Genomic DNA, 57671 nt, shown 5'->3' with positions numbered 1-57671 from the left:
GGTCATTGGCGTACTCGATTGGGAAATGGCGACTTTGGGCGATCCTTTGATGGATTTGGGTAGTGCATTGGCCTATTGGGTCGAAGAAGATGACAACATCATCATGCAGCAGTCACGCCGTCAGCCAACGCATTTAAAAGGTATGATGACCCGTGATGAAGTGGTTGACTACTACCTGAAGCAATCGGGTCTTAAGATAGACAATTGGACGTTTTATGAAGTGTTCGGTCTGTTCCGTTTAGCGGGTATCGTGCAGCAAATTTACTATCGTTATTATAATAAACAAACCACCAATCCAGCGTTTAAGAACTTTTGGCTCATCGTCCATGTACTACATGCCAAATGTCTCAAGCTGATTGCGCAGTACGAAGGTGAGGCGTTATTCAATACTTATGTACAGCCACAATTAAAAGAGATTGGTATCGACGCTGCTACGATTGAGCAATTACCAACTCCTGTACAAAAAGTGGTCAAAGGTATTTTGCCAAAAGGCTATTTTACTAAAGCGCCGCAATCATCAGATGAGTAACTGTTTATTCTTTATAAATAAACTGTAGAGAATCTGTAGAAAACGGCAGGTTAAAACGGCATGTAAAAATTATGATAAAAGGTAGCGTTTTATGACAACCATCCTTCTGGCCCGTCATGGTCAGGCGTCCTTTGGACAAGAAAATTACGATCAGCTCTCAAAGCTTGGCGGTATGCAAGCGCAAATGCTCGCTCAACACTATGCAAGCACGCAGCGTCGCATCGATGCGATTTTCACTGGTAGCTTGGTCAGGCAACAAGACTCTGCACGGCATTTTTGGGAGCGTTATCAGTCGTCTGTGGCTGATACTGAAAAGCCTTACACGCCTGCAATCGATATGAATCAGCCTGATAGCTATGTACTGCCACAATTTGATGAATTTAATCATAAAGATGTGTTAATAAAATCCAATCCGGCTTTTGGCAATCGCGCGGCAATCGCGGCTGAGATTGCGCAAGCAGAAGTGCCCTCTACGCGATTAGCTGAGCTGTTTGATGCGGCGATGCAGCGCTGGCATGCAGGTGATAACGATAGTGACTATATCGAGAGTTGGGTGCAGTTTAGTGAGCGGGCAAAGCAAGCGCTTGAGCAAGTGCGTCTGCAAGTTGCTAACTTACAGTTGGGTCGTGATGATACAGTGCTGGTCTTTACCTCGGGCGGTATCATTGCTGCTATCACCGCGCAGTTATTGCAACAAGGCAGTTCAACCGCTTATCAAATCAATAAGAGCTTGGTCAATACTGGCGTGACGTCTCTTACAATGAAAAATGAGCGTACGCGCTTATTGTCTGTCAATGAATACAGTCATCTGTTTTCTGAAGGCAAGCGCTTTGTGACGTGGCGATAAAAAAGAAATGAGTAAAATATTAAAGCTATCATTAAAAGCCAATTAAAAACATCATAAAGCGGTTACTTTAAATAGGTAGTCGCTTTTTATGGATTTAAAATCATTAAGTAGCATCGTTAAAATACTTTAGTTTTATGGCGCTGTAAATTGATTGCGTGTTTGGTTTACGGTATAAGTGCTAAACTTATTATATAAATTTACGCTATGATAGACAATTGACGTCATTTTGTATTGATACCAACAGGATAGGATAGTCCATGAAAAATACCTTGATAAATTTGGTCACCAACAGTGCCAAACAAAGTAAAAATCAGCTATTTAGTGCGATTCAACCAGCTCGTTACTTAAAAGGCTTAAATAAGCAGCAAGTTGGACGTGGTAAAACAATTTTAATCACCGGTGCCAGCTCAGGATTGGGCGAGGGCATGGCAAGATTGTTTGCTAAACTCGGTTATAACCTTGCGATTTGTGCCCGCCGTACCGAGCGTTTAGAAAATTTAAAAGCAGAATTATTGGCTCAATATCCTGATATTCGTGTCGAATATCGAATCTTAGATGTCAGCGATTACGATGCGATTTTTACAGTATTTGATGCCTTTGCAGCGGATTTTGGTCATATCGATCGTGTGGTGGTAAATGCCGGTATCGGCGACAGTCGCCGTATTGGTAAAGGGCGCTTTGATACCAACCGCCGTACCGTTGAGATTAACTTTGTCTCTGCGCTCGCGCAATGTGAAGCGGCGATGAATATCTTCCGTGCACAAAATAGCGGTCATTTAGTGGCGATATCAAGTATGTCAGCGATGCGCGGTTTGCCTAAGCATTTGACCGCTTATGGCGCAAGTAAGGCGGGCTTGGCGCATTTAGCAGAGGGTATCCGTGCTGATATGCTATTAACCAAACTGCCGATTCAAGTGTCCACCATTTATCCAGGCTATGTGCGCACCGAAATCAATGAAAATGCCAAACCTTTACCGTTTGAAGTCGATGCAGAGACAGGCACGACAGCAATCGTTGCCGCGATTGAGGCAAGAGTAAACGAAGCTTGTGTACCAAGTTTACCGTGGTCGATTGTCGGTCAAGCCATGAAGCATTTGCCGTTACAAGTGGTTAATAAGGTCAGCTAATATCAGTTATTTTGCTAGTTATGCTAGAAACAGTACAGACAAAATTAAAATAACAAAAAGCCCGCTATATAAAATGTAGCGGGCTTTTATTACTTTTGAAACTTTTAAGTCTTCAATGCTACAAGGTTTGTGGATTGTCTAGCATATGTTTTTCACGCAGTTTTTGGCGTAGTATTTTGCCAACATTGCTCTTTGGTAGCTCGCTGACAAATTCGATATGGCGTGGGCATTTGTAGCCCGTTAAATTGTCAATAGCGAACTCTTTGATGTCACTTTTGGTGACATTATTATCGGCAGGCACGATATAGATTTTAACCGCCTCACCTTGGTGGTCATCAGGAATGCCGATGACTGCACATTCAACAATCCCTTTACAATCAAGCATAACTGACTCGATTTCATTAGGGAAAACGTTAAAGCCTGAGACCAAAACCATGTCTTTTTTGCGATCAAGTAGGGTGATATAACCCTTTTCATCCATACTCACAATATCGCCCGTACGGAAGTAACCGTCTTTGGTAAAGTCATTGGTATTGTCTTTATTAAAATAGCCTGACATGACGTTCGGACCTTTGATACACATATCACCCGCCTGATTGTAGCCGACCGGTTCATCATTTTCATTGACCACGATAATGTCGACGCTAGGACCTGGGATACCAATAGTGCCATTAAACGTGCGGTCAGTAATAACGTTGTTGGTGCCAACTGCCACACACTCCGTCATACCCCAACCTTCAACCATTGGACAGCCAGTCACCTCTAACCAGCGCGCTGCTGTTTGTTCGGTCGCTGCCATACCGCCTGCCTGCGAGATACGTAGCGAGCTAAAATCTAAGTCTTTAAAGTTCGGCTGATCAAGCAACCCTTTAAACAAGGTATTAACCGCAGGGAAAATATGGAACGGTTGTTTTGATAAGGTTTTAATAAATCCAGGCATGTCACGTGGATTGGGTACCAATATAAAGGTATAACCTGAACGCATACCGAGTAGGCTCAGCATAAAGGCAAAAATATGATATAGCGGTAACGCCATCACCATATTGATATAAGCCTCGTTAATATCTGAGGTAATCGGGCGAAACCAAGCTTCCGACTGCATCGCAGCGGCAACGACGTTGCGCTGAGTGAGTACCGCACCTTTAGACAAGCCTGTCGTACCGCCGGTATATTGCAAAATAGCTTTGTGTTGCAAAGCCGTTTTTGGTGCTTGGAAAGGTAAGTTTTTGCCTTTTTTTAGCACATCAGGGAATTTGGTGACGTTGTATTTAGGATCGTTAAGATTGTACTTCGGCACCAAGCGTTTGACCTGACGGATAACGGTATTCACCAAAATACCTTTTAAACCCATCATATCGCCCATTTTTGATAGGACAATACGCTTGATATCTGTCTCTTCAATGACTTGCTCAAGCGCTTGCGCAAAGTTATCAACCACAAAGATAACCTGAGCGCCGGAATCATTTAATTGATGGCGCAGCTCGCGACCAGTATAGAGAGGGTTGATAGGCGTACAAACGTAGCCTGCACGCAAAATACCAATCATCGTCGGCAGATATTGCGGTACGTTTGGCATCATAAGTGCCACGACACTGCCTTTAGGAATACCTTGCCCTTGTAGCCATGCGGCAACGGCAAGCGAGGCTTGATCAACATCACCATACGTGTGGGTCACACCCATACAGATCGTCATAGGGTGCATACGAAAGCGATTAAAGCACTCTTCATAGAGCTCTATAAGACTTTCGTATTGATCAGGATTGATGGTATTTGGTACGTTTGCTGGATATTGAGCAAGCCAAGGCTTATCAGTGGTCATACTTAGCGTCCTTAAATGTGCGATAAGTTAAGGTTCTATAAAAAAGTAGTCACGTCCCTGTCAACAATACCATCATCGCCCTATCATCGATGGATTGCCGAGTGTTATCCTATTTATTCACAGACTGCTAAAATACGGTGGCCTTTATACAAATATCATTGATTACAAGATTATTTAATTAAAAAATATTTAACTACCAAGCCTTAGCTCCTAAGTAGATTAAATGGCTAGTGAGTGCTGTTGATGCTAAAGGTAGTACTGAAAAAATATCACATCCAGACAAGGTTGGTCGATTAACCTCAATTGAAGAGACTATCAATATCATTTAATAAATAATAGCGTAACATATTTTGGCAATACATTAACATAACTGCAATTGAGTCTGTTATTCCTATACAAGAACTTGTTAGTTTATAATTCAGTTTGATAAAATAAAAAAACTGTGTTGCAAGCTAAAATAGACAAGTGGTTGTTAATATAAGATGAAAGGGCAGCCAAATCATATAATATATAGTACTACAAATATAAGTCATTAATTTTACTAAAAACGTCCTAAAAACATTCTTAATGTCATCTTAGTTTAGTTAACTGAACAGTTACAAAGCGTAAGGTTTTAGTAGCAAAGAAGAATAATTAAAGCATAAAAAAAGCGCCCTATAGTGAAGATAGGGTGCTTTTTTATGAATTTTTTATGACTAAGATATTGAACTTTTACCGTAATTAGCGCTGTGGATTATCAGCGATATGTTTCTCACGCAGCTTTTGACGCAGTACTTTACCCACATTACTTTTTGGTAATTCAGTCACAAATTCGATATGACGCGGGCATTTATAACCGGTCAAATTATCTAAAGCAAACTCTTTAATCGAGTTTTTAGTGACATTGTTATCAGCAGGAATGACATAGATTTTGACGGCCTCGCCTTGACGCTCATCAGGAATGCCAATCACAGCGCAATCAATAATCCCTTCACAATCCAGCATGACGGATTCAATCTCGTTCGGGAAGACATTAAATCCTGAGACCAAAATCATATCTTTTTTACGGTCTAATAGTCTAAAGTAGCCTTTTTCATCCATGCTGACGATATCGCCGGTACGGAAATAGCCATCTTTCGTAAAGTCATCACTACTATCTCTATTCAGATAGCCTGAGGTGACATTAGGACCTTTAACGCACATCTCACCAGCTTGGTTGACGCCAACACGATTGCCTTCATCATCGATGATAATAACATCAACGCTCGGGACAGGAATGCCAATCGTGCCATTAAACTTACGGTCAGTAATGACGTTTGCAGTACCAACGGCCACGCCTTCAGTCATACCCCAACCTTCAATCATGGGGCAGCCGGTCGTTTCGAGCCAGCGTGATGCTGTTTGTTCGGTCGCCGCCATACCACCTGCTTGCGAGATACGCAGTGAGCTAAAATCAAGGTCTTTAAAATTTGGATGATCCAGTAACCCTTTAAACAAGGTATTAACCGCAGGGAAGATATGGAACGGCTGTTTTGATAAGGTTTTGATAAATCCGGGGATATCACGTGGATTGGGTACTAGGATAAAGGTATAGCCTGCACGCATACCAAGCGAGCTCAGCATAAAGGCAAAAATATGATACAGCGGTAGTGCCATCACCATATTAATATAAACCTCATTAATCTCTGAGGTAATAGGACGCGTCCAAGCTTCTGACTGCATGGCTCCTGCGACGATATTACGCTGAGATAAAATGGCACCCTTAGATAAGCCCGTCGTACCACCGGTATATTGCAAAAAGGCTTTTTGATCCAATGACATCTTTGGCTTTTGGAAGGGCAGGTTTCGGCCTTTCTTTAGCACATCAGGAAACTTGGTCACTGCATGCTTAGGGTCATTGAGCTTGTATTTGGGCACCAAGCGTTTGACCTGACGGATAATGGTATTTACTAAAATACCTTTTAGACCCATCATATCGCCCATTTTTGATAAGACAATATGTTTGATATTGGTCTCATCAATGACTTGCTCGAGTGCTTGCGCAAAATTATCGACGACAAAGATAGCCTTTGCACCGGAATCATTTAGCTGATGCCGCAGCTCGCGCCCAGTATAGAGAGGGTTGACTGGCGTACAGACATAACCTGCGCGCAAAATACCAATCATCGTTGGCAGATATTGCGGCACGTTTGGCATCATTAGTGCAACCACACTCCCTTGAGGAAGTCCTTGTGCCTGTAGCCAAGCGGCAACCGCAAGCGATGCTTTATCAATATCATCATAAGTATGGGTCACACCCATACAGATACTCATTGGATGCAGACGAAAGCGGTCAAAGCACTCTTCATAGAGCTCCATGATGCTGCCATATCTATCTGGATCGATAGTTTTAGGCACACTCTTAGGATATTGGGCAAGCCAAGGTTTATTCAACGTCATAGTCAGCGTCCTGGAAGTTCAATTAGGTTTCTATCGTTAAGCAGTCATATCCGTGTCAATAAAAAAATCAGCGCTGACTTAAAACAATTGCCGCTGAATTCGATAATATCCTTATCTATTGACGGACTACCAATTTCTGTTGTTCAGTTTTGATGAATGATAAAAGCATTAATCTTAAATAAATATGATCATCTTAAAAAGTGACACTCAATTTTAAAGCGTTCTTACCAATTATTCGCAACTAAAAAATAATGTATCGTCCATATAATGATACATTTAAGCAATACATTAGCATGAATCTAAGTAAAGGTAATATTAGCATGAGCGTACTGGCCAGTACATATAAAATGCGGATAAATAAATTTATTCATTATGCAATAAAAAGATGACCAACGGTCGTTATGGTAGGATGAACTGCTGTTTTTTATTAAAAAATCGCCGATAAATGAGTAAAGCGCTTATCGTACAGCCAAGGGTGCTACTGACGCAGATTAAAAACATAGTTACAATCTGATAACGCACAGCTTGGGTGGGGTCGGCACCGGCAAGTATTTGCCCAGTCATCATACCCGGTAAGCTGACAATACCGACAACCAGCATCGAGTTTAGGGTGGGCGTCATGCCATTGACGATAGCCGCTCGTATTTGTTCGTGTACCGCTTCAAATGGTTTGGCAGAAAGGCTTAGCATCATCTCGATACGCCCTTGTTGCCCATGGAGGTTTTCGATAAGCTGATTGCTGGTCAGGGAGATAGCGGTCAAAGAGTTGCCGAGTATTAAGCCCAGTATAGGAATGATAAATTGCGGTGTATACCAAGGCTGCACTTGCAAAATCAGACTAATAGCGATGACTGTAACCAATACTGCTGATGCACTGACAGCGATTAACGTATCAATTAACAGACCTTTATACGTGCGTTTGACTCGATTTTTGGCAGCGCTACCGGCAATCAAAGTCATGATGGTTAAAATAATAAGGACTTCGTACCATTGTTCCCGAGCGAAAATCCATGCCAATATCAGGCCGATAAAGCTAAGCTGTATCACCGTACGGACAGCAGCAATGACAAGTGTTTTGGTCAATCTTAGACGCAAAAACCATGACACGACCAGCACGATAATAATCAAGCTGCTGGCAAGCGCAATATCAGCATAAGTCAGTACGATTTGCATGTTATCTGTACTCATCACGGGAGCTCGTTATAAAGGCAAGGTTAATCTACTTTGGTTAAAACGCCGGCATCCATATGCCAATGTTTATCTGCTAATGGCATAATATCCTGCGTGTCATGAGTTACCCACAATAATGTGCGCGTCGGCTCACGACGTAACCAGTTGATAAGCAAATGCACGAGTTTCGCTGACGTATCGACGTCTAAGGCTGCAGTAGGTTCATCCAATAACAATACTTGCGGGTTTAATTGCAATAAACGCAGTGTATTGACCAGTTGCCGCTCGCCACCCGACAGAGTGTTGGCGTCTTGTTGTAAGAAGTCAGAGGTACGCTCTAAATACTCAAGCTGCTCGATGTGCCAGTCAATATTAAAATGCTTTTGTTGATGGCTCGCCAAGCGGTAGGGCAATTGCAAGTTATCAATAACGCTGCCTTCTAGCAATTGTGGCTGCTGCGCGAGAAGGGCGACCTGCGAGCGCCAATGCATGGGTGCTATTTCATGAATGCTATTACGAGTATCCCTATTTTGCGCATCGCTTTGTAGCCAAACGTCGCCGGTTGTCATAGGCAGCAGCCCTGCTAATACGCGCAATAAGACAGACTTGCCACTACCAGAAGCGCCAGTCAAAACCGTTACTTGCCCAGCCAGTAATGTACCACTGGCACCACTTATCAATGCACGGTTATTAATGGATAAAGCATCGTCGGAAGCTGAACTCTTCTGTCTTTTTGTGAACCATCGGCGGTAAGTAGGGAGCGGAGTCGCGCGCTTGCTATGGACCCATATATCTTCAAATGCTAGCATAAAAGCCTTATTATCCGTCTTATTGGCGCTCATAGCCTAGTCGTTCAATCGTTTTACTTGCCAGCGTGTTGTATGAGCGTTTGCTCAATGGTCTCGCGTAACTTTTGCGGTACGCGAATAGGACGCATAGGTGCACTATGGTTGGCAGTCGCATCAGCACCAGAATCAGATATAGAAGCTGGCGTGATTTGATTTTGTACGCAAGCGATAACGATTTTAGTGCTGCTTAACAAGGTATTGTTAGAATAATTGCTGTTTGAAACAGCAGTGTTTGCCTGAGTATCATCATTTGCATCTACAGTTGGCATTAGGCGATGAATGCTTTGATAAAATACAATACTGGCAGGTTTTAATTCGACCTTATCGATACGTACATTAATGACTTCATCTAATAGAATGGCTTTTTTGTATTGCAGGTCTGCTTGGCTGACGACAAAATGCTGAATCTCACCATCATCGGTCTGCAAAAAATAGCCATTTAAACCAAGCTTGGTAAACCAATCACGGCGACAGTTTTCAAAGAATACTAAATGATTGGCATGGTAAACTATGCCGCCTGCATCAGTATGGTTAATATATATATTATAATCAGTGGCAAATAACGGTGTGCTTGCGCTAATAGGTGGTGTATGGGTGTTTTTATTCATAATTGTCATAATGTTGCTCAGTAAATTTACTTAATAATTTATTTTTAGGGTTTAAACATTTATAGATATGGTTATAAAAATAAGAAAAAGTCGATAACGCATCTGTGGCTGCTTTTAACAGCTACTCTATCGTAAGAGATAAGGGCGCGCAACAGATAGCCTTGCCGATGTCTGTTATCATAAACCTTTATATATTGCCGCTCTGCTTTATTTTATAGCCGCACTATTTAATGGTCGCACTTTTAAAGTGTCGGTCGTTTAAATAGCAATACTCGTTTATAGCAGTATTTTGTTTTAATTCATTAGTATAGGACAGTTTATGACCCGTTTTGTCAGTTTTAATATCAATGGTATCCGCGCTCGTCAACATCAGTTAGAAGCGGTGCGAGAGGTAATCGACCCTGATGTGATGGGTCTACAAGAGACCAAGGTGCATGATGAGCAGTTTCCGCTCGAAAATGTCGAGAGCTTGGGTTATCACGTCGAGTACTTTGGTCAAAAAGCGCATTATGGCGTGGCGTTATTATCGAAAGTTGCGCCTATTTTTGTGCAAAAAGGCTTCCCTGGTGAAGATGAAGAGGCGCAAAAACGCTTTATCCATGCGCGCTATGTGTTCGATGGACGTGAAGTGGATGTGCTTAACGGTTATTTCCCACAAGGTGAGAGTCAAGACCATCCGACCAAATTCCCTATGAAGCGTGCCTATTATGCAGATTTGATGACCTATATCGATACGCTAAAAGCAGAAGGGCGCTCGCTAATTATCATGGGTGATATGAATATCGCCCCAGAAGATGTCGATATTGGTATCGGCGAGGTTAATGCAAAACGCTGGCTTAAAAATAGAAAAACCTCGTTTTTGCCTGAAGAGCGTGAATGGTATAGTGACTTGATGTCACGCGAGCTGACCGATACTTATCGTCTGCATTATCCAGAGAGTACCGAATTATATAGTTGGTTTGATTATCGCAGTCGCGGTTTTAATGATGAGCCGAAACGCGGTCTGCGTATCGACCACATTTTATGTACAGCGGATTTAATAGAGCACTGCGTTGATGCGGGTATTAGCTATGAGCTACGCGGCATGGAAAAACCCTCTGATCATGCGCCAATTTGGGCAGCGTTTGACTTAAATAAAGTATAATAGCTTGATTAAAAACAGCAGGTTTTAATCACCAAGTTTTATATCTAAGACTGTAAAACCAAGAGCGTATAACTAAGATTTTATAAAGATAACTTATAACCAATAAATAATGCATCAGCATTGATGAATAAGGATTGAATGATGGCTGTCGGCAACGTTGCAATACCGAATACGATTTATCCTATTGATGGGATTAAACTAAGCGCCACCGCTGCAGGCGTACGCTACAAAGACCGCGATGATTTGGTGGTGATAGAGATTGCTGATAGCGCCAACACTGCGGTTGTGACCACAAAAAATACCTTTTGTGCTGCACCGGTACGTGTTTTACGTGAACACTTTGCTAAAGCCAGCCCGCGTTATTTAATCACCAATACCGGCAACGCCAATGCTGGTACGGGCGCTGATGGTAAACGCCGCGCGCTTGATATCTGTAGCGCTCTAGCTGCTAAAGCTGGCGTGGATGTCAGTACTGTTTTGCCATTTTCGACAGGCGTGATAGGCGAGCCACTAAATAGTGATGCTGTCATCGCAGGCTTAGACAATGCCTTAGCCAATCTGGCCGCCGATAATTGGCTGGCCGCGGCCAATGGTATTCGTACGACGGATACGATTCCAAAGCTTGCCAGTGAAAAGGTTGATGTCGATGCTATCAGCTATCATATTACGGGTATGTCAAAAGGCTCGGGAATGATACGCCCCAATATGGCGACCATGCTTGGCTATGTGGCCACTGATGCCAATATCGCCGCTGACTTATTGCAAGAAATGCTGAGCAAAATTAATGAGAAATCTTTTAACCGCATTACTGTCGATGGCGATACCTCAACCAATGATTGCTGCGTCTTGATTGCAACCGGAACAGCGAGCTCGGAGATTATTGATAGCCCAGAGCATCCGCATTATCAGCCGATATTTGACGCCTTAACAGCAGTGTTTGTGCGCTTGGCACAATTGATTGTACGAGATGGGGAAGGCGCCACTAAGTTTATGACGGTAAAAGTCACGGGTGGCAATACCACGCAAGAATGCTGCGATGTGGCGTATGCGGTCGCCCATTCACCACTGGTCAAAACGGCATTTTTTGCCAGTGATGCCAACTGGGGTCGTATCTTAGCAGCGGTTGGTTATGCCGGTATCGACGACCTTGATACCGAGCAAGTCGATGTCTATCTAGATGAAGTGATGATTTGTCAAAATGGTGGTGTGGCTCCGAGTTATACGGAAGCGGCTGGCAAAGAGGTTATGAGTCGTCCTGAGATTACCATTCATATTGATTTGGCACGTGGTGATGCTCACGATACCGTTTATACCTGCGATTTATCTTACGATTACGTCAAAATAAACGCGGATTATCGTAGCTAAAAATCATTTATATTTTTATACAAACGCTCAAAGCTGAAATGGTTTTGAGCGTTTTTTTATGTCTAATACCAAATTATTCAATACTGCGATTTCTCTCATTAATAAATCACTGTTAATAAAAGATCGTTAATAAAAGACCGTTAATAAAAAACCATGAATAAAAACCGTTTATTCACATCAGTTGCAAAAGCTGACGTTACGTTACAAAGCAGTTATAGAGGCTAAGGGGTTCGACGACCTATACTAGCTGCAGTAAACAATAGACGGTACTGATGGAGGTTGGGTAATTTGACCTAAATCGAGTTTGTCTCGACTTTATAGCTTTGACTTTATAGTTATAGTAGATTCAAAACCGAACCTTTTATTCACAGTATCTTCATAAATGCCTACTACCTTTTGAATAATGACAATTGATTAAAATGAGTTCAAAAGGTAATGATTAATACTAATAAACTGAGGATTTAATAATGAAAAAATTAGCAATTGCTGCATTGATGACGACTTTTGTTTTATCAGGCTGTTCTACCATGGGTATGAACGATGAGCGTACTATGGTGGTTGAAGGCGAAGCGATGAATGTCAAAGTGGTTAACATTCCAAGCTTTAAAATAGAAATAGCACCACTAAAAGCAGTTTGTGAGCTGCCAGATGCTAATGGCAATAAAATTGAGTCAGAATGCCTACAATATCGTCAGACTTATCAGAAAAACTACACCCCTTTAAACGGTAATATTCAAGGCTTCACTTATGAGCCAAATTACCGCTATATCCTAGATGTGCGCCAAGAAGCGGTTATGAATGAAGCAACTCAGGTGGTTAAGCCAGTTTGGATTCTAAACGAAGTTGTTTCAAAAACAGCTGAATAATTTTAGTTGTAGATTCTTATAGAAAAAGCCTCTAATCATTAGAGGCTTTTTTTGGTTTTAATTTTAAATAATGACAGTCATTATTTGCATTAACATTGACTGTAATTAACACTAACGCCGCGGGTAGCCGTGGGGATGCGGTTGTCAGCATAAATGGCAAGACCGCCGCGAGCGGTTTCTTTATATTTATCAGACATATCCGCGCCTGTCTGCTTCATGGTTTCAATGGCTTTATCCAATGAGACAAAGTGCTGACCATTGCCGCGGCAGGCAAGACGAGCGGCATTAATGGCTTTTACCGCACCCATCGCATTACGCTCGATACAAGGGACTTGTACCAAGCCGCCAATCGGGTCACAAGTCAGCCCTAAGTTATGCTCGATACCAATCTCGGCGGCATTTAAGCATTTGGCTGGCGAGCCATCCATAATCTCAGCCAATGCCGAACCTGCCATGGCACAGGCTGAACCGACTTCGCCTTGGCAGCCCACTTCAGCACCAGAGATAGAAGCGTTTTGTTTAATTAAGCTGCCAATGGCGGTGGCATTTAATAAAAACTTACGGACGCCATCTTGGTTATAATTGGGTAAAAAATCACGATAATAGTGCAAGACCGCAGGAATAATACCCGCCGCACCATTGGTCGGTGCTGTGACAACTTTACCGCCATTGGCATTTTCTTCATTGACGGCAAGTGCATACAAATCAACCCAATCCATCGCCGCAAGCTTATCGGTTTTGGCGATAGGCAAGTCTTTTTCAGCGCATAGTTGATTATGTAAATCGTGAGCGCGGCGTTTAACATCAAGTCCGCCCGGTAAAATGCCACTGTTTTTACAACCTTGAGTCACACAGTCCTGCATCACCTCCCAAATCGTATCTAAATAGCTAAAGATATCTGCTTGATTGCGATAGTGACACTCGTTAGCGAGTACCAGCTCACTGATACTTAACCCATGCTCATGGCACTGTTCAAGCAACTCTGCGGCAGTATTAAACGGGTAGGGAACGATATCAATCGTTGGGCTGGCATGATCCTCATCGGGATTGTTTGCGTCATCTTCGTTGATAACGAAACCGCCACCAACCGAATAATAGGTTTGCTGATACTTGCTACCATCGGCCAATAACGCGCGGATGGTTAATGCATTAGGATGATAAGGCAATACCGTATCATCGTACCAATACATATCGCGCTCGCTATCGAAGTCGATAATGTGTTTACCCGACAAATTAAGCTGTTTATCAGCAAAAATAGGCGCTAGATATTCGCCAGTCAAGCGGGTATCAATGGTACTCGGCGTATGTCCAAGTAAACCCAAATATATCGCCGTATCGGTTGCATGTCCTTTACCGGTAGCGGCCAACGAGCCATAAAGCTCGATTTCAATATTTTTAATCGTCGTTAATGGGCTTTGCTTAAGCAATGACGTCAAAAATAAATTGGCCGCCACCATGGGCCCGACCGTATGAGAGCTCGACGGTCCAATACCAATTTTAAATAAGTCGAAAACACTAATCATATAAATACCAATAAATTGTCAGTGCATCAGCGTATGTGATAAATAGGCTTAAGTACTGGTGTGAAAAAAGATAATAGATAACGGCCCCCAAAGCCTTGATAAATACAGCACAATGACAAGGGCAGGCATTCATTTAAATGCACACTTTAATAAATGTGAGTATTTAAAAAACATGGGATATTATCTATAAATGTCTCTCAGTATAGGCGTACAGAGACCTGCTGAATAATAACTTTTATTTATCATAGAACTCCGTTATCATGCTCGCAGCCATTACCTGTGTAACATCCTGTAATCTTGCTAACACTATATAGTGAACAACGTCGCAGAAATCCTTAAACTACTTTTAATAGAACCTATTTGACGGTCTATATTTGGCCAAAGTAAATGACTTTCCTGCTGTTATCGTTTTTTAATTCCTCTATAGTTGTTGATGATTGGCATGACTTAGTTGTTATCGTTTTGACAGGATTCATATCTGTATTCTCATAGTTGTATTTCTCACAGTTTTTTAGCTGACTAATATCCTCTCAGCTCAAATAGGACAGCGCATGACAATTCCCGAACCTCATTCTCCAAACCCCGAAAATAGCACCCAAGAATCTGCTTCGCACAATGCATTAGAAGCGGCTGGTATTGATGCAGCTGCGATGAGTTATCCGCACAATCCAGACTTTGATAATGGTCGTTGGTTTCCAACGTGGCGTCCGTATGGCGGTGATTTGGATCGTGATCCGGTCGGTATCAATGAGTATTTGCCGCCCGCAAAGAGCGTTTTATTAGGTGTGCAGCATACTTTTGCGATGTTTGGGGCAACGGTGCTGGCGCCATTATTAATGGGCTTTGACCCCAATTTAGCCATTTTGATGTCCGGTATTTGTACGGTGATGTTTTTTATGATTACCGGTGGGCGTATGCCTAGTTATTTGGGCTCAAGCTTTGCCTTTATTGGGCCGGTTATTGCGGTGACGGCTTATGCAGGCGTGGGATTTAATGACAATTTGAATGTCGCCTTGGGCGGTATAATGGCATGTGGCATCATTTATGCGCTGATAGGTCTATTGGTCATGAAGACGGGTACAGGCTGGATTGAGCGTTTGATGCCGCCCATTGTTACCGGTGCAATTGTGATGATTATTGGTTTGAATTTAGCACCAGTGACCATTCAAGGGGTATCTGCCAACCAGTTTGATGCATGGATGGCCACGCTGACGGTATTGTTTATCAGTGGGGTGGCGGTATTTACCCGCGGTATGCTGCGCCGTCTATTACTGTTGGTTGGCTTGATATTGTCGTATATCGCTTATTTCTTTATGACCAATGTGCTCGGCTATGGCGTTCCGATTGACTTTACTAGTGTATCAGCAGCATCATGGTTTGGTCTGCCAAGTATTCATTCACCGCGTTTTGAGATGAGTGCGATTATATTAATTGCGCCTGTTGCCTTTATTTTAGTGGCCGAAAACTTAGGGCACTTTAAAGCAGTCGAAGGTATGACTAAAGCGCGAGTAACGCCTTATATGGGTCGGGCATTTTTTGCTGATGGCTTGGCGACAACGTTTTCGGCAGGTTTTGGTGGTACCGGTGTGACCACTTATGCAGAAAACATCGGTGTCATGGCTGTGACCAAAGTATATAGCACGACGATTTTTGTGGTAGCAGGTCTGGTGGCTATCTTGCTTGGATTATCACCAAAGTTTGGCGCAATTATTCAAACGATACCGGCGGCTTTATTGGGCGGCGCATCTATTGTGGTATTTGGTTTGATTGCGATTGCAGGGGCAAAAATTTGGATAGACAATCATATCGATTTTAGCAAAAACAGCAATTTAATCATTGCCGCGGTCACCGTTATCATGGGTACGGGTAATTTTAGCTTGCATCTAGGCGGCTTTGATTTGGGCGGTATCGGAACGGCTACTTTAACGGCTATTGTGCTAAATGCTTTATTTAATCTTCAAAAAAGTTAACTTATAACTTGGTTGTTAATAAAGCTATAATGTCGTTAACTAAGTTATAGGTTATTAATAAATTAGGGTAGGTGTTATATGAAAGAAAATATAAAGGTTGCTTTATTTACAGGTCTATTTGTAGTAATAGCAACCTTATTATCTGAGTTTGTAATACCTAAATCAAGCTCACTCACAACACCTATTATAGCTGCTCTATCAGTCTTAATTGTTTGGCCTTTAGCAAAGAAGCTGTTTTCAAATAAATAGTAAGTCTGGATTTACTATAGTCTCATTATTAGCTTTTATTTGTATTTACGCTTATAAAACCGTGCAAAGAATCGGTAGCGTCTTAATGCGCGTGGTTTGGGTTTCAGTGAGCCTAGATAAATGGCAAACATGGTCAGCAGTGCGCCGCTCCATTGTAAAGTATTAATCGGTTTATCGAGCCAGCTATAATCAATCACCAAAGCGGCAATGGGCTCGGTCAATAACAGCAGCCCTGTCAATGCCAAGGACAGCTTAGGTATAGAGTAGGCGATAAGCCCCCACGCTAAGCATTGCATTACGGTGCCATAAATCAACACCCAACCAATCTCAGACCACGTATTGGGTAGAATATTGCCCATATCGAACACAAACATCGGGACAATCATCGCCACTACGCCGCCGATGCTAATCAGTTGCATGAGCATAAATATCGGCGTTGGCTCAGTATCGTGGGTCTTACGGATAAAGGTCATCGACGCGGCAAGCATGGCGCCTGAGACGATGCCCGTGACGAAACCCCAAGTCGCGGCGGTATTTTGCGCAAACTCAGGACTGCCTATCATTGCCACGCCCAACATGGCTAAAAATAAACTGATAAGCTGCAAGATAGATTGGCGCTCATTAAAATATAAAAAACCAATGGCTGCTAAAAAGAAAATCTGTAAGCTATTAAGTAAGGTTGAGATACCAGGACCGACCGCATAAATACTCTCATGCCATAATGCCAAATCGAGTCCTAAAAATGCGCCCGATAATAAACCGTAAAAAATAGCACGCTTTGAGCGCGGTAATCGTTGCCCCGTTACTTTAGCCAATACAGCAAATACCACGCCTGAAATAGCCAGCCGCCAAAATGACATCGCCCAGCCACCGATATCGACATGAGCAACAATCAAGCTGCCCAAACCAAAAATAACACAACCAATGACTAAGCCAGTAGCGGCAGAGCGTGAAGAGGCAGTAGCCATGCAATATCCTTATCTCATTATTATGATGCTTTTTTTAAGATGCTTTTCAATTGTTGTTTGCTAAAGCGATGATTTATACAAGCTATATTGTCAGTGTTTTGCACTCGAAATGGAATGGTTTAGGGCGATTTATTTTATAATGACTTATCACACACTATAAATAAACCAGTCACCTTCTTACAGGAATAACATTGGCGCAAACGTCGCTATTTGTTACTCTACTGGCTATCTGCATTTTAAAACCCTGAATGTTTTAGAATAACGACACGCTTTAAATTTTCAAATAGCCTCTATTACTTTTAGCCTAGGTTTGCTTATGCTGCTACGTTCTATATCAAGACGACAAATACTCTCTTTATCTAGATTACCGCTACAATTGTCGCGCGGCAGTTTTGTTATGAGCCTGTTTGTGATGAGCCTGTTTGTGATGAGCATTATAACCGCTACGCCTTTTTTGATGTCAAATGCCCAAGCAGCCAGCTGTAAAATCCCCAAAAGTTATTATAAAAATGTCTCTTGTACAGCGAGTAGCGGCTATTTTTTAGCGATAAAAGATTTTGGCGCACCAGTTGCTTTGATTGATAAAAAAGGTAAAAGCGTGGTTGATTTATCCCGCTATCAAAAAGTAGATGCCGATAAAATATCGGGCGGACTGCTACCGGTACTGCGTAACGGGCGGGTAGGTTACGTCAATATGCAAGGTCGCGAGACTATCCCTGCGATGTACGATATGCTCAAGGAGAGCCAAGGTTGGGCGCGTCCCGTGTCTGAAGGTCGCATCGTGGTCAAACAAAACGGTCATTATGGGGTCATCGATACCGCTAATAAAACAATCGTGCCATTTTCTGCCGCGATTAGTGATATCGATGATTATCGTAGCGGCATGACGCGCGTGCGTAAAAACCAAGCCATCAGCTGGTTGGATAAAAATGGCAAACCCACGCGTGACCCGAATTCGAACAGTAAGGCTGATAGCCAAACATCGACAACTAACGAAAACGTCAAGGAGATACAGCAATCAGCGCCGTCTAGTCCTTTTACCACGCTACAGCCACGTCAACAAGATGGTAGGTGGGGCTTTGTTGATGACAATAATGTCACGATGATTACGTATTCGTTTGATGAGGTGCGTCCATTTTCTGAAGGACTGGCGGGCGTACGCATCGATAACGAATGGGGTTTTGTTAATTTAGGCGGCGAGTTGGTGATTCCTTTTCGTTTTGATAAGAGCGGTGTGAGCGTAGGCGATAGTTATAAAGACCAGCCAGCATTTGTATTCACAAATGGCAAAGCATGGATTGGTAATTTAAAAAATGGGGCTAAGATGTGTATTGATAAAGAGGGTGCTAGTGTTGGTTGTGATTGACAATTAGTACTTATCATTCAATATCGCGCTTAATTTTACAGGTAAAAAGAGAGTGTCAGAGCGATGGATAATCCATCGCTCTGACACTCTCTTTTATGGCTCATTAATCAAATTTGTAAGCTTAAAACATTACTTTTCTAACAGATGATTGCTAATCAAATCGACCATATAAGGCTGATAGTATTCTGGAATATCGTGCGCCATACCTTCGATTAAATGGAATTTTGCATTGGGAATGGTTTTTGCAACCACCCGTCCTTGCGAGGCGGGTAACAGCCCATCTGCGCTACCATGCAGCACAATCGTCGGTGCTTTAACTTGCTTACTGTATTTGCTAATCGAGCCTGAGGCTAAAATAGCATTGAGCTGTTGTACGGTACCGAGTGGATGAAAATTACGCTGATAACGTATCTTGGCGATGTCACGTACCATACGCACATTGACATGCCCTGGCGTACCGACAGTCTTCATAAACCAGACGCTATGACGCACAATATCACGCTCAGAATGGCTCTCAGGGCGATTGATGAGGGTATATAACTGCTTCGGCTTAGGCGGTTTTAAAAAGGCGCGGTTGGTGGTGGTAAACATCAAGGCCATGCGCTGTACTAGACTTGGATAACGCGCGGCGACGATTTGAGCAATCATACCGCCCATAGAAGCGCCAAGTAGGTGCGTTTTATTCAGGTGCAAGGCTTTGATTAAACGCGCCGTATCTTCCGCCATATCGGTTAAGTTATAAGCAACCTGCGCGCCTTTATTCGACAGACCTGTTTGCAGACGCATCATCATTTTTAACTGACTGATACGTGGCAAACCATCAATCTGTACTTTGGACGACAAGCCGATATCACGATTGTCAAAACGTATCACAAAAAAACCGGCATCGATAAGGCGCTTCATAAAGTTATTTGGCCAAAATATCATTTGGGAGCCAAGTCCCATAATCATGAGTAGTGGCGGATTGTTTGGATTACCACCCGCCTCAACGCACAGCTCGATACCGTCACCAATATCTATCATTGCTTGATGAAGATGCTCGCTTAAGTCGGATGCACGCCAATTATGGTTGCCAAATTGCTGCCATTCAGATTCAGGGGTTGGATAATTGCCATTTTCCTCTGAAATCTCAGGCGCTTCTAAAATCCTAGGCGCACTATTGATGGGGTTTGATTGTGTCATGAAGTATCCTATTTAAACGGTCATTGGCTTAAAGTTCGAGCATCTCAAAATCAAGCTTGCCAACGCCGCATTCTGGGCAAATCCAATCATCAGGGATATCTTCCCATTTAGTGCCAGGCGCGATGCCTTCTTCAGGACAGCCGAGCTCTTCGTCATATATCCAGCCGCAGACAATACATTCATAACGTTTCATAAATAGTCCTATCGATTATTGTCACTGTTATTACTACCAGTGCTACTAGGTGTTTTTTAAGGCTTATATTCACTACTATAGTCAATATTTAGACCGTAAAAACGCACGTAGTTTATCATATAACCGTAATTTTCATAGTTAAGTTTACACTTGTATATTGAGATTAACCAGCTTTTATCAAGTCGTAGAGTACCCACTTAATGGTTTTAGTAGTGCTAACTTCGCCAGTTTTATCTCCGCCATAAAGTCGATTATGCTATAATTCTTGCTACCAATTTTACCAATTGAGATATCGACCATCACTGTCATATCCTCTTCCAGTACTATACGCAAAGGGTTATCATGAGCGCTACTGCCGACGTTTCATCAGCTAATACCACAACCAAATCCTCGCCGATACTCAATACTGATCATCCATTTTGGCAAATCATTCGCACAGTACCAGACTTCCCAAAAGTTGGCATTGATTTTTATGATATTACCCCGTTACTGCGCAGTCATATTAATGCTGTGATTGATGAGATGCTAGCTGTACTGCCTGCGGGTCTGCTTGATGACGTCGATTGCTTGGGTGCAGTTGAGGCGCGCGGATTTGTATTTGCCAGTTTGCTAGCAGGTCGCTTGGGTAAGGGTATGATTTTGCTGCGTAAACCTGGCAAATTACCACCACCGGTTGCCAATAAAGCTTATGCTTTAGAATATGGTAAAGACACGCTTGAGATGCAAAATAATTTGCCACCTGAGCGCGTGTTATTGGTCGATGATATCTTGGCTACTGGCGGCACGCTGATGACTGCTTATGAGCTGTGCAAGTCTGCTAAGCACACTGTGGTCGGCGCATTGGTATTGTTAGACCTTGTTGATTTGCACGGCGAATTCCCTGTGCCGGTTTATACGGTTTTAAAAGCTTAGAGAAGAGTTTTTTAGCATAATAAAAAGCGCGCTGAATAGTTCAGCGCGCTTTTTATTTGCATGTATTTAGTTTGTCTTGACCTTCGTTACTTATCTTGCTGGTAACTTTTACAGGCCTGCTCTACTAGCATGCGACTAATTGTTTTTGGCTTGGTCACCTTAAAGTCTTTAGTCGTCAATATTGGCTTTTCTGATTGCCAAGACTTTAACACTTTATCGTCAGCAGCGTAGTTGACGTAAGCGCGCTGATAGTAGCTAGAGTCCTTACAAGAGATGAGTAATTGCTGGTCGCTATGATGGATGTCGGTTTCTTTAGTCTGTTTGTCCTTACCTTGCTTGCTGTCTTTTTCTTTACTATCCTTTATCACCACGGTTTTTGGTGCAGGATAGGTTCTACGAATCGAAACGGTAATATTTTCGACTGCTTTTTCGTCAATAATATGAATGTCTGAGCGTTCGATAGAATCCAAATCTAAGCTAAAAATAGAGCCAGTCTGACTTTTTGATACCTCTAACCAGTTTGCCGCATAGCCACTCATTGCAAGCGTACTACCTGCTAATATCACTGCTAGCCGTTTCATAATCGAGCCTTGCTTTTTGTTATATAAAGTCGCTCATCATAGCCAACTTAATAGGGGCAGGCAAATTTCTTTTATGACAAGCGGTTCACGCTGTGGCAATCTCAGCACTCGTGATTAGCAGGCAGAGGCCTCGGACATATAGTAAGTTTGGTTGTTAATCACGCATGTCTGCTAGCATTTTCGCAAGCTCATCACGCGCACCGATAAAGCCATCGATACCCTTAGGTAATAAGTCTTGTGTGACCGTATCTTGCTGATAGGCGGCACTGAATTCGTCGTGCGTTAAGCTGACTTTGGTCATGTCGGCCAAATCCATTGACATGCTTGGTGATAGCTGGCGCGTTACTTCAACATCCATCGCTGCCAGCTCATCGATAAGATTGGGCGCGATGGTTAACAGGTCACAACCTGCCAATGCCAATATTTGCTCAGTCGAGCGGAAACTGGCTCCCATCACTTGCGTTTTATAGCCATGCTGCTTGTAATATTGATAAATAAGCTTGACCGATTGCACGCCCATATCGTCTGAAGCGGGAACGTTTAGGCGGTTTTGCTGGCGTTTTTGCCAGTCTAAAATACGCCCAACAAAAGGGGAGATCAGCGTCACGCCAGCATCGGCACAGGCAATCGCTTGATGCTGGCCGAATAATAACGTCAGGTTACAGTGAATACCCTGAGTTTCAAGGTAACGAGCCGCTTCAATACCTTGCCACGTTGCTGCCATCTTAATCAAGACGCGCTCTGAGTCGATACCTGCTTTTTGATAGGCTTCCATAAAGCTTAAGGCTTTATCAATGGTCGCTTGGGTATCATAAGACAAGCGTGCATCGACTTCGGTTGAAACGCGACCTTCAATCAATGCCAGAATATTACAGCCAATTTGAATGGTCAGCTCATCAATCACCGCATCGATATCACCGCGATGGCGACTCATGGTTTCTGACAGCATGGCTTCATTATCCGGATGAATGAGCGCTTTGGTAATGAGGCTGGGATTGGTAGTGGCATCGATGGGTTTTAGGCGCGCAATGGCGGCAAGGTCGCCCGTATCAGCGACAATAGTGGTCATGGTGCGAAGCTGTTGTAATGCGCTCATCAGATATCCTTGGTATGGTCAATTAACGTTGTTATGTTCTTATTTAGCGGTGTTATTTAAATTTGTTGTCCATGATGTTTTTTTATTCATACAGCGGTTTATCATGGTGGTGTTGCTTGGGATTTTGCTTAGCAATAGCGTCTTAGCGGTTTTTTGAACTTAAACCTATTAAGCTTATACGCTGTTAAAACTATGCGCCTTTAATAAGAGCATTTAAACTGTATCATAGATTTAAGCGTCTGTAGCCTGATAGTTTCACAGAGCTTAGTCGTTATAGGGTATAACTGTGCTAAGATTTATAGCAAATTGACCGTTTACGCGCATTTACGAATGGGCACTGTCGATAGTTTTTGCTATAGTAGAGCCGATCCGCTGTTTGGCTCGCGCGAAACATCAAAAGTAAGTAAGCATTTATTATTAAAACAAGCATATTGCACAGACAGTCATCGCTAACAGATAACAGTTATAAACTTTAGTAACAACATTAGAAAAAGGATGGGCGGTAATGAGTGAGCAGTCACCAGAGCAAAATGTAGACAAGATAAACCAAACCCCTGCAAGCGTCAGCGAGGCTGCAACTGATAAAGCGTTTTTAAACACATTGCGCCAAAGTATTGATGCGGTAGACTGCGAAATTCAGACGCTGATTAACAATCGCGCCAAACTGGCTCAGCAGGTGGCGACCGTGAAGAAAAACCACGTTGCCAATAGTCCTGATGCTGAAAAGACCAATCCTATTTTTTATCGTCCTGAGCGTGAAGCGCAAGTCTTAAAAGCGGTAATGGAGCGTAATACTGGACCTATTGCCGATGAAAAAATGGCACGCTTATTCCGTGAAATCATGTCGGTCTGCCTCGACTTAGAAGCGCCGCAACGTATTGCTTTCTTAGGCCCTGTTGGTACTTTTACCCATGCTGCAGCATTAAAGCACTTTGGTAAAGCTGCTGATACTGTGCCACTAAATACCATTACTGACGTCTTTCGCGAAGTCGAAGCGGGCACGGCGATGTATGGTGTGGTACCAGTTGAAAACTCATCAGAGGGCGTGGTTAACCATACCTTAGATGGTTTCTTATCTTCTACGTTAAAGATAATCGGTGAAGTTGAGTTGCCTATTCACCAGAATTTCTTGGTTGCTGAACATACCAAGATAGATGGCTTAAGCCGTATCTACTCGCATCAGCAATCATTGGCGCAGTGCCGTCATTGGCTTGATGTTAATTATCCAAATGTCGAGCGCGTGGCAGTATCAAGTAATGGCGAAGCAGCCCGTCGCCTCAAAAACGAGTGGCATTCAGCGGCGATTGCCGGTGATGTGGCTGCTGCAGAGTACGATTTACATAAGCTTTACTCAAACATCGAAGACAATCCAAGCAATACCACGCGTTTCCTAATTATCGGTCACGAGGCGATAGCGCCATCAGGACACGATAAAACCTCAATTATGGTTTCAGCGCATGATAAAGCGGGCGCCCTGATCGAAATCTTAAAGCCTTTGTCTTATCATGGCGTGTCGATGACCAGTATCGAGACCCGCCCTGAACGTCCGAATAAATGGGCTTACGTGTTCTTTATCGATATGGATGGACACATTGAAGACGCAAATGTGAGTGCAGCGATTGCTGATATCCGACCATTGGTCAAAGATTTGCGTATTCTAGGTTCTTATCCAAAAGCCGTGCTATAAAGCTGGCTTAGTTAAAGTATTTATCAAACCGCTAGCAATGCTTAATAAGCAGATATTACTAAACAGGTATTAACCAGCAGCAAATGCGTTATCACCTTTAAGGATAAATCATGCAGTCATCTCATTCGACAGAGTCAAATTTATCACCGCTAATGCCTGCTTATGACAGTATTTTAGAGCTGGCGCCTTATCAAACGGGAAAGCCGGTTGAGGAGTTGACGCGTGAATATGGCGTCTCAGACGTGGTAAAGCTTGCCAGTAATGAGAATCCGCTGGGCTGCTCACCGCACGTTACGCTCGCGATTACCGAGCAATTGGGCGAATTGGCACGTTACCCTGATGGCAATGGTTATTATCTCAAGCAAGCGCTTGCTGATGTCAATGATGTCAGTGTCGAGCAAATTACCTTGGGTAATGGTTCTAGCGATTTACTATATATTCTAGCGAGTAGTTTTGCTGGTAGTGACGATGCCATCATTTATAGCCAATACGCTTTTATCATTTATCCGATGCTGGCCAAAATGCAAGGAGCGACAGGCATAGAAGTACCTGCTAGTCGCTTTGGTCATGATTTAAAGGCGATGAGTCAGGCGGTAGCGGACAATCCTAATACCAAGATGGTGTTTATCGCCAATCCTAATAACCCAACCGGCACCCAGCTTGCGCATGAAGAGCTAAGTGCGTTTGTCGCTAGTGTACCAAGCTCGGTATTGGTCGTGTTAGATGAAGCTTATATCGAATATAGCCCTGAGAGTAACAATAGGGCGCTGCTCGATGAATTTGATAACGTGATTATTGTACGTACTTTTTCCAAAGCTTATGGACTGGCGGGTTTACGTGTTGGTTATGCGCTTAGCTCAGTGCCGGTCGCAGATTTACTCAATCGCATTCGTCAGCCATTTAATGTCAGTAGGGTGGCACTCGCCGCTGCCGCCGCCGCGCTTGCTGACCAAGATTTTATTGAAAAATCGAGGCTCAATAACCAAGAGCAAATGCGCTGGTTAGAGAAGCAGTTTGACGCATTAGGGTTAGGGTTTATCAAGTCGCATGCCAACTTTATTATGGTTGAAATAGAAGTTGAGATGGAGGATATAACCGCTGCTTCTATTCATCAAGCATTGCTAGAGCAGGGCGTGATAGTCCGTCCACTAGAGAGTTATGGCTTGCCTAACTGGCTACGTATCACGGTAGGGGTTGCAGAAGATAATATGCGCCTGATTGATACCCTACGTTCAATCTTGACTGATGACTGATGACTGATGACTGATAAAAACTCAGCTATCTGTCGTTTAATAAGCAACTGATTCAATTAATTATTCAATTTTATGACGCTAATATCAGCTTGCTTTACGCTTACTGATGTTGGTTTGTTGAAAGAGAAACGCCGTGAGTCGCCAGAAAAATAATATTAGCAATATCCATAGTCAGCCGCCGTTATTTAAGCAAGTTTGTGTCATTGGTCTCGGGCTTATTGGTGCAAGTCTTGCCCAAGCCATCAAAGACAATGGTTTAAGTGAGCGCTTGGTGGCGGTTGATAGACATGCGCCAAGCATCGACGAAGCCATTCAGCAAGGTTTGCTAGATGCGGGTAGTGCCGTCTTAAGTGAAGTGGTATCAGGCAGTGACCTAATTGTCATCGCCGTGCCAGTGCAAGCGGTAGAGGCCGTATTTTTTGATATCAAAACCGCGATGGATAACGGACAGCTTGCTACTGATTGCATGATAACCGACGTCTGTAGTACCAAGGTTAATATCATTGAGGCGGCAAAAACGGTCTTTACCTCATTACCAACGGGCTTTGTACCCGCGCATCCGATTGCTGGTGCTGAAAATTCAGGGTATCATGCCAGGCGCGCCACTTTATTTGTCAATCATAGCGTCATTATCTGCGAGCTACCAACGACCAATGATAACGCCATTGCTAAGCTACGGCAGTTATGGGAAGCGGTAGGTGCGACTGTCATGCCGATGGCGGCTGATCATCATGATGCGATATTGGCGCATACCAGTCATTTACCGCATTTGCTCGCGTTTAATTTGGTTGAGCAGCTGGCAAGTCACGATGATAATTTAGATATGTTTCGTTATGCAGCAGGTGGTTTTCGAGATTTTAGCCGCATTGCTGCCAGCGACCCTAAAATGTGGCATGATATATTTTTTGCCAATCAAAGCGCCATTGTGAGCGCCCTTGATGAGTATGGCGTTTATCTACAGACCATGCGCCAGCTTATTATTGATAAAGATTCAACCGCCCTGATGGGACTTTTGGGCCGCGCGCAAGCCGCACGGCGACATTTTGGCCATATGTTAGCCAGCACCCCTTATACGGATACTTCTGCCATGTCAGCTTCTTATAATATTACTCCTAGCAACACCGTTTCTGGCACCATTACCATTCCTGGTGATAAGTCGATCTCGCATCGCAGTATTATGCTTGGTAGCCTTGCGACAGGTGTCACCAACGTTACTGGATTTTTGGAAGGTGAAGATGCGCTTGCCACCTTACAGGCGTTTCGTGATATGGGTGTGAGCATTGAAGGCCCTGATAATGGAAAGTTAACCATCCATGGCGTTGGTATGAATGGTTTAAAGCCAAGCAAGACACCTCTGTATATGGGTAACTCAGGCACCAGTATGCGTCTGCTAGCGGGTATCTTAGCTGCACAGTCATTTGATAGTGTATTGACCGGTGATACTAGTTTAAACAAGCGCCCGATGGAACGTGTGGCCGCGCCGTTACGTGAGATGGGTGCGGTCATTCAAAGTACCGGTCATAATGGTACTGCGCCACTGAGTATCACTGGTCGATCGACTGTCGGTAAGCCTCTCCAAGGTATGGAATATGATATGCCAGTCGCGTCTGCACAGGTCAAGTCTTGCTTATTGCTGGCTGGACTTTGGGCAAAAGGTACTACGACCGTTATTCAACCGGAAGTCAGCCGTGACCATACCGAGCGTATGCTATCAGCCTTTGGTTATCCTGTGACGGTTGATGGCAATCGTGTTAGTGTCGAAGGTGGCGGCACGCTCACAGGTGGTGATATTGCTGTGCCTGCTGATATCTCATCGGCGGCATTCTTTATGGTCGCTGCGGCTATCAGTCAGGGTAGCGAGTTGACGCTAACGCAAGTCGGTATCAATCCGACGCGTACCGGTATCATCGATATCTTAAAACTGATGCAAGCTGATATTAGCTTAAGTAATGAGACCCATGTCGGCGGCGAACCAGTCGCTGATATCACTATTCGTAGCTCAAGATTGGTCGGTATCGAAATTCCAGAATATTTAGTACCTTTAGCAATTGATGAATTCCCAGTATTGTTCATTGCTGCTAGCTGCGCCCAAGGTCGCACGGTGTTGACCGGTGCAAAAGAATTGCGCGTGAAAGAGTCGGATCGTATTGCTGTCATGGCAGATGGTCTACAAACGCTAGGCATTGATTGTACGGTGACTGAAGACGGGCTGATTATTGAAGGCAAGGGCAGTAATGCTGATGTTAATGAAGTGAATAACAGCCAGCCAGTCTTTGGCGGCGGACATATCATCTCGCATCATGATCATCGTATTGCCATGAGCTTTGCGGTTGCAAGCTTACGTGCTTCTAAGCAAATTACCATTGAAGGTGTTGAAACCGTCAATACCAGTTTCCCAGGATTTGCTGAGCTTGCCAATCAAATTGGTATGTCTATCAAGGTCGATAATGGGGCGGCTTAATGCCATGTTAATATAATAAGCCTTATTATTTGCTTTTAAAGTATAGGTTTTTGAATTTTGGTTTTTAAAGTACTGGTCTTTAAATTATAGAATCTTAAAGTGCTGTCTTTCGGGATTCAATAAAATCTAAAAGGTTACTTATAAACCTTAATGTAAAAGTCGTTTTAAAGTTATTTTTTAACGTTGTTGTCGTGAGCAATGTGTTGATACTTAAATAGTATTAACGCATTGCTTTTTACTTTCTACCCTATATGTAGTAACCCTGCGCTCTTACCGCTAAGTTTTCATCATTGATAAACATTAGGTGAGGTCGCGCTTTGCTCTAATTTAAGTTGTCTTGCCTTATGACTACTCAAAATGTTGTCAAAAAACCAGTCGTTCCCATTAAAACCACACGAAGTGGTATCGTCACTGCGCTGATTGCTTTTTGTATATGGGGCGCATTTCCGTTATATTTTAAACAATTAGCCGCTTATAACGCGACAGAAATCATCGGTCATCGTATTGTTTGGACGTTTGCCTGTTTGCTCATCGTCGTGGTCGTGACCAAGCGCTGGCAGTGGATAGATACTTTAAAGCAAAATCCAAAGTGGATAGGATTGACTTTTTTGTCAGGTATTATTATCGCCACCAACTGGCTCACTTACGTATGGGCGGTCAACCACGATCAAATCCTTGAGGCGAGCTTAGGATATTTTATCGGGCCATTAGTTGGGGTGGCGCTATCGATGATTTTATTCAAAGAGCGTCTGCGTACCCTGCAATGGGTCGCGATTGGGTTTGCGCTATTGTCTGTCGTTATTCAAGTGGTGATGCTCGGTAGCTTGCCATGGTTATCACTTATTCTTGCTTTTAGCTTTAGTACTTATGGCACGATTCAGCGCCAAACGCCATTGACCGCGGTCGATGCGATGTTTGTTGAAACTACGATGCTGGTACCTATCTTTATTTGGTGGTTTTGGCAAGCGGATGTGGTCAGTAGCCAGCTGAGCTTTTGGTTTACGCCAAACATCTGGTTATTGATGCTGGCAGGTCCGATTACGCTGATACCCTTATTACTATTTAATAGATCGACTAAACTGGTTGCTTATAGTATTTTAAGCTTTATGAATTATCTGACGCCGACCTTTATTTTCTTCTTGGCGGTGTTTTATTATAAAGAGCCTTTTGATCTAAACCGTTTAGCCGTCTTTGGTTTGATTTGGCTCGGGCTGTTATTATTCAGCATTGACTTGTGGCGTCATCGTCCTAGTAAAGCGTTAAAAGCCGAGCGCTTGCGCGAAGAAGCGTTGCAGCAAAGTAAGTAAAAAAACAAAGTAAATAAAATTTTGGGCTAAAGACTTAAATTAAAAAGCTCAGTTGAAAATTAATAAATAAGGATGAGTGCATGTTTCATACCGAATCTGATGTGGTATTTGTCAAAGGCTTAACAGTAGAAGCAGTCATCGGTGTTTATGCATGGGAGCGCGCTATTACGCAGCCGCTCCTAATTGATATAGCGCTTGAAACAGATATCAGTAAAGCTGCTGTTTCAGACGATGTCCATGATGCGCTCAATTACAAAGCAGTCTGTGATGATGTCAGCGAATGGTGCCAAGCAATTAAAGCACAGTTACTTGAGCATTTGGCTGGGCAAATTGCTGATAAGCTGCTCGAAAAATACACCTGCCATAAAATAACGTTAAGCGTTGCCAAGCCGACCGCTATTCAGCAGGCTGATGCGGTTGGGGTGCAAATCACCCGTTATGCCAAAGCCGGTGCTGACAAGCCAACTGCAAGCAAAGGCGATGATGCGTAAGATGCATAAAAATCTGGCTAATTTGAATCTTGATGACTTAAAAAAGTGTGTGCCTGAACAGCTGCAAACGCATTCTGTGACGGCGGTGCTATTGGCTTTGGGTAGTAACTATCAAGCAGAAAAATACTTATCGCTCATTCGAGAGAAATTAGCCGTTTTAGGCGAGATACAGCTATCAACGGCGTTTCAAAACCCTGATTTTACGGCGACACCTGAGCTACCAAAACCTGATTATACCAATCAGTGTGTTTATCTAACCCTTACATCTGCCATGACCTTGCAACAGTTGCAGCAGACCTTTAAAAAATTTGAAAGTGATTGCGGTAGACAGCGTTCCTCTGAGTCAATAAAAAATCCTATGAAAATAGTCACCATGGATATCGATATTTTACTAATAAAATTAGATGATAAACAAAATAGCCTAAGCAAAGAATGGATAATAATGGCGGATAGATATCCATTTAAGGCCCATGAAAGAGCAGGGATTGAAGAGTTAGTTTTAAATGGTTATTCAAAAGGTTAAGAAGGGTTTATTAAAGGATAATGTTTTTCTTCAAGTGCCTCAAAATAAAAGCTGGGCAAAATGCCCAGCTTTTATCAAATTTACATGGTTCAGCGCAAAAATTATTATTGCGCCGTCAAACCACCATCAATGATAAATTCTGAACCTGTTGAGTAGCTTGAATCATCTGACGCTAAGAATAGCACCATACCGCTGACTTCTTCGGGCTGCGCCACACGTCTCATTGGAATGGTTTTGGCAAAAGCTTCAACTGCATCTTTGGTATCGCCTTGCATAATCATTGGTGTGGCAATGACGCCTGGGTGAATGGAGTTCACGCGAATGCCGTGAGGGGCGCACTCTAATGCTGCCGCTTTGGTCATACCGCGTACCGCAAATTTAGAATCGGTATAACCGATAGCGCCGCCAACTAAGCCATTAATCGATGAGATATTGATGATAGAGCCTTGTTTGGCTGCTTTCATCGTTGGAATAACCGCTTTCATGCCTAAAAAGACCGACACTTGGTTAATCTCTAGAATCTTGCGGTAGTCTTCTACCGAGGTATCTAAGATAGATTTGTGCGTCGTGATACCTGCATTATTGACTAAGACATCGATTTGACCAAATTTTTCTTGGGTTGCTTTAACGACTTGTGCCCAATCATCTTCATTGGTGACATCATGTTTGATAAAGAGGGTGTTATCACCAAGCTCTTTTGCCAAGGCTTCGCCTTTATCAGAATTAATATCGGTCAGTACCACTTTAGCACCTTCTTCCATACATAAACGCGCATGAGTTTCGCCCATCCCTTGAGCCGCGCCTGTGATAATGATAACTTTGTCTTGTAAACGAGCCATGAGATTTCCTATTTTTATTTATGGATAATGAAAAGTATAAGTCATGATGGCTTAATATTCATTAGTGGATATGAAACCATAAGCGAATATGCGATATTTTTAGACAATAATTTTGAATTTAGCCTGTAAATCATACCTTTAAATAGTGAGTTTGAGAAAACGATGTATAAAGTGATATTGGATTTTTGTTTTAAAGAGGTCGGTAGCCAACAGTTTTTTGAGAAAGACGTAGATTTTGATAAGTTATTAATCGAGCGATACAGTGAATTGCTCGAGCAAGCAGCGGCGTCAGAGTTATATGAATGGCGATGTAGTATTGAGGGTAGGTTGGCTGAAATTATTGTATTAGACCAGTTTTCGCGAAATATTTACCGCGATACGCCAGCGGCCTTTGCTCAAGATAGTATGGCATTGGCGCTCGCTCAAGAAGCGGTTACTGCTGGCGCATTAGAAATACTTGAAACTGTAGAGGCGCGTAAGTTTGTACTTATGCCGTATATGCACAGTGAGTCAAAACTGATTCATCAACGAGCAGTCACTCTGTTTGAGCAATATACCAATGCGCAAACCATAGAGGCTGAGATGAAACATAAAGTCATTATCGATCGATTTGGTCGTTATCCGCATCGTAATGACATTTTAGGACGGGTTTCAAGTGGCGAAGAAATAGAGTTTTTGACGCAGCCTGACTCGTCATTCTTATAAATATTATCTGTTTAATAGCTAATAGATAAAACGCTATTTATCAATTGGTTAACATAAAAAAAGAGGCTGTTTGGCCTCTTTTTATTTAGTATCTAATTATTTAGTATCTAAGATAGCTAGCAGCTTACTTCTGCTCAGTGCCGGCTGCATCTATATCAGACCGGCCAATCACATCTAAATCCTCTAAGCACAGCTTGTCGTATTCCTTTTTGCAAAAATTAGGATCGATTTTGCACATCGCGCTTTGCAATTGATCTAGGCGGTTTTCTGATTGCTGGATATGTTCAAGCATTTTTGCAAAGGCTTCTGCGACAGGGTCTTGAGAGAAAGGGTCAATACCGTAGGCTTGAAAGGTCGTGGTTCGTTTGGTATTCGATACTGTGTTTTTTACTTTGTCTTTGTCAGTACTGCCAGCTTGCGCGACTTTTTCTTGCTGTTTGGCATCTTGGACTTTGGTCGCAATGGGGTTGCCTTTTTCATCGTGATTGTCTGAGATCATACGTGCCGCGCTACCGACCATCGTCGCACCTGCTGGCACAGGTTTGACCACCACCGCATTTGAGCCGATTTTAGCGTTTTTACCGACGGTAAATGGCCCTAATACTTTGGCACCCGCACCGACTGTCACGCCATCTTCTAGCGTTGGATGGCGTTTGCCATTATTCCACGAAACGCCGCCAAGGGTAACGCCATGATAAAGAGTGACATCATTACCAATCTCTGCCGTTTCGCCAATCACAACCCCGACGCCGTGGTCAATAAAAAAGCGCCTACCGATTTTGGCAGCAGGATGAATCTCGATACCCGTGACAATGCGTGAGCCATAAGAAATAACGCGCGCCGCCAGTTTTTGTTCATGATTCCAAAGATAATGGGCGCCACGATGTAAGACAAGCGCATGGATGCCAGGATAGGTCAGGATGACTTCCAGACTATTCCGTGCCGCTGGGTCACGGTTGAATACCGCATCGATGTCTTCTTTTAGGTCTTTTTTGATGCTGGCAAGCGATTTGAACAATTTGGCTGGCAATGACATAAGGCGTCCTATCGTATTTTTGATAACAATCTTTTTAGTTATAGCAGTTTAACAGTACAAAATATAGGGATGAGTGATAAATTAAAACAGAGTATGCATAGATAAAACGCCAAGCTGTGGCGATTTGTCTACAAACAATCCTATGTGACTATATATGCTAATTAATTATCACTCGTCACATATTTTAGTAGCTCGACAACCTGTTCAGGCGTTTGCGCCCATGCCATGGCTGCCGCATCAACTTCTTTTAGCGGATGAATAATATCTTCAGCATGTAAGGTGATATAAGGCTTGCCCAAAGCGGCGCAGTAGCCGGCGTCAAATGCGGCGTTCCATTGTTTGTATTTATTGCCAAAGCGAATAATAGCAATGTCACATTTTTGTATCATATTTTTAGTACGAATCGCATTAACCTTTGATGACTGATGGTCACGCCAGAATCCATTGTCATTTTCACCCAACACATCACCAGCCGCGTCGCTGGCTTCATGGTCAGTCACGGCTGAGGTAAAGGTAATAGCAAGGCCATGCTCTTTCGCGCCTTGCATGATTTTTTGCCGCCAGTCGCTGTGTATTTCTCCAGATAAATAAACCGTCCAATTCATTGTTCACTCCTTTTTATTATTAAATTCACTATTAAATCATAGCACTTACAAAACAGTAGAACTTACAAAATAGCAGTACTTACAAAACAGTAGAACTTGCAGAACAGTAAATCTACTGTTGGCAACGCCAAAAGATCAACGCCCTAAACATTGCGCATTAGACGCTTTAATCTTTTGCAAGCTTAGCAATTAAAGCGCTTAATAGCTGATATTCTTTTTGATCAAGCTGTAAGCGTGAGCCCAGTCGTGATAGGCGCGACGGTAAAGACTTTAGGTTTTCACTATCGGCCAGTCCACGCTGAACCATCAATTCAGTCGTGCGCTGAGTCAGCTGCTGTAATTGCTGTTGGCTAATGGCGGGTTCATCCCATTGTTGCCGTAGATGAACGTCTAATGTTGGCTGAACCGCTGCATTTTTATCATTATCTAGGCTGTTATTAGTCATTTGAGCATGGGTCTGCGTATAAGCAAAGATAAAGCTGGCAATGACTTGGACGGCTGAAGCAACATTAAGTACGGGGTACGCTGGATTGGCATCAATTTGAATATGATAATCAGCGTAAGCCAATTCTTCATTGGTCAATCCGCGGTCTTCACGCCCAAATAAGACAGCAATATTTGGCTTATTTGTAGATTGAGTATTTTCACTCAATTTAATGCTTTCATTATTATCAGCTACATCGAGAGCAGTTTGCTTATCGATAAAATCAAACATGATTTTGGCAGCTTGCGTTGGCGTCACCACAGGGCGCGGTAAATGACGGCTACGACTGCTGGCTGCAAATACGAGCTGGCAATCCGCTATCGCCGATTCTAACGTCGGCGCTATAGTCGCTGATGATAACAACTCGCTACCACCGGCGGCATGAGAAACACTGGTTTCATCAATGGGCAGCTTAGGGTCAATGACAGTCAAACGCGATAAACCCATGGTATGCATAGCACGAGCTGCTGAGCCTATATTGGCAGGCAACGTGGTATTGACCATGACGATTTGCACACAAGATAAATAGTCGCTTACCGTATGATTGACGGTTGCGGCTGCTAAGATTGAGGAAGAATCGTGATTCATTACAACCCCAGTCTTTGGTTTATTTCTTGCTCAACACGTTGCAACGCTACTGCAACCGCTTCAATAAGTTCCGCTTTGTCGCTGATAAGGCGCTCGCGGCAAGCCTCTTGCAACTGCCCACTAAGATGCATCAATTGGGTTGCGCCCAAATTGGCACTAGCGCCTTTTAGCGCATGAGCAATTTCATAGCCATTGGCGTTGTCATCTTTTTGCTGCGCGCTTCTTAAGTCAGCGATGCGCTGCTGACTGTCGGTAAAATACACTTGTATCAAGTCAACAAAGTCTTCTTCCAACAAGTCACGCATGTCATCAAACTGCTCGTCATTGATAATTTCATTAAGTTGAGCATTCATATTATTATTTGGGTTTTCAGTCATGATCATGTGTCCAATAAAGTAAAAGTTACAGCAATTAAGTTAACTAACAATCAGGTTAACTATAATGAAAATGCAAATTGTCTTCGCTAACCATGCTTTTTAATTGCTGTAAGTTATCATCGTTAGGATAGACGCGCCAATGCTCAGATAGTCCTACATTGGCAATGCCGTATTCTTCATAAATGCTCAACCCAAGCGGTAGGCAGTTATCATTAATAGAGGCGTCGGTATTGCTAAGGGCATTATTGGCATAGCCATTGCTATTTTGATGTAGCGCATCTTGATGCATATCATTTTCTAGCGCCAATAAATCATTGCCATCTTCATCATATAGGCTGCCACCCATCGATGGGTCATAAGCACCGTTATCGCCACCATTATTGCCTTGCTCGTCCTGCTCATCGTTATAAGATAAGCGCGGCGCTGGTATGATGTCTGCTTGGGCAGATTTTAGCAGCGGCTGCATACGTGTCAGCAGGTTAATATCACTGCCATGGACTTTGATGCTGATTTTTTTCAGCCAACGCAAGCGCGCATCAACCATGCTCATGGCATTATCAAGACGGGCAAACAGGCGACCGTCACGCTCACGAATACTGCCTTTAATGATGACCACTTCATCTATTTTTAACTGCTCTTTTACGCGGTTAAAGCGCTCGGCATAACAGCTGACCTCTAAGCGTGACGTGCCATCGTCTAAGGTAATGACGTTACGCGTACCAAAATTGGCAATATCAATAATCAAACCGGCAAAGTAGCAGCTGCCGTTATAGCCGGTATCTGTCAGCTTATCAAGACGGGCGCCTGAGGTATAACGTTTGAGCTCCTCACGGTATTCATCGATAGGATGTCCGGTTAAATAGAGACCTAACGTGTTTTTCTCCGCTTTTAGGCGGTGCTTATCACCCCAAATCAGCTCCGGCGTCATAACGAGTGGCGGCGCAGCAACGACACCGTCCATTTCACCAAATAAGTCCATCATACCGATTTCACGGTTTTGACGGTCTTGTTCCGCCGCTTGTACGGCGCTTGGCAACTGACTCATCAGCGCACCGCGAATCTCGTACGCTTCATCGGCTGGTAAGTCTGGACGTAAGGTTGCTGCAAAGTCATCAAAACAGCCAGCACTGACCAAGGCTTCAAGCGTGCGTTTATTGACCTTTTTAATATCAACGCGGCGGCAAAAGTCGTATAAGTCTTTAAACGGGCCATCCGTGCGGCGTGCATCAACGATAGATTCGACGGCACCTTCACCAACGCCTTTAATTGCACCCAAGCCATAAATAATATTGGTCGGCGTATCGGCGACGAAATGCCATTCACTACGATTTACCGATGGATTAACGACGGTCAACTCAAAGTTTTCACGGCAGTCATTGATAAAGAAAACCACGTTATCAGTGTTGTTCATATCAGAGGTCAGTACCGCTGCCATAAATTCGGCAGGGTAGTACTGTTTTAGATAAGCCGTCTGATAAGCTAAGACACCATATGCAGCAGAATGCGAGCGGTTAAAGCCATAACCGGCAAATTTCTCCATCAAATCAAAGACGCCGCCCGAGGTAACTTCATCAATACCTTGCGCCGTAGCACCTGTGACAAAAATATCGCGCTGTTTGGCCATTTCTTCAGGTTTCTTTTTACCCATGGCGCGGCGTAGCATATCCGCGCCGCCCAAGCTATAGCCGGCCATAACCTGCGAGATTTGCATCACTTGTTCTTGATAGACAATAACGCCGTTGGTATTTTCTAAAATCGGCTCAAGGTTTGGATGGTCATAAATGACTTCCTCGCGACCATGTTTACGGTCGATATACATCTCTACCATGCCTGCATCGAGCGGACCCGGACGATAGAGCGCACACATGGCGATGACGTCTTCGATATTGGTCGGTTGTAATTTCGCCAGATACTTTTTCATACCCATACTTTCTAGCTGAAAGACGGCAGTGGTCTTAGCATCTTGCAGGAGCTTATAGGCTTTTTTATCATCTAACGGCAAATCTTCTAATACAAGCGGGTCTTTGCCTTCTTTGGCGCGGCGCAGGTTGATGTTTTCCACAGCAGCGTTAATGACCGTTAAGTTACGCAGACCCAAAAAGTCAAACTTTACCAGCCCAACGGCTTCGACATCATCTTTATCAAACTGGCTGACACGGTGGCCATCGTCATCACAATAGATGGCGCTAAAATCGGTGATTTTATGCGGAGCGATGAGTACGCCACCGGCATGTTTACCGACGTTTCGACACACACCTTCCAGCTTAATCGCCATCTCCCAAATCTCAATGGCATCTTCATAATCCATATTATCCGGATTGGAGATTAAGTCTTTAAGCTGCGGCTCTTGCTCCAGTGCCTGACTGAGCGTGATACCCGGAGTTTTTGGGATAAGCTTGGATAATTTGCTGGCAAGGAAGTACGATTTACTCTGTACCCGCGCCACATCTCGTACCACCGCTTTTGCCGCCATGGTACCAAAGGTAATAATCTGCGACACCGCTTCACGGCCATAAGTTTGCGCCACATAATCAATGACGCGGTCACGACCTTCAATACAAAAGTCAATATCGAAATCGGGCATTGAGACACGCTCAGGGTTTAAGAAGCGCTCAAAGAGTAAGTCGTAATGAATGGGGTCGAGGTCAGTAATATTTAGCGCATAAGCGACGAGCGAGCCAGCACCAGAACCACGACCTGGGCCTACCGGCACGCCATTGGCTTTTGCCCAGCGGATAAAGTCCATCACAATTAAGAAGTAACCGGGGAAGCCCATCGATAAGATAACTTCGAGCTCGTATTCTAAGCGCTCATCATACTTTTGGCGAAAGTCGCTCCAGTTGTCAGTACGTGCTTCAATCGGAAATAGCTTGTCCAGTCGATGATTAAGACCGCGTATTGATTCGGCGCGGAAAAATGATTCAATCGTTTCGCCTTCAGGTACGGGGAATTCAGGTAGGACGTTAATGCCGAGCGTCAAAGTCACATTACAGCGGGTCGCTAAGCGCAAGGTATTGTCAATTACCTGTGGAATATCGGCAAATAGTTGTGCCATCTGTGCTTGGGTTTTAAGATATTGCTCATCTGAATACAGTCGTGGACGATTGGGGTCAGCAAGTACATACGAGCCTGCAATACAGACGCGCGCCTCGTGGGCATCAAAATCATCTTGCTCTAAAAAGCGCACATCATTATGGGCAATAATAGGAATGCGATGCTTGGCACCTGAGTGAATAGCCGCTTTAATAAAAGCATCTTCACCTGAGCGGTTGGTGCGCTTGATAGCAAAATACAAGCGATCATCGAACTGCGCTTGCCATTCGGTCAGCAGCTCGTCAGCTTTTTCTGGCATGGAGCTGACCAGTGCTTGCCCGACATCAGATTTTTCAGTAAATAAAACAATAACACCAGCCGCGTGTTCTAAAACATGGCGACGCTCAACGACGGGCACACCATGATTGGCAACATCGGCGCGACCTTCGGTAAAGCCAAGCGATACAATGCGGGTGATGTTTTGATAACCTTCATTGTCCATCGCCAGCAAAACCAAGCGCGTGTCTTCATTATCCATAATGATTTCACTGCCGATGATTGGCTTAATACCCGCACCTAAGCAGGCACGATAAAACTTCACCGTGGCATAAAGGTTGGATAAATCGGTCAACGCCAGCGCGCTTTGATTGTCTGCTGCCGCCGCTTTGATAAGCGGCTTTATACGCACGATAGAATCGGTGATTGAATATTCGCTGTGGATGCCAAGGTGTACAAATGCCATAGAGGACTCTTACGGATGCGATCAAAAAGGGTGTGGTGCTAAGAGAAAAGGTTAGAAGACATGGCACATTGCAAGCTCATTTACAAAGCTTTAGCAATATTGATGCGGCGACAAGCGATTAATCGCTTGGTTTAAGTCTTCTAATCTTAACGGATAATAATAGCATTCTTTACCCATAACAGCCACTGATTCAGCGCCTAACAGCGAGGTGACAGACATTGAGAATAGGTCTGCTTAGCAATAAACTATTGTGCTCAAAACTATTATGCTTAAAGATATGTCGGTAGGTTTTTCTTAATCGATAAGCTTTTCATAAGCTGTCTATATAAAGCGGGTAAGTTGATAGGGTTCTGGGTCGATAGCGTGCGCTTCATCAAAATAGTATGCTGCGATTATTTGTGCGCTAACAACCGCTTGTGTCAACCCTAAGTGCTGATGGCCAAAATTTAAAAATACCCGCTCAATATTATCGATAACTGGTAAGGAATCTGATGTCGATGGTCGAAAGCCCATCCATGGCACACTATCAGCCGAATTTAATGGCGTTTTTAACATGGGCTGTGCGTGTTGTAAGAGTATGTGCGCCCGCTGCATATTAGCAGGGGCATCAAGTCCCGCATATTCCACTGTGCCCGCCAAGCGCAGCCCTTCTTGCATCGGTGTCATCACAAAGCGCCGATCTAGACTGGTTACGGGCATCTGTAAGCGTGCGCTTTCATGAGGTAACATTAAATGATAACCGCGCTCAGTATCTAGCGGAACCGTGACGCCTGTTAGCTGTTTAGCCAAGGTTTTAGAATGCGCGCCTGCTGCTAACATCACTTTAGAAGCTACGATATCACCTTGGTTGGTCGTTAAATGAATGCCATCGATATTGGTATTCGCTTCAAGGACGCGGCAATGCTCGATAATGTGACCGCCTAATTGTCTAAAGGTGCTACTAAGCTGGTCGATGACCGCTGTTAAGTTGGTGATATGGCCTGTGTTTGGGAAAAATAACGCCGCTAATTGGTTATCTTGTAAGGCGGGTTCATATTCTAAGAGGCGCTCTTTTGTCAATAACTCATTAGCTACGCCGACATCATTAAGGCGTTTACCATGGGTCTTTAGAGAGTCTAAGCTACTGACTTTTTCGACTGTTAATAACGCGCCTTTCACTTGTATCCAATCATCTAACTGCCACTGATGGGCAAAGTCTAACCATGCTGGTAGGCAATTATTATTTAAGCTTAATAACGCTTGATTAATACGGGCAAATGGCTCAGGGCGCATATTCATCAGCAGCTGAATGGCCCAAGGCGTCAAGCGTGGCAGATAGCGCCAATCTATGCGCAGTGGACCTGTTGGATTCAATAACATGGCTGGAATATGACGCAGCATACTGGCATCAGCAATCGGAAACACATGCTCTGGGGCGATATGTCCTGCGTTACCAAATGACGCGCCTTTTCCGACTTCATTGGCCTCTAGTAGGGCGACCTTTGCCCCTCGTGCTTGCAAGGTTACAGCCGTTACCAGTCCAATAATACCGCCGCCAATAATATGTAAGTCGAAATTTGGGGTGCTCATAAAGGTTCTCGATGAATCTCTCGACTGAGATGACTGTTATTGAAACATCGCCGAACGGCGGCTATGGCTAGCATAGTGCCGTCAGCTAATGGTTCAAGTAATTTATAAAGGTGGTACTCATTTTATAAAGATGGTACTTATTTTATAAAGATGGTACTCATTCAGTTTCGCCAAACGCATTTAGCCCTTTTGCCAAATAGCATTTAGTATTGCAAATAGTATTGCAAATAGTATTGCAAAGCTAAATCAATAACCCACCACCGCAGCATCGACGATACGCGGGTCAGAAGCACCATAGACGCCATTTGGGGTAATCATAATCGACTGGGTTGAGCCCATGGCTGCTTGTGGATTGACCTTATGTCCCATTGACTCGAGCTTTTTAATCGTATCGATATTTAGCGCTTTTTCGATACGAATCTCATCGGGTAGCCACTGGTCATGAATGCGCGGCGCGTGTGTGGCTTCAGCGATATTCATATCGTGGTCAATGACGTTTGAGATGACTTGCGTGACGGTAGTGATAATGCGACTACCACCCGGGCTACCTGTGACGATATAAGGTTTGCTGTCTTTAAATACCAGCGTTGGGCTCATCGAAGACAGCGGGCGTTTATTGGCCTCGACCGCATTGGCATCGCCGCCGATTAAGCCATAACCATTGGGCACGCCGGGTTTCGCAGAAAAATCGTCCATTTCATTATTGAGTAGGATGCCCGTACCTTCAGCGACAAGCCCAGTGCCATAAGAGAAATTCAGCGTATAAGTATTGGCTACGGCATTGCCGTCTTTATCGACGATAGAGAAGTGCGTGGTTTGGTCGCTCTCGTATGGTAGTGGGTTATTGGCTTTAATGGTTGCCGCTGGCGTGGCTTTATTGGGATTGATTAACGTACGTAGTTTATCGGCATAAGGCTGTGAGGTTAAACCGCTGGCAGGCACATCAATAAAGTCAGCATCTCCTAAATATTCTGCGCGATCGGCATACGCTAATTGCATGGCCTCGCTCATCAAATGAATGGTTTGCGCGCTGTTTTGACCGTAGTCTTTTAGCGGATAGCCTTCCAAGATATTTAAAATCTGCACGATATGAATGCCACCAGAGGACGGCGGCGGCATGGATACAATCTCATAACCACGATAATCGCCTTTGACCGGCACGCGAGCAATCGCCTTGTAATTGGCTAAGTCTTGCAAGCTCATATTACCGCCTGCTTCATTGACTGCTTTGACCAGTTTACGCGCGGTTTCGCCTTTATAAAATCCATCAGCACCTTTTGCCGCAATCAGTTTAAGGGACTTTGCCAGCTCTGGCTGTTTTAAACGCTCACCCGGCTGATAGGCACTGCCGTCTGGTTTAAAAAATATCTTTTTGGTACTTGGCCACTTTTGTAGACGGTCACTTAACGCTTCTAGCGATTCGGACAAGCCTGCGGTGACGGTTATGCCATCTTCAGCCAGTGCAATCGCTGGTGCCATGACTTGCCCGCGACTCATGGTGCCATGATCTTCCAATGCTTTGAGTAAGCCTGCTACGGTGCCCGGCACGCCAACCGCCAAGCCATGATAACGGGATAAATCACTAACGGCATTGCCATCGCGATCAAGATACATATCACGCACGGCGCTACTGGGCGCTTTTTCGCGATAATCGAGCGCCACCGTTTTGCCTTGCTTGGCATCATAGACCATCATAAAACCGCCACCGCCGATGTTGCCCGCACGCGGCAACGTTACGGCTAACGCAAAGCCAACGGCGACAGCGGCATCAACGGCATTACCGCCATCTTTTAAAATCTTTAAGCCAATATCAGAAGCCAGCGCTTCTTGGGTGGCGACCATGCCGTTCTTTGCCCAAACAGGGTGATGAATGGCGTCAGCTGAGTAGATAGCTTGATCGGTTTTGGCTGTCTTGCCATTAATGGTGGCTGTGCCTGTTGTGCCTGTGGCGGTAGTGGGCGCTAGGGCAGAGGATTTCGACTTTGTAACGCGCTGAGTTTCGGACAATACAGTCGGATTATCAGCCATAATCGCTAAATTAATCGCACTGGTGTTAATCGAGGTTGGATTGACGGTATTTTTTGCGGTCGTAGGTTTTGTTTCTGCGGCGTGAGCAGAGACCGTTAGCAATAGCGTGCTAGTGATAATCAGCGCAGCAGATTTTAGTTTTTTATGGGTGAGCGTTTGGGTGCTATGAGAATGAGAAAACAAAGTTGACATCGCAAAGTCCTTTTTACGAGGGTGAGAAAAATTCAGCTAAAAAGAGAGGTGAATCAATAAGCTTAAATAGTAACGAATATTGCCAGTAGTAGAAAGGGCTTTACTATTTTTGTTTTCAGATAAAGAAGCCCGTTATAAGGTAGTTAAGCTTTGGAAATTTGAAATATAAAAAAAGAGCCAAAAAAAAGCGCACCGGCTAACCGATGCGCTTTTTTATAATCTACTTTTTTAAATACTCATCTTCTCATTAAAGAGTATTGGTCAATTACATGCCTTGTTGATGCTGCTTACCATGCATCTGACGGTTTTTTGAACCATGATGACCTTTTGCTTTTCTTTCTGATTTTAATTGCGCCATTTTTTGACGTTGTTCAGGCGTTAGTACTTGCGAGATAGCATGCTCAGTTTGCACGCGTTCAATAAAGCGCTGCTTGGTCTTTGCCGCTTGTTGATCGGCTAGGCGGTTAACTGCTGCGGCATCTAAAGTTTTGGCATTGGTCAATGCTTGCATTTGTTGTTGCATTTGCGCGCGTTCTGCTTGATATTTGCTACGATCTTTTTTGTTGCCACTATATTTTTCTTGCATAATAGCTTTGATTTGTGCCTGCTGCGTCGCTGTCAAATCCAACTGCGACATAGGGCCTCTCATGCCACCTTTATGCATGCCATCTTTCATGCCAGCTTTATGCTGCTTTTGCATGTTGGTCGTTGTTGGCGTTGCTGACGTCGTATCGGTGGTGGCATTGACACTGGTACAGCCCGTAACCGTTAAGACGCTAGATATCGCGAGTACTGAGCCTATCAATAATTTTTTCATTATCATTACCTTAAATTATGGTGCAAACGTTAATTATTACGAAAAGAGGTTTTTTATCTGATAAGTAATGAGTATCAAGTGTCCCGGATAGCCACTATGAATCATTATTTGCCATCAGTATTTGTTGCTGATAGCCGCTATCATACGACAGCTAGAAGTTGCGAACATTTATGAAATATTAAGAAAGGTAACGTTTGTGGCGCATTGATGGGCGCTTGCCTGATAATATCAGCCATACTATGGCATGCTTAGAATCATTTGACTGAGCGGCGAGAAGGTAGATAAGAGTGGAGGATAACGATGCCAAACATTTTATTGGGTGACGATGATGAAGAGTTGACCCAACTGCTGCAAGAGTATTTGCATAATCATGGTATTCGCTGTGACTGTGTTCATGATGGCGAGGCGGTCATCGAATGCTTAAAATCAGCCATGCATGATAGTGCGCCTTATGATTTATTGGTGCTCGATATTATGATGCCAAAGATAGATGGGCTCAGTGTCCTGCGTCAGCTGCCAGCGATTAGCGATATTCCCGTCATTATGTTGACGGCAAAAGGTGAGGAGATTGATCGCATTATTGGCCTAGAGCTTGGCGCGGATGACTATATTACTAAGCCTTGTAACCCACGTGAGCTGCTGGCACGTATTAATGCGGTGATTAAACGTAGCCGTATTACCGCATCGGGTGCAGCCACCTCAGAACATACCCCTTTGCCAGAGAGTCGCCTGCATTTGGACCAAAATCAGCGTATCTGTCAAATAGATGGCATTGAGCTACAAGTCACTGGTACAGAGTTTGATTTATTATTGGCGCTCCTCAAGCAAAAAGGCGAGGTGGTCAGTAAAGCATGGTTATCACAAAATGTCTTGCAGCGTGAACTGCAGCCGTTTGATCGCAGCCTTGATGTGCATGTGTCGCGCCTACGTAAAAAACTTCAGCCTTTTCACGATGAGTCTATCAAGGCGATTCGTGGTAAAGGCTATCAGTTGGTACTGTAATGACGGACGCATCGATGCCTACTTCTACATTTAAGCCAAGAATTACGCTATTTTGGCGACTATTTCTCAGTCTGTTATTGACAGTGCTTATCACCTCTATCATCTCTGTCATGGTAGAACGCTGGCTCAATGGCAAAGAGTTAAGCGCTCGAATGGATGTACAAATTGACAGTCTTTTACTCAAGCGGCAAGAAGTGGTTGCGGCGCTACAAGCTGGTGATTTATTGGCAGTCAGGCAGCTGTACCGGCAAGACCGTCGATTGATGAGTCAAATCAGGATTTATGATGAGCAGGGCGCTATTATTTTTCCGCGTTATCGTTATAGAGAAGAGCGTCAAACAAACGGGCAGGAAGTAGAGCCTGACTTGCCATCGCATGCTATGTCTGACAATCGTAGAGCGCATAATGATAAAAATGACAGCGCCTATCAAAAGCCTTCTTTCATTAATGAAATACTGCATCCAGCGATGCCCAATAGAGAAGTGATTTTTGACCCTAATAATCGCCCCGAACTGGCAGATTTATCCGTAAATTTGCCGGACGGGCAAACGGCCATCATACAATTGCGCCCGCATTTGCGTTTTGCTGATGTCTTGGCGCTGCAACGCGGTAATGTTACCGTGCGTTTACTGCTGATTATCCTCTTTAGTACTTTGGTCTGCTTTTGGCTCAGTCGTACGCTGACTCGGCGCATCGGTCAGGTGCAACATACAGTGCACCGTATGATTGATGGCGATTATCAATCCAATACCCATTTATCAGAATTAGGCTCTGATGAGCTAGGTTTATTGGCAAAAGATGTGGCCCAATTATCAACCCGATTGGCGGAGAGTGAGCTTGCGCGCAAGCAGATGTTAAGTGATATCTCGCATGAGCTGCGTTCGCCACTGGCGCGCCTTGATGTGGCTACTGAGCTGACGCGTGACTTTGCGCCCGATGCCAGCCGTTACCTTGACCGTATCGATAAGGAATCGGCACGTATGAATGAGCTGATTGAGCAAATCATTCATATTCAATCTCTGCAAATGCAGCAATATACCATCGATAATTTGGAAAATGATGCCGTAGACATAGTTGAAATCATCACTGAGATTGGTAAAGACGTCTGTTTTGAGTTTCAGCATAAAAACGTGTACTGGCAATGGACGCCGCCCGATGTTTTATCATCGTCATCATCTGATGCGTCTTTGACTGTGCTTGGCAATCAAGAACAGTTGCATAGCGCCCTTGAAAACATCATTCGTAATGCTTTTATGCACACTCCTGCAGGTTCAACTGTCACGGCTGAAGTCACAAAAACACCGTTAGATAATAAAAGAGATGCTATTCAAATTAGCATCACAGATGAGGGTGGCGGGGTAGCGGAAAAAGATGTAGAGCGTATTTTTCAGCCTTTTGTACGCCTTGATAGTGCGCGCCACAGGGAAACGGGCGGCTACGGATTGGGCTTGGCCATCGTTCATGCGGTCGTCATCGCCCATAAAGGTCAAATCACGGCTTATAATCGTCAAGACGGCAAAATGGGGTTAGTAATAAAAATAACGCTGCCTGCGAAATAAAAAAACCTAAATAATAACGTATTTACTTAACTTATATTCACTTTTACGAATATAAGGGATAAGCGGTATTAAATCCCCGACGAGCGGCATTGTTACTCTCTGTATATTCGTTAATAATAATATACAGAGAGTAATAATGATTTTACAAAACAAGACGTACTGTTTGTTAAGTGTTGACACGAGTAACAATCCCCCAAATATAGCTTTTACCCTATGAGTATATAACCCGTTTTATTTTGTCATATCAACTCTCTAAAAATGGATTTTAACTTTAATTTCTCAAATCTAATAAGTCTGTAAGGGAGTACATACCATGAATCGGAATTATAAAGTGATATGGAATGCGTCTTTAAACTGCTTTATGGCAGTTTCTGAGTACGCCAAAGCGCGTGGTAAGTCGTCAAAATCTAGCGTGAGCGCAAACGCTACTATCAATACCACATCTACTCTTTCATCTACCCGTATTTTTCGTATAACCACTATCTGGTTGGGGTTAGTGACGGCTGGATTTAGTATGCAGGCGATTGCTGTACCTTGCGACGCTAGTACAGAGATAAAATGCGGAATTAATGCTACAACAGGAGGTCTTCATGGCATCGCTATAGGTAAGAATGCCACAGTTTTAGGTAGTCAGGCCATAGCCATTGGTGGCGGTTCAAGTGGTCAAAACACCACTGCTAGTGGAGAGCAGTCTATTGCCATTGGTGCAAACGTTGAATCAAGCGGCAACTCTTCCATCGCTATCGGTGGTGATGATTTAGATGACGCCTCAAAGGTGAATGGGGTTAATGCACTATTCAATACTTATACAGGCAGCATAGGCGGTCTTGTTACGGTAGGTGATTATAGTGATCACACTGAATCTGGTGGTGCAGCCTCTGTTGCCATTGGTGTCAAAGCGCACTCTAAAGGCAATCTCTCTACCGCTGTCGGCGTCCGTTCAAGCTCATCAGGTGACGCCTCTTCTGCCTTTGGTATGGGCTCTTCAGCAAGTAAAAAGGGCTCAGTAGCACTAGGTGCAGGGTCAACTACACTCACTGATGCGACTTACCAAGACAAGCTTACTATTGGCAATAAGGACTATTTCTACACTGGTGCAACGAATGATAAAGGGGCACAGGTCTCTGTTGGTTCATCGGGACGTGAGCGTCAAATTAAGCATGTCGCTAGTGGTGAGGTGAGTGCCGCCAGTACCGATGCGATTAATGGTAGCCAGTTGCATGCAACCAATGAGTCTGTTAAGGATTTAAGCACTACGGTTGTGGCTAACAAGACACATTACTACAGCGTCAATGATGGCAGCGTGCAACAAGATAACTACAATAACGATGGTGCTACGGGCAATAGCTCACTAGCAGCTGGTGTTAAAGCGACTGCTACAAATAATCGTGCAGTTGCCATGGGTGCCGAAGCTTCAGCCACAGGTTCTGAGTCAACTGCTTTAGGCTCAGCTGCACAAGCGTTTGCTGGTTCAGCTACCGCAGTTGGTTTTGGTGCACGAGCAGATCAGTACGGTGCAACTGCAATGGGTACAAACTCTCGTGCTCAAGGCATGTACAGCACGGCTGTTGGCCAAACGGCTAAAGCTACGGGTGAGAATTCCATTGCTATGGGTAAGGGTACAGAAGCGGGTGGTGTGAACAGTATCGCCATCGGTACGGGTAACCAAGTAATCGGAGATAACTCAGGCGCATTTGGTGACCCTAACGTTGTCAGTGGTACGGGTAGTTATGCAGTTGGTAATAATAATACAATCGCGGCTAACAAGGCTTTTGTGCTTGGTAATAATGTTACGATTAATGCTGGTGGTAATCATTCCATCGCTCTTGGCGAAAGTGCGAAGATCAATGGCGAGGACAGTATTGCAATTGGTCGAGATGCTTCAGCTGCAGCCGGTACCAGAAACGGATTATCAATTGGATTGAAATCGAAGTCTGGCAACCATGCCGTATCCTTGGGTGACCGCGCCTCGTCAGGCAACTACGCGATAGCGCTTGGCTCTAATTCTACAGCGTCTATTGGCGGTACTGCTATTGGTCAGGCATCTAGTGCAGTCAGTAACGCTACAGCTTTAGGTCGCGGTGCTATTGCAGGGCAGTCAGGTAGTGTGGCTCTGGGGAATAGTTCCATTACTGGAGCTCAGCACACTGGAAGTTTTTCTATTAACAATATACCAGTTGCGGGTTTGACCCGTGGTGCCAAGACAGTATCGGTAGGCGCTGTCGGTGCTGAACGACAAATTCAAAACGTTGCTCCGGGTGTTGTGGATGCAGCCAGTACGGATGCGATTAATGGTAGCCAGTTGCATGCCACGAACACTCAGGTTAACAAAGGCTTTGGCTTAAAAGCTGCCGATGGTCAAATTGTAATGAAACAACTAGGAGAACAGGTTGAGGTAGTTGGTTCTAATAGTAATATCGATACACGAGTTAACACCGTTAACGGCAACGTCGAAATTGAGCTCAACAACAATCTAGATTTAGGGAATAACGGTAGTGTTACCACAGGTAACTTATTAAGTGGCACTAATGTTAATCACCTTGGCATGGTAACAGGTGGATTGCTAACGGGTGGCGTTACTACGGTCAGTGGTGCAGGTATCACAGTAACAGGTTTAAATCCATTAAACCCCTCTAGTGTAGCTTTGACTAGTAATGGTTTGACCATCCTCAACGGTCCAAGCATCACTAAGAGTGGTGGTGTAGATGCTGGTAGCCGGCAAATCACTAACGTGGCTAGTGGTGGCACAACGCTTACCAACGCGGCCAACATCGGTGATATTCAAAGTACCGTCGCCGCTAACAAGACCAAGTACTACAGTGTCAACTCGACAGGTGGCACCAACGATGACAATCTAGGTGCAACGGGTCAAAACGCCATGGCCATGGGTCGAAACTCAGTCGCCTCAGGCAGTCAAGCCATCTCAATTGGTAGTGGCGCAAGTGGTCAGAAAACCACCGCAAGTGGTGAGCAGTCTATTGCCATTGGTGCAAACGTTGTCTCATCAGGTGCGTCCTCTATCGCCATTGGTGGCGATGATCTAGATGCAGCCTCTCAAGCCAATCTCACAGGAGCTGCTAGTGGTACCATCAACGGTGGTAGCGTTAACACCACCTTCAAAGCTTATACTGGTCGTGATTTGGTTGAAACGCCGCCGTATCAAGTAAATACTGAATCGGGTGGCGCCGCCTCCATCGCCATGGGCGCAAAAGCACTGTCTCAAGGGGCATTGTCTACCGCCATTGGCGTACAATCCTCCTCATCAGGTGTTGCATCCTCCGCCTTTGGCATGGGATCGTCAGCGAGTGCAAAAGGTTCAGTAGCGCTAGGTGCAGGATCGGTGGCTAGTGTTGCTGGTGGTGCAGTTGCCTATATTCCAACAGGCGCAAGTGCAGCAGATGCTACTGCCATCACAAACACTCAAAGTGGCGCAGATTACGGTGCCGTTTCAGTAGGAACCGGCGCTAAAGGTGGCACCCGTCAGATCGTCAATCTAGCCGCTGGTACCAATGACAGTGATGCGGTGAACGTGGCGCAACTAAAAGGTGGCGTCTCAAGTGTCGTTGATCTAGGTCTTAACTTTACTGGTGACAACACAACGACAACGGTTAATCGCAAACTTGGTGAAAAGCTTACCGTGAAAGGGGGAGCAACCACCCCATTATCGGACAACAACATCGGTGTGGAAGCGACCAGTCCTGGTACCTTAACTGTCAAACTGGCGAAAAATATAGATCTAGGCAAGACTGGTAGTGTGAAAATGGGTACAAGTAGTCCATATGGTCTCGGCCCTGTAACTACGGTTGACCGTTTAGGTATTAGTACAGGTAATTCATTAGCTAGCACTGACGTAAATGGTTTAGGAGTGTTCGTCAATGGTCCCTTAGGTATTCCTAGTACTGCTTTGACTATGGATGGTCTTAATATTATTGGTGGTCCAAGTGTTACTAGAAGTGGTGGTGTAGATGCGGGTAGCCGGCAAATCACTAACGTGGCTAGTGGTGGTACAAATGTAACCAACGCTGCAAACATTGGTGATGTTAAGAGTGCAGCTGCCGGGTCTAGAACTGAGGTTGTTAAAGGTACCAACGTAACTAGTGTTGATAAAACAACCGGTTCTAATGGACAAGACGTATATACCGTTAATGCCAATGGCACGACCGCATCAGCAGGTTCAGCTGCGGTAACGGTTACCACTGGTATTAAAGATGCCAACAACGTCACTGACTACAAAGTTGATTTGAGTGACTCTACTAAAACAAGCTTGAGTAGTGCAGATAGCGCCTTACAATCTGTTGTTACTCAGATTGATGGCACTGCTGTTAAAACCATTATTAAGAGCAACAATACTGCCAACTTCCTCAAAGGCGATAACATCGTTCTAACGGCACAAGACGGAGGTATCAAAGTTGCGACTGCTCAAGATCTGGTACTAAATAGTGTGAAAATGGGTAATACCACAGTTAGTCAGGATGGTATGACCATAGTGGCCCCAACTCTAGCTCGGACAGTCGTACTTAATAGTGCTGGACTTAACAACGGCGGTAATAAGATCACGAATGTGAAAGCGGGTGAGGCGGATACTGATGCTGTTAACGTTGGACAGCTGAACTTGGCCAATGCTACCATTGATAAAGGCTTAAACTTTGGTGGTGACAGTGGGACAGATGTCAATCGTAAGCTTGGTCAAAAGCTCACGGTTAAAGGCGGCGATACTATCAATGCTGACCCAGCAACGAAAAATATCAGTGTCACTGCTAATGGTGCTGATACCTTAACTGTCAGATTGGCTAAAGATATTAATCTTGGTAATACAGGCAGCGTTACCACTGGAAATACTCAGGTTAATAATGCAGGTATTACTTTATATAATGGTGATAATGGTCAAGTAGTACTTACTAATAATGGGCTTAACAATGGCAACAACAAAATCACTAATGTTGCTGATGGATTGTTGAGCACTACTAGTAAGGATGCAGTTAACGGTAGTCAGTTGTTTAAGACTAACGAAGACGTTGCCAAAGGTATTAAAATTGGCGATGGTAATAGTGCCAATGATCAACAGTTTGCCTTAGGAGATACCATCAATGTGACGGGTGATAGTAATATCACTACCACTGCTTCGGCAGCTGGTGTCCAAGTTAAACTGAATAACCAGTTGAACCTAGGCGACGAGGGTCGTATGCAAATGGGTAATAGCATCATGAATAACACCGGCTTTACCTTTGTAGGTAATGAGCCAGGTAGAACCGTTATTCTAGGTGCCGGTGGTCTGAATAACGGTTTCAACAGAATCACAAACGTCGCGGCAGGTATTGATTTTACTGACGCTGCTACTGTTGGACAGTTAGAGGCTACCACCTTTGCGTTAAGTAAAGGCTGGAATGTCAGCGCTCAAGCTACTAACGCTAGCAAAGTGCTAGCTGGTGATAGCGTTGATCTAAACAACACTGACGGCAATATTACAGTGTCCAAAACAGCAGGCAATAATGATGTCAGCTTTAATTTAAACAAAAACCTTGTGGTAGATAGTGTGCAAACAGCTGATAGCACCCTAAACAACGAGGGTTTAACTATCGCAGGAGGACCTAGTGTCACTAAAGCTGGCATTGATGCTGCTGACACTAAGATTACAAACGTTGTGAGTGGTGAGGTTGCTGCAGATAGTAAAGATGCTATCAATGGTGGTCAGCTCTACGCCCAAGGTATGGGTATCAGCAGTATTATAGGGGGTAACACGACTTATGATCCTGCAACTGGCACCTTTACCAATAACAACATCGGTGGTACTGGCGAAGGTAGTATTGATGGTGCGATTGCTTCTATCAAGCGTGGCGAGGTTGTCATGACTGAAAACATTCAAACCAACACTACAAACATTGCGACGAATACGACAAACATCGCAACCAATACCACCAACATCACCAAAAACACAGCTGATATCGTAACGAATACTGCGAATATCACTACCAATACCACCAACATCAAAGCCAACAAGGATAAAATCGATGCTGGTCTCAACTTTGGAGCCGACAGCGGTGCCGTCATCAACAAACCAATCGGTGATGGTAGTGTACTCAGCTTCAAAGGCGGTAATAACATTAAGACCACCGCTGAAGGCAGTAGCATCAAGTTTGACCTGAACGGTAATATCAACGTAGAGAGCGTGACGACTGGCAATACGACGGTTAATAATAGTGGTGTTACTATTAAAAATGGCCCAAGTATGACAGCTGCTGGCATCTATGCAGGTAATGCCGAAACGGCCCCTAGTATGACGGCTGCCGGTATCAATGCCGCTGGTACTAAGGTGACGAATGTTGCGGATGGCATGGCACCTAGAGACGCTGTGAACTTCGGGCAATTAGACGCTGTTAGCAGAGGTTTGGGTAACAGCATCAATGAGCTTGGCTACAAAATTGGCGAAGTCGAAGATGACGCCAACGCAGGTATCTCAGCCGCTATGGCCATGTCTTCATTGCCACAAGCGTTCATCAGCGGTAAACCCATGATAGGCGGCGGTATCGCAACCTATAATGGTGAAAGTGCCGTTGCGATTGGCTTCTCGAAAATGTCTAATGATGGACGTTGGGTGATGAAGCTGAATGGTACAGCGGACACCCAAGGGAACGTAGGTGCTGCAATTGGCGCAGGCTTCCACTTTGACTAATTGGCTAGCCCGATAGTTCAGCTAAATTAAGCTGCCAAGCTAAATAGTCATTGAATCACTAGGTAAAGTAAAATAAGTAAAACAAAAAAAGCAAGGCATCAGATGCCTTGCTTTTTTATGGATGGAAATTATCCTATAAAGTATAGGATGTTGAATTAAATCAATAAAAACTAACGTTGTGAACTATAGTCAAAATACCCTAAAAACGCTACGGTATTGCTGATATCAATTTTTTGTAGCCTCTGTCTGCGCAGGCACAGCAAGCAAGAAAAATTGATATCAGCAGCGCGTGATGTATCGATATTACTTTTCACTGACTATAAAGGCTGATGACATTAAAGTCTGTATTATCAAATGTCTAACGCACTAAAATAACAGGCGATAGGGTACTAGCGATAATCTCTGTCGTGGTACTACCCAAAAATAAATGCTGGAGCTTAGAGCGTCCATAAGCCCCAACCACAATGATATCAATATTATTTTCAAGCTGAAAACTAAGTAAGCCATTAACCGCGTCAAGCTGTGGTAAATGATGGGAGTCTACGCTAAAGCCTGCGGTTCTCATTTGGATTACAGCCTCTTCAAGGCTTTTTTTAGATGCCTCATTATCATGTCCGATCATCACGATATGACCTTGCAAGCCTTGTAAAAGGTTGCTCTCTGCAAGCATTCGTATGGCTTTAATCGCGGTTTTACTACCGTCAAACGCCACCATATATGATTGAGGCTCTTTAAATTTCTCTGAACAAATCAACACCGGTACGTTTGAGGCACGGGCAACCGTTTCGATTTGGCTACCGATATTGATGCGGCTGTTTTTATGGTCTTCCCCGCGGCGACCCATGACGATAGCACGGTTTTTTTCTTGAAAATGCTCAATCGCTGGCAGCAGCTTACCGCGGCGTTGATAGATACAGACGGTCACGCCTGCAAAGTTACTTTGGATATGGCTTTTTGCATCTTGTACCAACGCATTACTATAGCTGTTTACGACTTTTGCCCTTTGTTCATCGAGCTTTGATAACTCATCGAGCAAAGACTGGCGGCTGTTAATGCCGATGGCTCCTGATAAGTCGCGTCTGACCGATGCTGCCACATCGCTGACGTGCAATAATCCCACCGCTAAATTCAGCTTTTTTGCATACCACGCCGCATAATCGCATACTGACCCAGTCACTGCTGAGCCATCGATACAAGCTAAAACGTGCTCTTCCGTTATCATAATCTGTCCTTAGATTTGCATTTATACTTTGAGAAACAGGTTTATTGATAGAATGCTTTTTTAAGACAGGGTAAGCATCTACTTTTCAATTAAATCGCCAATCATTCATCTTTGACTACCATCTTACCTCAAATCGTATCATTGCAAAATCACAGAGAAATATCTTAAACGGTGCTTTACTGACATAGATTCTCAGCTCACCGTGCACTTTGTAGTCTAAGCATTTTGAAAAGCTCATCTCAGTGGCAACGTGCATGCTTAAAGCACAGCGTCTATATCGTCGCAACTTCTTATCAACGTTCTAGCAAAGGTATGGCTTGTAAACGATAAAAAATTTAAAGTTAAATAAAATAATTTTAAAGATAGAACAATATTCCATTATGTATCAATTTTTAAACCGCTATAAATGTTAGTGTCTAATCAATAAAATGCTGTCTTAGTAGTTTCGAATATTCATTTATTATTAATTACAAACGCGATATCTATAATTTTTTCAATCGTTTTTTATTTGAAAGTATCAATATTATTGTCTTGTAATTTTTATTCATTGATAATGAATAGTTATATGGTTATGTAAAAATGAATCTCTTTTTTACGCTTACTGTCATTGTTTTTTAAAGGCATTATTATGTGGAAAAGCTTTTTTATTCGCTAACTGTTTCAGTTTACTAGAAAAATTAGGTTTATATGTCAGGTTGGGATTGTATGGCTTGTCGTACTGAGTTGTTAATAGAGACAAACGTCACACTGAATTTTGTATGACTAGACTTGTTTGTATGGCAATTTTAACGATAAATAAATAAGACGATTTAATCTACAACAGTTATATGAATTCATTATAGATGATAAAAAACAAAAAATAAGTAGCTTCTATTATATAAACAATAAACACTTTATTCAAAGGTCGTTAGAAAAACGAACTTAAATATTTTTTTAATAGTGAACGATTGTCAATAAATAAGTATGAATTTTTAAGTGCTAATATTAAAACATGAGACAATCAACTTGTTTTTTATCGTAAAGTTGTTAATATGCTCTATTGTATTTTATCGTTGGTTCGGTATCAAACGTCTCATTATTCTATTAATCTGAGGGTTTGGTGTTAATAGGGAAGTTACTAGGAAAATAAGGTATGAGTACAATTAACCACGAAGAGCGCGTCCGTCATGAAGGTTTGCGTGAAAAGATCATGTCTGCTGAGCAAGCAGCTACCTTTATCTTACATGATATGAATGTTGGAATGAGTGGTTTTACTGGAGCAGGCTATCCAAAAGCCGTCCCATCCGCATTAGCAGAGCGTATCAAAGCTGCCCAAGCGCGCGGCGAAGAGTTCAAAATCGGTTTGTTAACCGGCGCCTCAACTGCCGCAGAATGTGATGGCGTATTGGCTGAAGCCAACGGTATCAAGATGCGCACGCCTTATCAGTCAGAACCTGCCCTTCGTAAACAAATCAATACTGGCGAAACGCATTATTTCGATATGCACTTGTCCCATGTCGCGCAGCAAAGCACCTTTGGTTTTTATGGTGACATGCATATAGCGGTGGTTGAAGTTGCTGGAATTTTACCAGACGGTCGCCTGATTCCTTCTACCTCTATCGGTAACAATAATGCTTGGTTAGATAATGCCGACCAGATTATCCTTGAAGTAAACAGCCGCCAAAATATTCTGTTAGAAGGCATGCACGATGTTTTTGATGACATCGGTGTACCGCCGTATCGCAAACCGATTCCAATCACCACGCCAGGTGAGCGTGTTGGCTCACCTTACCTAACCTGTGATTTAGATAAAGTCGTTGCCGTGGTCTTAACAGATTCACCAGACCGCAATAGCAAATTTGCTGATCCTGACGAATGCTCAACCAAAATTGCTGGTTATATCATTGACTTCTTCCATGAAGAAGTAAAAAAAGGTCGCATGCCAGCCAGTTTATTGCCTATCCAGTCGGGTGTCGGTAACGTTGCCAATGCGGTATTGTCAGGATTGCAAGCCAGTCCGTTTGAGAATCTAACCGGCTATACCGAAGTATTACAAGACGGTATGTTAGATTTGATTCTGTCAGGCAAAATGACCCAAGCTTCTGCAACCGCCATGTCATTAAGCCCAGATGCATTAGATCGTTTTAACGCCAATATCGAAGAATTGCGCAAACGCATTATCCTGCGTCCACAAGAAATCACCAACCATCCTGAAGTCTCACGTCGCTTAGGCGTTTTAGCTATCAACGCGATGATTGAGTGTGACCTTTATGGCAACGTCAACTCAACCCACGTCATGGGTACAAACATGATGAATGGTTTGGGCGGCTCTGGCGACTTTGCTCGTAACGCCTTTACCTCAATGTTTGTAAGCCCATCGGTTGCCAAAGGTGGCGCTATCTCGTGCATCACGCCTATGGTGTCACACGTTGACCATACTGAGCATGACGTGATGATTATTGTCACTGAGCAAGGTTTGGCTGACTTGCGTGGTTTATCACCGCGTCAACGCGCGCAAAAAATCATTGATAACTGCGCCCATCCTGATTATCGTCCTATGCTGCAAGATTACTATGATCGCGCTGCACAGACTGCTGGTATGCAAACGCCTCATATCTTGAGTGAAGCATTGTCATGGCATCAACGTTATGTTGAAACCGGTGATATGCGCGTCAAAAAAGGTTTGGCTTTGGCAGTTTAAATGCTTAATTAAATACCTAATTAAAGATTTAACGCCAGAATCAGCGACATAGCTGATTGCACCATTAAAAACACCGCTTGTCTGCTAGCAGATAAGCGGTGTTTTTTTTGTCTTTAAAATAAAGGTAAATTTAAAAGTAAGGTAAAGGTTAAAAATGTAGTTTTAAAGGTATGGTTTTTAAAGGTTTAACTATGGCTGTTTAAATACTCAATCAACGGCTCAATGCCAGAGTCGGCAACACCGACGCCTTGGGCGACTAAGCGACCATCTTTATCTAACACAGAAATCAGGTTGGAATGGTTAATATCGCCATTATCGGCAAATTGATATTTGATATTTAAGGTATTGGCAAGCATACGCGTGCTGGCTTCATCGCTACGAATCAGGCGCCAGTTATCGCCAAGATCATTATGCTCAGCAAAGTTTTTCATCACCTCGACGCTATCGCGCTCAGTGTCTAATGTCGCCAGTAAAAACTCCGTTTGCGCACGCGCTTCAGGCGTCATCTCTTGATACATCTGTTTCATTGATTGCACTAAGATAGGGCAGGTGTGCTGACAGCTGGTATAAGCCATCACCACTACTTGATTTGTACCCTTAAGCTTATCAAGCTCAAAGGTATTGCCATGATGGTCTGTCCAGTCGCCGCCAGCTTGATAGATAGAGTAATCTTGCCCTAACGCTTCTGCAGGCTCGTGTGCATTCATATCGGTATGATTCATCTGTTTATGATCTATGTCCTTCGTATCGTGATGAGCATCTTTCGCTACTCTAGACTCAGAAGTAGGATCAGGTTGACTGTTTTGTGTTGACGACGAGTTAGGGGCGTCAGGATTGCTACAAGCGAGTAAGCCAATGCATAGTCCCGCAGTCATAGTCAGTTTGATAGCATGAGCCACATTAGACAATAGGTGAGTCGCTGTATTTTGCAGTCTTGTATTTTGCATGGTTTTTATTGTTTTCATGAGACAATCCTTAAAGGCCATTAAATTGAATTGAGCATAAAAAGTAGGGCGCTAT

Annotated in this window: 43 protein-coding genes (1 of these 43 cut by a window edge); 21 read left to right on the top strand and 22 right to left on the bottom strand. The window is 43.8% G+C overall.

Annotated features, from left to right (window positions below; genetic code table 11):
* From JMX50_RS04035 to JMX50_RS04025, 3 genes are all read left to right on the top strand, one after another.
* Positions 1 to 529: the end of a phosphotransferase family protein gene (locus JMX50_RS04035; protein WP_201628529.1), read on the top strand. 755 nt of this gene lie to the left of the window's left edge; the window shows 529 of its 1284 coding nt (coding positions 756-1284); the start codon falls outside the window, past its left edge; the stop codon is at positions 527 to 529.
* A 91-nt stretch (positions 530 to 620) separates the two neighbouring features.
* Positions 621 to 1376: a histidine phosphatase family protein gene (locus JMX50_RS04030; protein ID WP_201628528.1), complete on the top strand. Its 756-nt coding sequence runs from the start codon at positions 621 to 623 to the stop codon at positions 1374 to 1376.
* A gap of 257 nt (positions 1377 to 1633) precedes the next feature.
* The gene (locus JMX50_RS04025) at positions 1634 to 2503 is read left to right on the top strand and encodes an SDR family oxidoreductase (protein ID WP_201628527.1); all 870 of its coding nucleotides are present in this window, start codon (positions 1634 to 1636) and stop codon (positions 2501 to 2503) included.
* A gap of 118 nt (positions 2504 to 2621) precedes the next feature.
* On the opposite strand, the gene JMX50_RS04020 is transcribed toward JMX50_RS04025, so the two are convergent.
* The 5 genes from JMX50_RS04020 to JMX50_RS04000 form a co-directional block, all read right to left on the bottom strand.
* Entirely contained in the window at positions 2622 to 4322 is a 1701-nt protein-coding gene (locus tag JMX50_RS04020) for an AMP-binding protein (RefSeq protein ID WP_201628526.1), read from the bottom strand.
* Positions 4323 to 5042: 720 nt separating this feature from the next.
* A complete protein-coding gene (locus JMX50_RS04015) occupies positions 5043 to 6740 on the bottom strand; it encodes an AMP-binding protein (RefSeq protein ID WP_201628525.1) in 1698 nt (565 codons plus the stop codon).
* A 399-nt stretch (positions 6741 to 7139) separates the two neighbouring features.
* Entirely contained in the window at positions 7140 to 7928 is a 789-nt protein-coding gene (locus tag JMX50_RS04010) for an ABC transporter permease (protein ID WP_227670902.1), read from the bottom strand.
* 26 nt (positions 7929 to 7954) lie between these two features.
* On the bottom strand, positions 7955 to 8752 hold the full coding sequence (locus tag JMX50_RS04005) for an ATP-binding cassette domain-containing protein (protein ID WP_201628524.1): 798 nt from the start codon (positions 8750 to 8752) through the stop codon (positions 7955 to 7957).
* 20 nt (positions 8753 to 8772) lie between these two features.
* Positions 8773 to 9375, bottom strand: a complete 603-nt coding sequence (locus tag JMX50_RS04000; protein ID WP_227670901.1) for an acyl-CoA thioesterase — start codon at positions 9373 to 9375, stop codon at positions 8773 to 8775.
* A gap of 310 nt (positions 9376 to 9685) precedes the next feature.
* Here JMX50_RS04000 and xthA point away from each other — a divergent pair, with 310 nt between their 5' ends.
* The 3 genes from xthA (at position 9686) to JMX50_RS03985 (ending at position 12741) form a co-directional block, all read left to right on the top strand.
* Entirely contained in the window at positions 9686 to 10510 is an 825-nt protein-coding gene (gene xthA / locus JMX50_RS03995; RefSeq protein ID WP_201628523.1) for an exodeoxyribonuclease III, read from the top strand.
* Between the two features lie 141 nt (positions 10511 to 10651).
* The gene (gene argJ, locus JMX50_RS03990; RefSeq protein WP_201628522.1) at positions 10652 to 11875 is read left to right on the top strand and encodes a bifunctional glutamate N-acetyltransferase/amino-acid acetyltransferase ArgJ; all 1224 of its coding nucleotides are present in this window, start codon (positions 10652 to 10654) and stop codon (positions 11873 to 11875) included.
* 467 nt (positions 11876 to 12342) lie between these two features.
* Positions 12343 to 12741: a DUF4377 domain-containing protein gene (locus JMX50_RS03985; RefSeq protein ID WP_183617989.1), complete on the top strand. Its 399-nt coding sequence runs from the start codon at positions 12343 to 12345 to the stop codon at positions 12739 to 12741.
* Positions 12742 to 12830: 89 nt separating this feature from the next.
* Here JMX50_RS03985 and JMX50_RS03980 read toward each other — a convergent pair whose 3' ends face one another.
* Positions 12831 to 14264 carry an L-serine ammonia-lyase gene (locus tag JMX50_RS03980; protein WP_201628521.1) on the bottom strand — a complete coding sequence of 478 codons (1434 nt, stop codon included), beginning with the start codon at positions 14262 to 14264 and terminating at the stop codon, positions 12831 to 12833.
* A gap of 650 nt (positions 14265 to 14914) precedes the next feature.
* Here JMX50_RS03980 and JMX50_RS03975 point away from each other — a divergent pair.
* Both JMX50_RS03975 and JMX50_RS03970 read left to right on the top strand, forming a co-directional pair.
* Positions 14915 to 16234 (top strand): solute carrier family 23 protein, encoded by a 1320-nt coding sequence (locus JMX50_RS03975; RefSeq protein WP_201628699.1) that lies wholly within the window; start codon positions 14915 to 14917, stop codon positions 16232 to 16234.
* A 78-nt stretch (positions 16235 to 16312) separates the two neighbouring features.
* Complete coding sequence (locus JMX50_RS03970; RefSeq protein WP_201563414.1) at positions 16313 to 16483, top strand: hypothetical protein; 171 nt, start codon at positions 16313 to 16315, stop codon at positions 16481 to 16483.
* 35 nt (positions 16484 to 16518) lie between these two features.
* Here the strand turns inward: JMX50_RS03970 and JMX50_RS03965 are convergent, their stop codons facing one another.
* Positions 16519 to 17451 carry a DMT family transporter gene (locus JMX50_RS03965; protein WP_201624774.1) on the bottom strand — a complete coding sequence of 311 codons (933 nt, stop codon included), beginning with the start codon at positions 17449 to 17451 and terminating at the stop codon, positions 16519 to 16521.
* 316 nt (positions 17452 to 17767) lie between these two features.
* Between JMX50_RS03965 and JMX50_RS03960 the strand changes: the two genes are divergently transcribed.
* The gene (locus JMX50_RS03960) at positions 17768 to 18817 is read left to right on the top strand and encodes a WG repeat-containing protein (protein ID WP_201628520.1); all 1050 of its coding nucleotides are present in this window, start codon (positions 17768 to 17770) and stop codon (positions 18815 to 18817) included.
* Between the two features lie 129 nt (positions 18818 to 18946).
* Here JMX50_RS03960 and JMX50_RS03955 read toward each other — a convergent pair whose 3' ends face one another.
* Together JMX50_RS03955 and JMX50_RS03950 are read right to left on the bottom strand one after the other, a co-directional pair.
* Positions 18947 to 19999 (bottom strand): alpha/beta fold hydrolase, encoded by a 1053-nt coding sequence (locus tag JMX50_RS03955; protein WP_201628519.1) that lies wholly within the window; start codon positions 19997 to 19999, stop codon positions 18947 to 18949.
* Positions 20000 to 20027: 28 nt separating this feature from the next.
* Positions 20028 to 20192 carry a rubredoxin gene (locus JMX50_RS03950; protein WP_183618001.1) on the bottom strand — a complete coding sequence of 55 codons (165 nt, stop codon included), beginning with the start codon at positions 20190 to 20192 and terminating at the stop codon, positions 20028 to 20030.
* Positions 20193 to 20534: 342 nt separating this feature from the next.
* On the opposite strand from JMX50_RS03950, the gene JMX50_RS03945 reads away from it, so the two are divergent.
* Positions 20535 to 21104, top strand: a complete 570-nt coding sequence (locus tag JMX50_RS03945; protein ID WP_201628518.1) for an adenine phosphoribosyltransferase — start codon at positions 20535 to 20537, stop codon at positions 21102 to 21104.
* 86 nt (positions 21105 to 21190) lie between these two features.
* Here the strand turns inward: JMX50_RS03945 and JMX50_RS03940 are convergent, their stop codons facing one another.
* Together JMX50_RS03940 and JMX50_RS03935 are read right to left on the bottom strand one after the other, a co-directional pair.
* Positions 21191 to 21685 (bottom strand): hypothetical protein, encoded by a 495-nt coding sequence (locus JMX50_RS03940; protein WP_201628517.1) that lies wholly within the window; start codon positions 21683 to 21685, stop codon positions 21191 to 21193.
* Positions 21686 to 21839: 154 nt separating this feature from the next.
* Complete coding sequence (locus JMX50_RS03935) at positions 21840 to 22781, bottom strand: transaldolase (protein WP_201628516.1); 942 nt, start codon at positions 22779 to 22781, stop codon at positions 21840 to 21842.
* A 505-nt stretch (positions 22782 to 23286) separates the two neighbouring features.
* Here JMX50_RS03935 and pheA point away from each other — a divergent pair.
* From pheA to JMX50_RS03905, 6 genes are all read left to right on the top strand, one after another.
* Complete coding sequence (gene pheA / locus JMX50_RS03930; protein ID WP_201563403.1) at positions 23287 to 24468, top strand: prephenate dehydratase; 1182 nt, start codon at positions 23287 to 23289, stop codon at positions 24466 to 24468.
* A 110-nt stretch (positions 24469 to 24578) separates the two neighbouring features.
* Positions 24579 to 25721 (top strand): histidinol-phosphate transaminase, encoded by a 1143-nt coding sequence (hisC, locus tag JMX50_RS03925; protein ID WP_201628515.1) that lies wholly within the window; start codon positions 24579 to 24581, stop codon positions 25719 to 25721.
* 133 nt (positions 25722 to 25854) lie between these two features.
* On the top strand, positions 25855 to 28182 hold the full coding sequence (locus tag JMX50_RS03920; RefSeq protein ID WP_227670900.1) for a bifunctional prephenate dehydrogenase/3-phosphoshikimate 1-carboxyvinyltransferase: 2328 nt from the start codon (positions 25855 to 25857) through the stop codon (positions 28180 to 28182).
* A 344-nt stretch (positions 28183 to 28526) separates the two neighbouring features.
* Complete coding sequence (gene rarD / locus JMX50_RS03915; RefSeq protein ID WP_201563399.1) at positions 28527 to 29489, top strand: EamA family transporter RarD; 963 nt, start codon at positions 28527 to 28529, stop codon at positions 29487 to 29489.
* Positions 29490 to 29569: 80 nt separating this feature from the next.
* Positions 29570 to 29980, top strand: coding sequence for a dihydroneopterin aldolase (gene folB / locus JMX50_RS03910; protein ID WP_201628514.1), 411 nt, complete (start codon positions 29570 to 29572; stop codon positions 29978 to 29980).
* Entirely contained in the window at positions 29928 to 30503 is a 576-nt protein-coding gene (locus JMX50_RS03905) for a 2-amino-4-hydroxy-6-hydroxymethyldihydropteridine diphosphokinase (protein WP_227670899.1), read from the top strand. The genes folB and JMX50_RS03905 overlap by 53 nt, the downstream gene beginning before the upstream one ends.
* A 104-nt stretch (positions 30504 to 30607) precedes the next feature.
* Here the strand turns inward: JMX50_RS03905 and JMX50_RS03900 are convergent, their stop codons facing one another.
* Positions 30608 to 31342, bottom strand: coding sequence for a glucose 1-dehydrogenase (locus JMX50_RS03900; RefSeq protein ID WP_201628513.1), 735 nt, complete (start codon positions 31340 to 31342; stop codon positions 30608 to 30610).
* Between the two features lie 162 nt (positions 31343 to 31504).
* On the opposite strand from JMX50_RS03900, the gene JMX50_RS03895 reads away from it, so the two are divergent.
* Positions 31505 to 32047, top strand: coding sequence for a DUF924 family protein (locus tag JMX50_RS03895; protein WP_201628512.1), 543 nt, complete (start codon positions 31505 to 31507; stop codon positions 32045 to 32047).
* Between the two features lie 124 nt (positions 32048 to 32171).
* Here JMX50_RS03895 and cysE read toward each other — a convergent pair whose 3' ends face one another.
* The 8 genes from cysE to JMX50_RS03855 all read right to left on the bottom strand — a co-directional run bounded on the left by cysE (position 32172) and on the right by JMX50_RS03855 (position 43518).
* Positions 32172 to 33083 carry a serine O-acetyltransferase gene (gene cysE / locus JMX50_RS03890; protein ID WP_201628511.1) on the bottom strand — a complete coding sequence of 304 codons (912 nt, stop codon included), beginning with the start codon at positions 33081 to 33083 and terminating at the stop codon, positions 32172 to 32174.
* Between the two features lie 161 nt (positions 33084 to 33244).
* Positions 33245 to 33688 (bottom strand): YtoQ family protein, encoded by a 444-nt coding sequence (locus JMX50_RS03885; protein ID WP_201628510.1) that lies wholly within the window; start codon positions 33686 to 33688, stop codon positions 33245 to 33247.
* Between the two features lie 166 nt (positions 33689 to 33854).
* Complete coding sequence (locus JMX50_RS03880) at positions 33855 to 34760, bottom strand: RNA methyltransferase (protein ID WP_201628509.1); 906 nt, start codon at positions 34758 to 34760, stop codon at positions 33855 to 33857.
* Positions 34760 to 35137, bottom strand: a complete 378-nt coding sequence (locus JMX50_RS03875; protein ID WP_201618576.1) for an Hpt domain-containing protein — start codon at positions 35135 to 35137, stop codon at positions 34760 to 34762. Before JMX50_RS03875 ends, JMX50_RS03880 begins: the two co-directional genes overlap by 1 nt.
* Positions 35138 to 35192: 55 nt before the next feature.
* Positions 35193 to 38912, bottom strand: coding sequence for a DNA polymerase III subunit alpha (gene dnaE / locus JMX50_RS03870; RefSeq protein ID WP_201628508.1), 3720 nt, complete (start codon positions 38910 to 38912; stop codon positions 35193 to 35195).
* Positions 38913 to 39233: 321 nt separating this feature from the next.
* Complete coding sequence (locus JMX50_RS03865) at positions 39234 to 40481, bottom strand: NAD(P)/FAD-dependent oxidoreductase (RefSeq protein ID WP_201628507.1); 1248 nt, start codon at positions 40479 to 40481, stop codon at positions 39234 to 39236.
* Between the two features lie 246 nt (positions 40482 to 40727).
* Positions 40728 to 42701, bottom strand: a complete 1974-nt coding sequence (gene ggt / locus JMX50_RS03860) for a gamma-glutamyltransferase (RefSeq protein ID WP_201628506.1) — start codon at positions 42699 to 42701, stop codon at positions 40728 to 40730.
* 265 nt (positions 42702 to 42966) lie between these two features.
* Positions 42967 to 43518, bottom strand: coding sequence for a Spy/CpxP family protein refolding chaperone (locus JMX50_RS03855; RefSeq protein ID WP_201628505.1), 552 nt, complete (start codon positions 43516 to 43518; stop codon positions 42967 to 42969).
* A gap of 300 nt (positions 43519 to 43818) precedes the next feature.
* Between JMX50_RS03855 and JMX50_RS03850 the strand changes: the two genes are divergently transcribed.
* From JMX50_RS03850 to JMX50_RS03840, 3 genes are all read left to right on the top strand, one after another.
* On the top strand, positions 43819 to 44520 hold the full coding sequence (locus tag JMX50_RS03850) for a response regulator transcription factor (RefSeq protein ID WP_201628504.1): 702 nt from the start codon (positions 43819 to 43821) through the stop codon (positions 44518 to 44520).
* Between the two features lie 14 nt (positions 44521 to 44534).
* Positions 44535 to 46079 (top strand): sensor histidine kinase, encoded by a 1545-nt coding sequence (locus JMX50_RS03845; RefSeq protein ID WP_227670898.1) that lies wholly within the window; start codon positions 44535 to 44537, stop codon positions 46077 to 46079.
* A gap of 313 nt (positions 46080 to 46392) precedes the next feature.
* Positions 46393 to 52749, top strand: coding sequence for a YadA-like family protein (locus tag JMX50_RS03840; protein WP_201628502.1), 6357 nt, complete (start codon positions 46393 to 46395; stop codon positions 52747 to 52749).
* 358 nt (positions 52750 to 53107) lie between these two features.
* Here the strand turns inward: JMX50_RS03840 and JMX50_RS03835 are convergent, their stop codons facing one another.
* On the bottom strand, positions 53108 to 53971 hold the full coding sequence (locus JMX50_RS03835) for a universal stress protein (RefSeq protein WP_201628501.1): 864 nt from the start codon (positions 53969 to 53971) through the stop codon (positions 53108 to 53110).
* A 1132-nt stretch (positions 53972 to 55103) separates the two neighbouring features.
* Between JMX50_RS03835 and JMX50_RS03830 the strand changes: the two genes are divergently transcribed.
* Complete coding sequence (locus tag JMX50_RS03830; protein WP_201628500.1) at positions 55104 to 56651, top strand: acetyl-CoA hydrolase/transferase family protein; 1548 nt, start codon at positions 55104 to 55106, stop codon at positions 56649 to 56651.
* 185 nt (positions 56652 to 56836) lie between these two features.
* Here the strand turns inward: JMX50_RS03830 and JMX50_RS03825 are convergent, their stop codons facing one another.
* Positions 56837 to 57616 (bottom strand): SCO family protein, encoded by a 780-nt coding sequence (locus tag JMX50_RS03825; RefSeq protein WP_201628499.1) that lies wholly within the window; start codon positions 57614 to 57616, stop codon positions 56837 to 56839.
* Positions 57617 to 57671: the final 55 nt, after the last annotated feature.

The sequence above is a fragment of the Psychrobacter maritimus genome (genome assembly GCF_904846345.1).
In the GTDB taxonomy this organism is placed as follows: Bacteria; Pseudomonadota; Gammaproteobacteria; order Pseudomonadales; family Moraxellaceae; genus Psychrobacter; species Psychrobacter maritimus.
Note: the sequence above shows the minus strand (reverse complement) of the source record. Positions and strands in the feature narration are given on the sequence as shown.

Excerpts from the sequence above, each read along its gene's own strand:
- JMX50_RS03970 (WP_201563414.1), top strand. The coding sequence starts at position 16,313 with ATGAAAGAAAATATAAAGGTTGCTTTATTTACAGGTCTATTTGTAGTA.
- cysE (WP_201628511.1), bottom strand. The coding sequence starts at position 33,083 with ATGTCATTGCCAGCCAAATTGTTCAAATCGCTTGCCAGCATCAAAAAA.
- JMX50_RS03955 (WP_201628519.1), bottom strand. The coding sequence starts at position 19,999 with ATGACACAATCAAACCCCATCAATAGTGCGCCTAGGATTTTAGAAGCG.
- JMX50_RS03940 (WP_201628517.1), bottom strand. The coding sequence starts at position 21,685 with ATGAAACGGCTAGCAGTGATATTAGCAGGTAGTACGCTTGCAATGAGT.
- pheA (WP_201563403.1), top strand. The coding sequence starts at position 23,287 with ATGAGTGAGCAGTCACCAGAGCAAAATGTAGACAAGATAAACCAAACC.
- JMX50_RS04000 (WP_227670901.1), bottom strand. The coding sequence starts at position 9,375 with ATGACAATTATGAATAAAAACACCCATACACCACCTATTAGCGCAAGC.
- argJ (WP_201628522.1), top strand. The coding sequence starts at position 10,652 with ATGGCTGTCGGCAACGTTGCAATACCGAATACGATTTATCCTATTGAT.
- JMX50_RS04005 (WP_201628524.1), bottom strand. The coding sequence starts at position 8,752 with ATGAGCGCCAATAAGACGGATAATAAGGCTTTTATGCTAGCATTTGAA.
- JMX50_RS03830 (WP_201628500.1), top strand. The coding sequence starts at position 55,104 with ATGAGTACAATTAACCACGAAGAGCGCGTCCGTCATGAAGGTTTGCGT.
- JMX50_RS03950 (WP_183618001.1), bottom strand. The coding sequence starts at position 20,192 with ATGAAACGTTATGAATGTATTGTCTGCGGCTGGATATATGACGAAGAG.
- JMX50_RS03880 (WP_201628509.1), bottom strand. The coding sequence starts at position 34,760 with ATGAATCACGATTCTTCCTCAATCTTAGCAGCCGCAACCGTCAATCAT.
- JMX50_RS04020 (WP_201628526.1), bottom strand. The coding sequence starts at position 4,322 with ATGACCACTGATAAGCCTTGGCTTGCTCAATATCCAGCAAACGTACCA.
- JMX50_RS04010 (WP_227670902.1), bottom strand. The coding sequence starts at position 7,928 with ATGAGTACAGATAACATGCAAATCGTACTGACTTATGCTGATATTGCG.
- JMX50_RS03965 (WP_201624774.1), bottom strand. The coding sequence starts at position 17,451 with ATGGCTACTGCCTCTTCACGCTCTGCCGCTACTGGCTTAGTCATTGGT.
- xthA (WP_201628523.1), top strand. The coding sequence starts at position 9,686 with ATGACCCGTTTTGTCAGTTTTAATATCAATGGTATCCGCGCTCGTCAA.
- JMX50_RS03905 (WP_227670899.1), top strand. The coding sequence starts at position 29,928 with ATGCCAAAGCCGGTGCTGACAAGCCAACTGCAAGCAAAGGCGATGATG.
- JMX50_RS03975 (WP_201628699.1), top strand. The coding sequence starts at position 14,915 with ATGAGTTATCCGCACAATCCAGACTTTGATAATGGTCGTTGGTTTCCA.
- JMX50_RS03855 (WP_201628505.1), bottom strand. The coding sequence starts at position 43,518 with ATGAAAAAATTATTGATAGGCTCAGTACTCGCGATATCTAGCGTCTTA.
- JMX50_RS03875 (WP_201618576.1), bottom strand. The coding sequence starts at position 35,137 with ATGACTGAAAACCCAAATAATAATATGAATGCTCAACTTAATGAAATT.
- JMX50_RS03840 (WP_201628502.1), top strand. The coding sequence starts at position 46,393 with ATGAATCGGAATTATAAAGTGATATGGAATGCGTCTTTAAACTGCTTT.
- JMX50_RS03835 (WP_201628501.1), bottom strand. The coding sequence starts at position 53,971 with ATGATAACGGAAGAGCACGTTTTAGCTTGTATCGATGGCTCAGCAGTG.
- JMX50_RS03825 (WP_201628499.1), bottom strand. The coding sequence starts at position 57,616 with ATGAAAACAATAAAAACCATGCAAAATACAAGACTGCAAAATACAGCG.
- JMX50_RS03980 (WP_201628521.1), bottom strand. The coding sequence starts at position 14,264 with ATGATTAGTGTTTTCGACTTATTTAAAATTGGTATTGGACCGTCGAGC.
- JMX50_RS04030 (WP_201628528.1), top strand. The coding sequence starts at position 621 with ATGACAACCATCCTTCTGGCCCGTCATGGTCAGGCGTCCTTTGGACAA.
- folB (WP_201628514.1), top strand. The coding sequence starts at position 29,570 with ATGTTTCATACCGAATCTGATGTGGTATTTGTCAAAGGCTTAACAGTA.
- JMX50_RS03985 (WP_183617989.1), top strand. The coding sequence starts at position 12,343 with ATGAAAAAATTAGCAATTGCTGCATTGATGACGACTTTTGTTTTATCA.
- hisC (WP_201628515.1), top strand. The coding sequence starts at position 24,579 with ATGCAGTCATCTCATTCGACAGAGTCAAATTTATCACCGCTAATGCCT.
- JMX50_RS03885 (WP_201628510.1), bottom strand. The coding sequence starts at position 33,688 with ATGAATTGGACGGTTTATTTATCTGGAGAAATACACAGCGACTGGCGG.
- JMX50_RS03895 (WP_201628512.1), top strand. The coding sequence starts at position 31,505 with ATGTATAAAGTGATATTGGATTTTTGTTTTAAAGAGGTCGGTAGCCAA.
- JMX50_RS04015 (WP_201628525.1), bottom strand. The coding sequence starts at position 6,740 with ATGACGTTGAATAAACCTTGGCTTGCCCAATATCCTAAGAGTGTGCCT.
- JMX50_RS03900 (WP_201628513.1), bottom strand. The coding sequence starts at position 31,342 with ATGGCTCGTTTACAAGACAAAGTTATCATTATCACAGGCGCGGCTCAA.
- JMX50_RS03960 (WP_201628520.1), top strand. The coding sequence starts at position 17,768 with ATGCTGCTACGTTCTATATCAAGACGACAAATACTCTCTTTATCTAGA.
- JMX50_RS03850 (WP_201628504.1), top strand. The coding sequence starts at position 43,819 with ATGCCAAACATTTTATTGGGTGACGATGATGAAGAGTTGACCCAACTG.
- rarD (WP_201563399.1), top strand. The coding sequence starts at position 28,527 with ATGACTACTCAAAATGTTGTCAAAAAACCAGTCGTTCCCATTAAAACC.
- JMX50_RS03935 (WP_201628516.1), bottom strand. The coding sequence starts at position 22,781 with ATGAGCGCATTACAACAGCTTCGCACCATGACCACTATTGTCGCTGAT.
- JMX50_RS03865 (WP_201628507.1), bottom strand. The coding sequence starts at position 40,481 with ATGAGCACCCCAAATTTCGACTTACATATTATTGGCGGCGGTATTATT.
- ggt (WP_201628506.1), bottom strand. The coding sequence starts at position 42,701 with ATGTCAACTTTGTTTTCTCATTCTCATAGCACCCAAACGCTCACCCAT.
- JMX50_RS03845 (WP_227670898.1), top strand. The coding sequence starts at position 44,535 with ATGCCTACTTCTACATTTAAGCCAAGAATTACGCTATTTTGGCGACTA.
- JMX50_RS04025 (WP_201628527.1), top strand. The coding sequence starts at position 1,634 with ATGAAAAATACCTTGATAAATTTGGTCACCAACAGTGCCAAACAAAGT.
- JMX50_RS03945 (WP_201628518.1), top strand. The coding sequence starts at position 20,535 with ATGAGCGCTACTGCCGACGTTTCATCAGCTAATACCACAACCAAATCC.
- dnaE (WP_201628508.1), bottom strand. The coding sequence starts at position 38,912 with ATGGCATTTGTACACCTTGGCATCCACAGCGAATATTCAATCACCGAT.